This is a genomic window from Saprospiraceae bacterium (assembly GCA_016709995.1).
Classification (GTDB): domain Bacteria; phylum Bacteroidota; class Bacteroidia; order Chitinophagales; family Saprospiraceae; genus JADJLQ01.
On record JADJLQ010000003.1, the window covers coordinates 288,356 to 346,026 of the forward strand.

The following is a 57,671-nucleotide window of genomic DNA, read 5'->3' on the forward strand; positions in this document are numbered from 1 at the left end:
AAGGTAGATATGCTCAAAAGGATTTTCTCAAAATGTTTTCGTTCAAATTGATCAAAGGTGATCCTGCGTCTGCTTTGGATAGACCGGATGGCATCGTCCTGTCACAAAAGCTTGCGGATAAATATTTTCTGGGAGAAGAGCCCATAGGCAAATCTATCAGGATAGACAATAAAGACAATGTAACTGTCACCGGTGTATTGGCTGAAATACCTGAAGCGTCCTCTATGAAATTCGATTTTATCATGTCCTGGGAGCAATGGCTTAAAGACAATGATTGGGCCAAGGAGTGGGGCAATAATGGTCCTCGATGTTTTGTGTTGTTGAATGAACAAGCGGATATCACTAAAGTCAACGCCAAGATCGAAGACTATATCCAGACAAAAAACAAGGATACCAATGTCAAATTATTTTTGCAAAACTTTGGTCAGTCCTACCTCTATGGCCAGTGGAAAGCAGGGGTGCAGGATGGTGGTCGAATAGAGTATGTAAGGATATTTTCCATTGTAGCCATTATTATTTTATTAATCGCCTGTATTAATTTTATGAACCTGGCTACAGCAAGATCGCTCAAGCGCGCGCGTGAGGTCGGTGTACGCAAGGTCGTCGGTGCAAGGAAATATCAATTGGTCCTGCAATTTTTTAGCGAATCGGTACTGGTGAGTTTTATTGCATTATTGTGTGCCCTTGCAATGGTATATTTCTTTTTGCCTTCTTTCAATACGGTCACCGGCAAGTTGCTCAAAATACCTTTTACTGATCCTGCATTTTTGATTACCGTGTTTGGCCTTACTCTGGGTACCGGTGTTTTTGCAGGGAGCTATCCGGCATTTTTTATGTCGGCCTTGCGACCGATCACGGTGTTAAAAGGGTGGCTTCGTTTTAATCCGTCAGCGACCTTATTGAGAAGAGGTCTCGTAGTGTTTCAGTTTGCCCTGTCCATTTTTCTCATCATGGGTATGATCGTGATCTATCGACAAATCGCCTATATCAACAATAAAAGCCTGGGCTTTGACAAAGAAAATCTGATCATGGTGCCGATTGAGGGGGATTTGCAAAAAAATTATGAAGTATTCAAACAGGAACTTTCCAGGGAGGCAGGCATCAAACAAATAACTAGTGCAAGCAATAGTCCGCTACAAGTAGGTAGTTCTACCGGAGGAGTGAGATGGCCGGGTAAAGACACGACCAAATCCATATTGTTCAGCAACAGTAATATTACCTATGATTATATCAAGACGATGGGGATCGAATTAGTCAATGGCCGTGATTTTGATCATTCGTTCAGCACCGACACCGTCAATTACCTGATCAATGAGTCGGCTGCCAAAAAAATTGGGTACACCGATCCTGTGGGCAAAGAACTCACCATGTGGGGAGACAAAGGCCAGATCATCGGGTTGATGAAGGACTTTCACCATAACTCCCTGCATGTACCGATCGATCCATTGATCATCCGATTGTTCAAACCGAGCTGGCAAAGTGTATGGGGCTATATCATCGTCAGGACAGAAGCCGGGCAGACCAAACAAGCCATTGCCAGCCTGGAGAAAATGTACAAACAGTTTAACCCGGCTTTTCCATTCAAATATTCATTTACTGACGAAGAAATAGCCAAAAATTATAAATCAGAGCAGACGGTTGGTAAACTATCTAAATATTTTGCGTTCCTGGCCATCTTTATTTCTTGTCTTGGATTATTTGGTCTGGCGACTTTCACTGCAGAACAGCGAATCAAAGAGATCGGTATACGCAAAGTATTGGGAGCTGGTGTAGGTAATCTTGTAGGTATGTTGTCTAAAGATTTTATGCTCCTGGTAGCAGTCTCCACCCTGATTGCTTTTCCGGTTTCGTGGTATTTTCTCACTGGTTGGTTGGAAAAGTATCCTTACCGTGAAGGCATGCACTGGTGGTATTTTGGTATGGCAGGTGCACTGGCAATAATGATTGCTTTGATTACGGTCAGTTTTCAGACGATCCGGGCAGCTGTAGCCAATCCGGTCAAAAGTTTGAAAATTGAGTAAATAAGAATCAGCATCAGAAGTCAGAATCTGAAATCTGAGTCTGAAATCTAAATCTTCTTCTTATCCTTTTTTAAGGAATACCATAGTTCGACCATCCCATTTTTGTAGGCAGTCACTTCTTTCAAATTTAATAGTTGTTCTATACCCAGGTGATCAAATAATAATGTTCCATCACCCAATAGAATGGGCAAAATCGATATTCTTATTTCCTCAGCCAGATTTAATTGGATGAAATCCCTGGCAAGCGAAGCCCCACCTACGAGCCATACCGATTTATAATTGGGTCTTAATCTTTCATTCACTAGACTGGTCAGGTCGCCATCGTAAAATTCTAAATTCTGCCTTTCGTTAGGTAGGTTTCTGCTGCTCACTACTATGGTTGGTTTGTCACCATATGCCCAGCCATAAGATTTTGAAAGTTCTAGGGCGAGCTCGTATGTTTTGGACCCCATTACATAGCAGTCTATGGTCTTGAGGAACTCTACCGGATCCTGTCCGCTTACACCTCTTTCATAATGGCATGATGCCTCGAACCATGAAATGTTATTGTCCTTTTTGGCTATGAAACCATCCAGGCTGGACACCATATGGATAGTGAGCACGAAGGTATCTTGAATCATAAATTGAATAATATAAATGACTCAAATGTAAAGATCAGATACGGTGCAATCTTTTTATTCCTTAGAAAACTTATTCTCTAATAATTTTTCCTTCAGCGTCGACCTGAACGAATAAGCCAGCGTAAGCATAACTGCTCGGGTATCTGCCTTGAAATTTCTATAATTACTAAATTCAGTTGTAAAGTTTTCTACACCAGACTTCAGCGTGTTAAAAACATCGACTACAGTGAGTCCCAGCCGCGCCTTGCTATTCAATATTTTTTGCTGGAAGCCGAGATCGACGAAATACTGGGCTGATCGCTGTCCCTGGGGTGTGAGCATATTGGAGATATAATTTCCGATGAGTTGAAGTTTGCCATTTTGCCAGGGCACCAGATTGTGGATCATTTTGCCATTCCAGCCAAAGGCATCCCGGTCTGAGCCTTCCGCCACATTAGTTCCATGTATGATTTGTTGGAAGAAGGAGAGGCTCAAGTTCATATTGTATTTTGAAGAAAACTGTGCATCATAGATATTTTCACTGCCAAAGGTGATAGCACTCCCGATGTTGACTGGCAGCTGCAGACTCACCCCATTAGGTAATAACTGGTAGTACGGTCTGATTGTATTGAGTGCACTTCGATAAAACAGGTTAGTCGAAAAAGAATGTTTGTCGCCATTGGTGGTATAGCCCATCTCCAGGGCGTGGATGATCTCAGGCTTGAGATTGGCATTGCCACTGTGAGGATTGAGTGCATCGGTGATATCTACAAAAGGGTTGAGCTGTCCTGATCCCGGACGACGAATACGCTTGCTATAGCTCAAGCGGAAGGATTGATCTTTGGAGAAGGCATAAGAAAGGCTGGCATTGGGAAATAATTTGAGATAATCATTTTTGAAGTTTGTGTTTTGATCCTGGGTTTCACCAGTGTTGGTGACTTGCTCAGCGCGCAGACCGGCTGAATAGGACCAATGAGAGAGGGACCCTGAGGATGTCTCCGAATTGACGATCGCATAGGCGGCTTGAACTTCTTCATTAAAATTAAAAATATTGCTCGACTCGGTTTGTATGATATAGTTGCCGTTCTCCAGGTTGGCTGTCTCAAAATCTGCATTAAGTGAACGGAACAGGCCTTTGTAACCTGTCTCCAATATTAGGTTTTTATGGACGGGTAGCGCATAATCCAATTGTAGCGTATGAGTCGCACCATGCTCATAGTTGTGCGTGCGCTCGAGAAAAGGATCACCGAGGTTAAGATGAGAGATATCATAGTCCTGCGTGTTGATATCCGTGTTTTGCCTGTTTTTTTCGAGCGAAGAAGTAAATGATCCAGATAGAGACTTTCGGTCATCTGCAAAATTTCGCTTATAGTTAAAGGACATCTCACCAACTTTTTCTTTTTCTTTTTCCAATGAAAATCGGTCGGCTGCGGAATTAAAAATATTGTTGGTTTTGTATAAGGTGCTATTCAGGTCTTCATTGTTGATCTGACCTTCGATATTCCCTATAGCTTCAAAAGCAAAATTATTTTTTTCATTGGGAGTGAAGTCAAGGTTGAGCTTAAGATTTTGAAGCTCTTCCGTGCGATAGTCATGTCTTATTTGATCTAATACATGTTGATCTGTGAGGAAAAAATTAGTCCTTTGGGAAAGGATATCCCGGGTCCTGCCTGCAAATCGATTATCATAACCAAGACTGGAAGACCATTTTTTAGTTTTTTGATTTAGGACTGCCGAGCTACTGATGCGACCTTTGGCACCAACGCCACCTGCCAGGGCAAAAGCGCCATTGATACCATTGTCCTTATTTTTTTTAAGCCGTATATTGATAATGCCGCTTTCAGCATTTGCATCGTATTTGGCTGATGGATTGGTCAGTATTTCAATACTTTCTATACTGCTGGCTGGGATATTATCAGGATTGCCGAGGCTGGAGTTTCGACCATTGACCAGTATCAATGGGGATTTGCCTCGGAGGGTGATAGCACCATCAGCATCTACAGTGACAGCGGGGGTATTTTTGAGGAGATCAGTCGCCGTCCCGCCTGCCTGGACGAGATTGCCAGCGGTATTGACGATAAACCCACCGGTAGTCCTTTCGATGAGTTTGCGCTGAGCAGTCACAGTCACCCCTTCCAACTCGTTTGCTCCGGGTGAAAAATCGATTTCAGGCAATATCACCTGCGGCTGCGCTTTGGTTAGTGTGACATTCCTGGCCACTACTTCGTACCCGATGAGCCTGCACTCCAGTTTATAGGTATCAAATGGCAAACCCTCCAAAGTGAAAAATCCGAGACTATCGGTGACAAAATATTTCAGCACTTGGGTACTATCAGATAATGGGGCCGCTGTCACAGTCACGAACTCCAGTGGAGTACGGCTGTCCGTGATCTTACCAGAAATCTTGCCGGTGGACTGTCCGGACAGTTGGGTGGCTGCCAGGGTAAACACAAAAAGAAGCACGCAGGAAATGGAAGGGGATTGAATTTTCACTGCGTAAAGTTAGTGTTTTTGGGGATGGGTGTAATGATCGGCTTCGCCGTGGGGGTTACCACTGAAAACATGGAGGGGTAAAGAATGAACTCAAATCTAGATGAACCACTGAGGACACTAAGTAACACTAAGTAGAATTATGCATCGGTGACTGAGACATATAGCGTAATAAAATCCTCCGTGCTTCTCCCGTGATTTCCGTGGCAATCAAGTTGCGAAGCAACCACATATTAAAACCAGAGCTTGCCCGCTCATTTCAATAAAACGATCAACTTCCTACACTGAATGTCCATATATACCTGGTCATACTAAATTGACCATTATCCTTAGTGCACCTTAGTGTCCTTAGTGGTTAAACAAAACCTAAGTGGTTAAATTACATATTAGAGGCCAACTCAGATACGATCCAAGTCCATCACTTTGCTCCAGGCACCCACAAAATCAAGTACAAATTTTTCTTTGGAATCAGCGCTACCATACACTTCGGCGATAGCACGAAGCTCTGAGTTAGATCCAAAGATTAAGTCTACCCGACTACCCGTCCATCTGAGCTCACCGTTAGTACGGCTACGACCTTCAAATATATCCTGGTCAGCGGTGGTGCTTTTCCAGGTAGTACCCAGATCCAACAGATTTAAAAAGAAATCATTGGTGAGTATTCCGGGGCGATGAGTGAATACTCCGCTGACAGATCCATCGAAGTTGGTTTGTAGCACGCGCATACCACCAATCAACACGGTCATCTCTGGTGCGGTCAGGGTAAGCAGCTGAGCTTTGTCTACCAGTAGTTCTTCTGCCGGCACAGCATATTTAGCTTTTATATAATTGCGGAATCCATCAGCGAAAGGCTCGAGTACTGCAAATGATTCTACATCAGTCTGTTCCTGGCTGGCATCTGTGCGACCAGGGGTAAAAGGAATATTCAAGGGATGACCTGCCAGGGAGGCTGCCTTTTCGACTGCAGCGTTTCCGCCCAGGATGATGAGATCTGCTAAAGAAACTTCTTTGCCCGATGTCTGTGCATGATTAAACTCTTGTTGGATAGCTTCTAATTTATCAAGCACACTGGATAGTTGAGTAGGATTGTTTACTTTCCAAAACTTCTGTGGTGCCAATCTGATTCTTGCTCCATTAGCCCCACCACGTTTGTCAGATCCTCTGAACGTAGAGGCAGAGGCCCATGCAGTAGAAACCAATTCGCCAATGGTAAGTCCTGATGCAAGGATTTCGGCTTTTAAAGCTGCCATATCTTTGTCATCGATCAATTTGTGAGTGACAGAAGGGACAGGATCTTGCCATATTAATTCTTCTTTAGGTACTTCGGGTCCAAGGTAGCGGCTGATGGGTCCCATATCCCGGTGAGTCAACTTAAACCAGGCTCTCGCAAAGGCATCAGCGAACTCATCAGGATGTTCATAAAAATGCTTCGAGATGGGCTCATAGATCGGATCAAATCTTAATGCCAGGTCGGTAGTGAGCATAAAAGGTGCGTGCCTGATGGCAGGATCATGAGCATCCGGTACGAGGCCGGCGCCTTGATTATTTTTGGGTTTCCATTGGTGTGCACCGGCAGGGCTTTTGGTCAGTTCCCATTCATAATTAAAAAGATTCTCAAAGAAATTATTACTCCACCGGGTAGGTGTCGTCGTCCATGCTCCCTCAAGTCCGCTGGTGATAGTATGGACGCCATGGCCACTACCAAAAGTATTCTTCCAGCCGAGGCCTTGTTCTTCTATACTCGCTGCTGCAGGCTCTCGGCCTACATATTTAGAAGGATCGGCTGCCCCATGGGTTTTACCGAAGGTATGACCTCCGGCGATGAGTGCTACGGTCTCATAATCATTCATAGCCATTCGGCCGAAAGTCTCCCGTATATCTTTGGCCGCAGCTATCGGATCGGGATTGCCATTAGGGCCTTCCGGATTGACATAGATGAGACCCATTTGTACAGCGGCAAGTGGATTCTCCAAATCACGGTCTCCGGAATATCTTTTATCTCCAAGCCACTCACTCTCAGCTCCCCAGTAGATATCTTGCTCCGGTTCCCAAACATCTTCACGGCCACCACCGAACCCAAATGTTTTCAGGCCCATGGATTCGAGGGCACAGTTGCCAGCCAGTATCATAAGGTCGGCCCAGGAGATCTTGCGGCCATATTTTTGTTTGACTGGCCAGAGGAGTAAGCGGGCTTTGTCGAGACTGGCATTGTCGGGCCAGCTGTTGAGTGGTGCAAATCGCTGAGAACCGGAACCTGCTCCGCCCCGACCGTCAGCTATCCGGTAAGTACCGGCACTATGCCAGGCCATGCGTATAAAAAAGGGGCCATAATGACCATAGTCCGCAGGCCACCATTCCTGGGAGGAGGTCATGAGTTCGAAAAGATCTTTTTTTACCGCGGCAAGGTCCAGGGATTTAAACTCCTCCGCATAGTTGTAGGAGGGATCCATAGGATTGGTTAGCGCAGAATGCTGGCGTAGGATATTTAATTTTAATTGATTGGGCCACCAATCTTTATTGGAAGTGCCACCTCCAGCTACGTAGTTTAGTTCACCATGCATAAAGGGGCATTTGCCATTGCCATTGGAGTGATTATTAGAAGAGCTCATATGATATTAATGTTTATGTTGAATGTAAAATTGACATGAAAAAAGGAAATAGGATATGACCTTCATCATTTGGAGATCAAATATACGATCTGATACTCATTGATAATATTGATATAATTAATGATTGTATAGAAGGTGTCTATATTCAGACAGATACTGTCCTTGCTTTTGAGCTTCGTTGTACATCTGCTTTGGTGATAAAGTACTCCATTCCCAGAATAAACACTATTTGAAATACATGAATAGATTTCTGTACAGCAGGGAGGTAATCCAGCGCTGTCCTTGTAAAATACATATACGTGGCACCATAAAAACACAATATCATTAGCACAGAAAGTATTTTAAATGACTTCAGTTTTGACTGCAAAAAAAGGACTGTTACATAGAAAAAAAGTAAAAGTGTAATGATGCTGCCCAAAGTGATCATAGGGTCATGCCAGGGTGGTATAGTGATCAGGGAGGTGACCAGGATTAAAGTATACCCCAGGAACCTGATCACGCTGGAAAATTTTTTCAAATCAATCTTATTGGCAAATCGCACAAAAGCTAGTCCGGTGGTGATACCCATCATCACCACGCCCAGGATACCCCACGGCCTGGCAAGATTATCCATTCCATTTAACGCATGATACTCCAGCAGATGGCTGATATAATTCTTATTCAAACTATATCCCTTGGAATGAATATCCCTAATATTTCCACCTGGGTAATTCAATGCAGCAATGATGAGTAATAGAATGGATAGAATCAAACCTATCAGGATGATATACTCATCTTTGAGTTTTGTGATTATCTGTTGTTGTCAGGAAAAATGTGAAATTAAGGATAGTCAAATGGATTATTTCTTCTCAGCTGAGAATTTCCATCAAAGGGACACAATAGATTTTCCATTCATAATCCTGTTTTTAAATAAGGCAGTCCATGCAGCATGGGTTTCACTATCGATGCTTTCCGTATTATCTCCGTTTTCACCTTTTAAAATCTATTTGAATTATTCCATTGAAGTGCAAGATCATTCTCTCACCCTACGATGGACCAGCGTCGTATTTTCTTTACGCTCATGGCCTCTACCAGTCCAGGTAGTAAGATCGCCGTCGACCACAACATTCCAATCACTATCATCATCATCTACATCACTATCAAGCGTCAGGATGTTTGATCGTGGTTTTACCGACCATCTACCTTTATTGGGGCCGAAAGGATCGCCATCACTGAGAAAAGTGCCATCCGGATTGAATGTGATCCAACGATTATTGGCTGGGTTGTGCTTTGAAGTGACATCGGCACCGTATTCTATTACTTTTTCCATCTTCCATGTAGCCACTATTTGTTGATCGAGGGCAGCAGATGATTTACATGCAGGTATCATTAGTACCAGGAGTAGGAATGGCGGTATTAATCTATTCATTTTGTGAAAAATACAAAAATGGTAATGTGTGGAGTGACTAGGTGATGAATTTTGAAGTCTGGGTATTTACAAAAAGGATATCTCCCACTTTATCGTAGCGTTCAAAAAATTCTTCACCTTTGGCTTTGATGACACTCTCATGGAAACCTACTAAAGTAAGATCTGCATCTGCTGAATATTCATTGATAGTATCCTGGTGATTCATACCATCATATTGAGAGATTACTTTAATATTGCTTGGAGAGATGGGCAGCCTGCCGGAAGTAGTGAGATCGATAAGATGTTGCTTTTCTGTCTCCAGGTCTTTCTCAGAGAAAATAGCAAATATCTTTATTTCTCCTTGGCTCCAATCTTTGTGACCCAGGATGATATATGATAATAAAATCATGAGACTGGCATTTTCATAATCTTCTTTTCTAATCCAAACATGAATATTTCGTTTGTAGCCAAAATTGCGAATACTGGATCGCAGGATCACAATATCATATTTAGCAGCCAGAAGCAAATTGTAATTTTCTATGACCTGGGTGAGCCATTCTCTGTCGCCTTTGGCAAATTCAAACAGCATCATATTATTGGGCTGACCAGACACGGCGGGTTGTTGGATGGCCTGCAAGATCGCTGAAGTATTGGACGGGGTGATGATGGTCTCCAGAAATACATTGGACTTGGCTTTTTCTGCCATGTCGATCAGTTTTTCCAGGTCTGCGTCGGCTAGCTGCTTTGACTCTTTCGAAAAGTATTTGTTTTCAAAATGAATATAGGTGCCGAACCCGTACCGGTGCGAAATCCATTTCATCATTTCGAAAGCTGCAAATCGTTGGAAACTATCTTTGGACAAACAGATGACCCCTGGCCTCCAGTTTCCTACCGCATTTTCTTTTTCTGATTTTTGTAGAAAGACCTGCACTCGCCGGCTAAACTGATGAATCACTCCTTCAAATATGCGTGCCATACTGGTCGCATTGGGATTATTATACGTGATGTAGAAATAGATACTCACCATCAGGATGACCGATAGCAAGGCATAAGCAGCATTGATTTTAAACATCAGGTAGATGCACATCAGGGCCCCAAATAAAGAGATATACCATTTTGATTTAAACGATGGACGATACGCCGGGTCGGCTGCAAAGTGTTGTAAAAAAGAAATCAGGCACAAAGAACCATAGGTCACTAAAAAAAACATGGATATAATGACAGCCACTGCATTGACATCACCGATCAGCACAAAAACCAGGGCAATGATACTGGTAGCAATGGTGGCATTGCGGGGCTCATTGCGATTTTGAGTACCGGTAGCCAACCATTTATTTATGGCTTTGTTGGGCATGACATCGTCAGCGCCGATGGCCTGGAGTGTTCTTGGAGCGACCATGAAAGATCCGATAGCCGATGAGATCGTCGCGGCGGCCAAACCAATTGGAATAATGGGTCCCCAGATAGCAATCTTACTCATGATCAATTGATCACTCAATAAATCTGCCGGACTGGCGGACACAAATAACTTATAAGCAATCAGAATATAAATAATCATGCCTGTGATGGTGGCAGCAAGCGTACCTAAGGGAATAGATTTTTTAGGATCACGAAGGTCTCCTGAAAGCCCAACTCCAGCAGTCATACCTGTAAAGGCAGGAAATATGATCGAAAAAACATAAAAAAATCCCTGGTCAGCAGTAGGCAAAGACAGAAATTTTGAACTTTCCGGGGTATGGCTAAAACTAGTATCTCCTAAAAAGAAAAAAATGAGGGAAACAATCAGTAAACTTACGACGATATACAGCGCTTTTATACCCAAGTCAGCACCCCGGGTGACCATTAACAATATAAGACCCGCCAGGGCAGGTATGCTAAACAGCCGATTGTCCAATACCTCAATATGGAAATGCTCTGATAGCCAGGGCTTGATCGTATTAAATGATTCTGCAAATGCGATGGTATAAAAAGCTACGCTGATTGCTTGCGAAAGGAATAGGGCAATGCCTATGGCAGCACCGATATTAAGGCCAAAGGATCTGGAGATAATAAAATATTCACCGCCGCCTTCTACTTTTTGATTCGTAGCGATCTCTCCGAGCGCCAGGGCTGTAGGTATGGTTACGGCGTGGCCTATCAGGATGATGATCAAGGATCCGGCAAATCCTACAGACCCTACCGAAAACCCAAACCGAAGAAACATGATGGCACCTAATATGGTTGATATGGCAGTTAGGAAAACAGGAGTTGTACCAAAATTGGACTTGGTAGTTTGCAATTGTTCGTTCATAGGTATAAAGTCGTGCGGCTTAAATTGGGACCTGGATCTAATAGAGATGTAATATAATTGATTTTGCCAATTCCTCCCTGATGCAGGCGGCATAGGATGAGCTTAAACCTGATTGCTTTCTGATCGGATAAACAAACTGAAATAGGAGCGATCGCCTGAAACTGCATATCCCAAAACATCAGTTGAATGTGAACAAGATTCATTTCTTAAAATACTCTATGATCCAGTTACAGTCATTTTTAGTACACTTTGTATCAAAAGCGAACACACTTAAATACAATTTATACTTATAATCCTCACAATATCAGTGATATACATTTTTGGTACGACCTGTGCATTCTTTTGGATAAGATCCTGGATCGGCTATTTCTTTTACGGATGAGCATTGTTACATGGATCTAGTAACGGCATATGATCGGAAATCACTTTAAATTAGCCTGGCGCAACCTGGTGCGAGATCCCAGCCAATCTATTATCAATGTCAGTGGTCTTACCCTGGGATTGGTAGCATTTATATTCATTCTCCAATACATCAGTCTTGAAAAAAGTGTCAACCTTTTTCATCATAATCTTGATCAGGTCTATAGATTGATCAATGAAGACCTTAAGGGAAATACATGGACAGAGATCGAACCGGGCTATGGGCCGACTGCCAAAGAACGAATTCCGGAGATCATCGACTACTGCCGTTTTGAACAAGGCATCTGCAAAGGAGTGGTCCTGAATAACAAGACCAATACTTCCTTCAAAGAAGAAAATATTGGTTATGCCGATGGCAATTTTTTTGAATTTTTCAGCTTTAAGGTTTTGACTGGCGACAAAGCTGCCCTGAAGCGACCGGATGTGATGTTTTTATCCCGGTCGTCAGCCATAAGATATTTTGGTACGCTCGACCCGGTAGGTCAGTCTCTTTCATTGTTCAATCAATTTGGCAATAAAACATTTACTATTGGAGGTGTATACCAGGATATTGGTGACGAATCCGATATCCAATATGATATGGTGTTTTCACTACAAAGTTTGCAGAATCCTGATCAGTTGAATGGCAATGATTGGGCGCGCCTTGACAATTATGATTCGCAGTATATCAATACTTTTTTTCGTTTGCGATCCGGGGCCTCCGCTCAGCGTGTAGAAGCAAAATTGACAGATCTTAGAAATACCTTAAATGACGACAAGGATGGTGTGATATTTAGATTGCAGCCGTTGAAGGAGGTTCACCTGGCCAGTACGCTGGCAGATACATATACTCATACTGCTCAGCTAAAATATCTCCTGATGATGGGGGCCATAGCTTTATTGATATTATTGATAGCCTGGTTTAATTATATCAATTTTAGTACGGCTAAAGCACTGCAACGAGCCGGAGAAGTAGGGGTGAGAAAAGTAATCGGTGCGACCAGGGCCAACCTGGTAGCTCAGTTTTTAAGTGAAGCTTTTCTGACCAATCTAATCAGTTTTATTGCAGCTATCATTTTGGTGGTCATGATACAACCATTGTTCAACAATCTTATTGGCAAAAATTTGTCTTTGTCAGGTATGATGTATCAGTCGGGTTGGTTGACAGGTTTATTGCTTATAATCCTGGGGTCGTTCATTTCGGGAGCTTATACTGCTTTTATCTTATCAGGTTTCAATCCAATCACGACCATCAAAGGCAAGCTCTTAAAGGGCCAGACAAGGGGATTATTGAGGAAAATCTTGGTAGTAGCCCAGTTTGCTATTTCGATCATGCTGATCATAGCCACCCTGGCGATCGTGTATCAATTGAACTATATGCAAAAAAAAGACCTGGGTTTTGCCCACGAGCAACTGGTGGTCATCCCGGGACCGCAGGTCGGCAAAGACAGTACCTATAGCTTCCGGCAGGAAGGTTATCTGAATACCATTGCGCAACAAAGTTTTGTCAAAGACTATTGTAATTCTGGAAGTGTACCCGGTAAATTTTATAATTTCCAGACCTCCGGATTTACGCAGCCTCAGTCAAAACCAGGCGATGAATTTACTTCCTATGCTTTTGCAATCATTGGCGAAAAGTATTTACCTGCCTATGAGATTCCGATCGTGGCAGGTCGCAATTTTACTGCTGCCGAATGTAAAGTGGAATGGAATGATAACAGCAAAGTGATCTTAAATGAATCAGCCATTAAAAAATTAGGCTTTAATACTCCACAAGAAGCGGTAGCTACCCGGATCAGGTGGGATGAAAGGTTCCTTGATATCATTGGAGTGGTCAAAGATTATAATCATCTGAGTGTGCAAAGACCTATTGATCCTATGATATTTTACCCTGAATCGAGTACAGCATACACTACCATCAGAATAACCCCGGATCAGTTTCAAGACAAAATCAGTGGTCTGCAAAAAATATATCAATCCTATTTTCCTGGCAATCCCTTTGAATATTATTTTATTGATGAAAATTTTGAAAAGGCTTATGCAAGTGAAAGGCAATTTGCAACCATTTTTATGATAGCTTCTGGTTGGGCCATCTTTATCGCCTGCCTGGGATTATTTGGCCTGGCTACTTATTCGATCCAAAGCCGAACCAAAGAGATCGGTATCCGCAAGGTGCTGGGTGCTGGTGTGGGATCTATCCTGAGCCTGATCTCTAAAGAATTTGTCATATTAATCCTGATAGCTATAGTGATCGCTTCTCCCATTGCTTATTTTGGAGTCGATCACTGGCTACAGGAATTTGCCTATAGAATCAAACTTGAATGGTGGTTATTTGCATTGGCTGGAGGATTGGTGCTGAGTACGGCACTCCTCATCATCGGGGCACGTGCGCTGCAAGCTGCTTTGAATAACCCTGTAAAAGCCTTAAGAACAGAATGATCAGCTTTAGACCAGGAGTATCTGATACCGAATCATCGGGATCTCCCACTTCAAAGCTGATAGCTCAAAACTAAAAATTATGCTAACCAATTATTTCAAACTCGCACTTCGCAATCTCCTCAAAAACAAAATGTACACTGGTATCAACCTGGTTGGATTATCTATTGGGATCGCAGCTACTATCTTAATCTACCGGATCATTACCTATGAACTATCTTATAATAAACATTTTAAGAATTATGATCGCATCGTCCGGGTGATCGTCGATGGAAAAAATAAGATTACAGGAAATCATTACCAGAATCAAGGCATGACCTTACCGGCAATGGATGTGATTAAAAGATCAGTGCCCCAATTTAAGACCACTACTAAAATTAAAGAATTTTGGCCTACGATCGCTGTGCCCAATCCTTCCGGAGGAGCTCCTTTGAAAAAATTTAATACCGAAGAACCATCCGTCGCATTTTTTGTAGAACCTGCATTTTTTGAGATTTTTGATTACCAATGGCTCGCTGGCAATGCCCAATCTGCATTGAATGAAGTCAATACCATCGTTCTGACTAAAAGCCTGGCAGAAAAATGTTTTGGAGATGCCACCCAGGCGATTGGCCAGACGATCATCATGGACAATTTAGAACCTTATCTTCGGGTAGAAGGTGTCGTAAATGATCCGACTCCGACTTCCGATTTTCCGATCACGGCTTTTGTGTCCTATCCCACATTCAGAGCGCACCCCGAATTTTATTTTTATAGTGATGACTGGGGTTCTACCAGTACCAATAATCAATTTTTTGCGTTACTGAATGATCCTACTCAGGTAGATGCCACCAATCAGGTGCTGGCCGGAATAGGACAAGAACATTATGAAACGGACAGAGGTAGCAGGAAACATATGCTGCAGCCGCTGTCAGACTTGCATTATAATGAAGACCTGGGTACTTCAGGAAGCCATGTAATGGACAAAAAGAAACTGTGGATCTTGGGCATGATTGGGTTCCTGATCCTTATCATGGCCTGTTTTAATTTTATCAATATGGCCAATGCCCAATCCGTCACCAGGATAAAAGAAGTCGGCATCCGTAAGACATTGGGTGTAAGCAATGGCGCTTTGATGTCCGGGTTTTTATTGGAGACTGGTCTGCTGGTCCTATGTGGCATTTTATTAGGAGCGGGTATAGCGTTTGTCACTACACCTGTATTGCAGCATATATCCCCATTGCCTGCTGACATTTCTTTATTTAGTGATTTTGGGTTGATTTTGTTTTTATTGGGCTTGTTCGTTGTCGTGACTTTGCTTGCGGGATTGTACCCTGCATCTGTGCTTACATCTTTTCAACCTGTTAAAATATTCAGATCAGATTATGACAAAGGATTTGGATCTGGCGTGATGTTGAGAAAGGTCCTCGTAGTTATACAATTTGTGATAGCTTTTGGGCTAATAATCAGTACCGTGGTGACATTGAGCCAGTTGTCCTTTATTCAAAATATGAATCTTGGCTTCAATAAGGATCTGGTCTACACCTTTGGCTATAACAATGATAGCCTGACTCAATCCCGGCTTGGCACTTTAAAAAACAGGGTGACAGCTATCCCGGGTGTGGAAAACATGAGCGTCAGTAGCGATATGCCATCCTCTGGCAATACGTGGAGCTCCAATTGGTCATTGAGCCAGGGCAAAGAAGATGCACCTTTTAGTATCTCTATAAAATATTGTGATGAAGATTTTCAAAAGACCTATGATATAAAATTATTGTCAGGAAGATGGTTAAATCAATCTGATACTGCCCGGGAGGCAGTACTGAACAGGACAGCATTATTAAAATATGGCATCACCAATGTCGATTCGATGATCGGGAGTCCTATCAGGCTGGGTGGTGGTCAACCAATGATACTGGTGGGGGTAGCGGAAGATTATCATAGTCATTCTGCCCATGAACCACTGGAGGCACTTTTAATGACTTCTTATAATAAGTTTTATTTTTTGGCTAGCGTCAAGCTCAGAGATGCCAATATCCATGCAACGACCGCTGCGATAGCAAATATTTACAATGATATGTTTCCGGAGCAGGTGTTCAAGGGTACATTTTACGATACAGAGATCCAGCGGTTTTACGAGACAGATACCAAGTTTACCGCTTTATGCAAAGGCTTTGCCCTGCTGGCAGTGCTCATCTCCTGCCTGGGATTATTTGCACTGGCTTCATTTGCTATTTCCAGGAGATTAAAAGAAATAGGTGTCAGAAAAGTATTGGGCGCTACGACCGGTAACATAGTAGGTCTCATCAGCAAAGATTTTTTAATATTGGTCATGGTCGCATTTTTTATCGCAGCGCCGCTCTCATGGTATTTTATGAATCAATGGTTGCAGGGTTTTGTATATCGTACGGATATTTCCTGGTGGATGTTTGTGGTAGCTATGGTATTGGTATTAACGCTGGCTATGGTGACTGTATCTACGCAGGCTGTCAAAGCTTCATGGACCAATCCTGTTAAATCACTGAGAAGCGAATAAATGGTTTGGAAACTATATTATTAGATCAATTAATTTTTAACCATAAAACCTGGATATTATGTCCATAATCTCATTTAAAACAGCTTATCGCAGTCTGGTCAAAAGAAAGGGTTTCTCACTGCTCAATATGCTAGGACTGGCTATCGGTATGACTTCATGCCTTTTAATATTTCATTATGTGTCTTTCGAAAGAAGTTTTGACAATTTTTCTAATCAGGGAAATCAAGTGGTTCGGTTGAGATTGGACAATTATCGACAAGGTACCTTGTCATGGAAGTCTGCTACTTCTTATCCTGCAATTGGTCCAACGATGAAAAAGGAATTTCCCGAAGTGGAAGATTTTTGTCGTTTATATGATTATGCCATTATCTTAAGCAATCCCGGCAATAATGTCAAATACTCCGAGACAAAGGGATATTATGCGGATGCGTCAGCGATTCCTATGTTGGGTGTTGATATTATCGCTGGCACTTCCGTTAATGCATTGAGTGAGGTCAAGCAAATGGTCATTTCAGAATCAATGGCGAAAAAATATTTTGGGCATGAAGATCCCATGGGGAAAAGACTTTTGATCGGTGATGAAGACCTTGGTGCCGACAATGCTTTGATGATCACCGGGGTGTTCAAAGATTTTCCTGTCAATTCGCATTTGCAATTGAATTATTTGGTGTCTTATAAAACCTTCCAGTACCGGCTCAATGCGCAGGGAGATACTACTAATGCCAGTGAAACGGAGTGGGGGTGGTATGATTTTTACACTTATTTGCAATTGAAGAAAGGTACGGACCTCAAAAAGTTTGAAGCTAAATTTCCGGCTTTCTGTAACACGCATATGAATAATGGGGACTACAGTAAAAAAAATAATATTATTGATGCTTTGTCATTGATACCATTGAAAGACATTCACCTTTATTCTAACTATAACCAGGAGGCGGAAGTGAATGGCAATGGACAGGCTGTCTCTTTTTTATTCCTCATCGCTTTGTTTATCCTCGGCATAGCCTGGGTCAACTATATCAATCTGTCTACTGCCCGTTCCGTAGAAAGGGCAAAAGAGGTAGGTGTTCGTAAGGTGATGGGAGCTCAACGATCCTCATTAATTCAACAGTTTTTGACCGAGAGCCTGCTTTTGAATCTATTGAGTTTTATTATTTCATTGATTGTGTTTTCTTTAATACTACATCCATTCGATGTGTTTACGGGCAAGTCGTATCTATCCTATACTTTGATGAGTGCACAATATTGGATTTTATTCAGCATGATGTTTATTGTTGGGACTTTACTCTCAGGAATGTATCCGGCTATTGTATTGTCTGGATTTCAACCGGTCACTGTGTTAAAAGGTATGTTTAAAAATTCAAGCTCCGGTGTCTTGCTACGCAAATCTTTGATTATCACTCAATTTGTCACTTCCGTCGTATTGATAGCAGGGACGATCATTGTTTTTAATCAATTGAAGTACATGAGGTCGCATGACCTTGGAGCCAATATCGATCGGACGGTAGTATTAAGTGGAGTGCAAACAGTCACTGACTCTATGTATAATGATTTGTTTTCGCCGTTTAAGTCAGCAGTGTTATCCGGTGCTCAGGTAGCCAGTGTATCTGCTTCCACCAGTGTGATGGGTAAAGAAATCTACTGGACCAATGGTGTGCAAAGAGTTGATGTCCCAGAAGCCAGCGCACACACCATGTATAATATGGGAGTAGACTATGATTTCATTCCTTCCTACCAAATAAAAATGATTGCCGGACGCAATTATGCTAAAGAATTCTCTACAGACAATCGGGGAGTCATCCTTACTGAGAATGGAGCACGTGAACTTGGGTTTACAGACATGAATGATGCGATCAATAAAAAACTTAAAAGAGGTAGAGATACGCTTACCATCCTGGGGATCGCTGCGAGTTATCACCACCAGGGATTGCAAAAATCCTTGGATCCCATGATTATCCTATTAAGACCAAATGCCAGAAATTATTATTCAGTCAAATTAAAATCAGGCAATACTGCTCAGGCATTGGCCCAAATTGAATCTGAGTGGAATAAATTTTTCCCAAAAGATCCATTTAATTACTTTTTCCTTGATGAGGCTTACAATGAGCAATATAAAGGGGAGACTTTATTTGGAAAAGTCTTTGCCATTTTTGCAATCCTCGGGATATTAATCGCTTGTTTTGGTCTATTGGGCTTGTCTGCTTACAATGTGATACAACGAACCAAAGAGATTGGTATCCGAAAAGTCATCGGAGCATCAGAGGTGAATATATTGAAGTTATTGACAAAAGATTTTATCCTGCTGGTCTTGATAGCGCTTGTGATAGCGATTCCACTTTGTTACTGGATTATGAAAAACTGGCTAGCAGGTTTTGCTTTCCGCACTACATTGGACTGGAAGGTATTTTTGATATCAGGCGGTATCGCTTTATTAATAGCCTTCATCACGATCAGTGTGCAGGCTTTCAAAGCGATTACTTCTAAGCCGGTGACTTCGCTGCGGATGGAGTGAGATAAGGGCAACTGGTGCCAGCTGAGATTTTTTTTTGATAAATGAGGCATATAGAGTGCCTGAACAGGGTAGTGATTTGTCTATTGTATTTGCTGCCCCATAAAGCACATGTTAGTTCATTCAGATTATCTATTTGCAAGATTTTTATTGCACGAACACCATTATTCATGCAATCATTGTATATATTTATAAATCAAATATGATATAATGATGAAAATTTCAGTGTTATTCTTAGCGCTTATTCCCTTATTTGGCTTGACTCAATCGGTCTCCCCGACACCGGAATATATCAAATCTATCACGCCATTGTGGACCGGAGTTCGTACACCTGATGGCAGACCCCGGTTGGATGACAAATTGCTGGAACGACTTAAAGGCGTCTCTATCGAAGAGGCCTGGGGATACCTGCGCAACAAAGGATTTCAAAATCAATTTGAAGGAGATTGGTTTATATTGCGTCCGGAGCAGCCTATGGTCGGAAGAGTAGTTACTGCTCAGTATGCTCCTTTGCGTCCCGACCTCGAGAAGGTGTTAAAAGATCAGGGAACTGCAGAAGGCCGGGTAGGGGCCATGAACAGTTGGCCGATCGATGTACTTAAGACAGGAGATATATATTTGGCCGACAGCTATGGTAAAATAGTGGATGGCACCCTTATCGGGGATAACCTGGGCAATGCCATCTATGCCAAATCAAAAAATGGGGTGGTTTTCAACGGGTCAGTCAGGGATATAGCCGGTCTCGAAGAGATCGAAGGATTTAATGCCTTCATCAAAGGCCATGATCCGAGCTATATCCAGCAGATGATGCTTACCGGGCTCAATGTGCCTATTCGTGTCGGAAGAGCATTTGTATTGCCGGGAGATCTTCTCCTGGCCAAAAAAAGCGGGGTCGTGTTTATTCCTCCTCACCTTGCGGAGGACCTCATTATCAATTCCGAGTTTACTCAATTAAGAGATCACTTTGGTCATCAAAGACTCATCGAAGGCAAGTATACTCCCGGGGAAATAGACACCCGTTGGACGGAGGTGATTAAAAAAGATTTCCTGGGCTGGCTCAGTAGTCAAAAGCTTCCTATGACCAGAGCGGAACTTGATGCTTATATGAAAGATAGAAATTGGTAAGTCAGATGTCAGATGTCAGATGTCTGAATCTGATGCCTGACTGCTGATGTCTGACTGCTGACCTCTGAAATATTAATAACTAAAAAAACCTTTAAACATGTTAACTCCATCTCAAAAATTTCTGGCAAAATTTGGACTGAGTGATCCGGATCCTGATGCCATACAGCCGGATGAATCCTCCCGGGCTGACAGGTCAGGAAGATCAACAAAAGAGCCCAAAGATCGCCGCAACTTCCTTAAAAAATCTATCGGTGGTCTCGCTCTGGGAAGTATGATGTTTTCTGCTTCTTCCGAAGAGACACTTGAGCACTCCACTTCTAAAGTCAATCGATTTTCAGCTCCCTCTGATTTGAAAATCACTGATATGAAGTACGCTGTAGGCCTTAATGGCAATGGCCGATGCCCTATCATCAAATTGGAAACCAATCAAGGAATCGTAGGCCTGGGTGAAGTCCGCGACGGCGCAGACTGGCGCTATGCTTTATTTCTTAAAAGCAGAATCAAAGGCATGAACCCTTGTAGTGTAGAGCAAGTATTTAAACGCATCAAACAGTTTGGAGGGCACTCCCGTCAGGGCGGAGGCGTCTGTGGGGTGGAGATGGCTTTATGGGACCTGGCCGGTAAGGCATATAACGTACCGGCATACCAACTTTTAGGGGGCAAGTATCGTGACAAAGTAAGGTTGTATGCGGATACTCCTCAGGAAAGAGATCCTAAAGTTTTTGCAGAAAAAATGCGGGTGCGAATGAAAGAAAAGGGATTTACTTTCCTCAAAATGGATTTTGGGATTGAAATGGTAAAAGACATAGAAGGCGCCGTGACTAATGGCAATTTTTGGGATGTAGGCCGTCAATGGTCAAATGAACCCATGAGTTATGGAGCTACTTTGCATCCGCTCACGCAAGTACAGATCACAGATAAAGGCCTTGATGAAATATGCAAGTACATTCAGGCAGTAAGAGATGTCGTTGGGTATGAGATCCCGCTAGCTTCAGATCATTACGGGCATTTTGATTCTAATAATGCCATTCGATTAGGTCGTGCAGTAGAAAAATATCGCTTAGCCTGGTTAGAAGATATGATACCCTGGCAATTGACTTCACAGCTCAAAGAAATCAAAACTGCTATCGAAACGCCCCTTTGTACTGGTGAGGATATCTATCTCAAAGAAGGATTTATCCACCTGATAGACCAGCAAGCTATAGACATCGTACACCCTGATCTGGCCACTTCCGGTGGATTGTTAGAAACCAAACGCATAGGAGATTATGCGGAAGAACGCGGAGTGGCGATGGCCATGCATTTTGCCGGGCTTCCTGTGTCCTTCATGGCTAATGTACATTGTGCCGCTGCTACGCAGAATGTCATGGGCCTTGAAAATCACTCTATCGATGTGCCTTACTGGCCTAACCTGGTGAAAACTTTAGATGGCAAACCACTCTATGAGAATGGATATGCTAATGTACCAAATACTCCTGGTCTGGGTATAGAACTCAATGAAGAGGAGTTGAGAAAACATATTGCTCCGGAAAGTCCTGGATTTTTCGCGCCTACTCCGGAGTGGGATAATATCAGGAGCTGGGATAGGTTGTGGAGTTGATGAGGTTATTTTCTTCTGTAATTAAAAAAATGCCGGGTACTTTGATGTATCCGGCATTTTTTTAATTACTTAATCCGCTGGATATTCTTTTACAACACAATCAATTTTTTAATAGAGCTTCTGCTGCCTGTTGTTTCCAGGTTACAATAATAAATGCCGGGTGCAAGCTTCACTGAAAGATTTATTAATCGCCCACCTGCGACCTTTGATTGATACATCGAATGGCCGAGTGCATTCAAGATGCGGAAGGATACCTGTCCCGGGTATGCAGTCAAATCAACGTATAAATGATCGGTCATCGGATTGGGATATAGAGCCCATAGTTCCGGGTGAGCCATTGACTTTGAGGCGGTAACTGTATTGAGATCAAATAGGATAGACGATGACCAGCTGCTGCTAGTCTGACTGCAAAGATTCATCACCTGGAACTCATAGGGTTTGTTTTCCAATGTACTGATTAGGATGGATGAATCGCGGGTAGGACCAAGTGTAGTCCAATCTTCCGCTCCCACCGTCCTTAGTCTGATGATGTATCTTGCCTGGGCTGGATTAATATAAGCGCATCGTACCGAATTAGCATCAACCCTGGTTAGTAGTAAAGATTGTGCGGTGACTGAAGGGCAGTCCTGCAATGTCTGAAATGGAATGGATAACGACCAGGGGCTGAGGGTAGAATCCAGGCAGCCGACCCTGGATTGAAATACATATTTGGTCGCAGGCTTTAACTGATCAACATAATAAAAATTTTCCCTGCTTGCAGGCAACGGCAGCCAGGTAAGGCTATCAGGCTCACGATATCTCCAGTCAAATCCTAACACGCCATTGATAGCACAGTTTAATCGGGCATCTTTTGTTTTGATTTCGCGTACAAATAGATTATTAAATAAAGGTGGACTACAATCGGTAGAAGATCGAGTCCTAAAATTTTTAGACCTGGACCATGGACTTACGGCAGCCTGGCAGGCAATCCTGCACTGAAATTCATAGCTGGTGTCTGCATAAAGCCCTTTTAAGCCGACTCCTGGCTTATCAGTGATTGGAGTAAAAGTCCATGGTTGTGTGTTTTTGATACGATACCTAAACTCATATTTAAGCGCATTTGGGATGTCGCAGTATAAGACGGCAGATGCATCATCGACTGACAATGCAATTATTTCACTCAGTGACGGCGTGGAACAAGAGGACAAATGTGGTTTCATTGGATTGAAATACACGGAGACAGACCAGGCTGACCACTTGATACTTCGGCTGAATCCTGAACGAAGACTATCCGGTAAGTACAGTCTGCATTGGAACTCATAGAGATTACATTCTACACTGTCATCATCACAGGATTCATCCCAGCTGACATTTACCGTATCGATGCTATTGGGAGTTTCACTCAATTCATCCCATGAGGTAGTACCGACTCTGCGCACCCTGTATTGATAAGCCGGCACATCGCCTAACTGACATTCAAGGTGCACCATTTGTTCATCAATAGGCATGGCAGTCAGATAGGTTGGGTGTGGAGGGGCGGTCGCATTAAAACTTGCTACCAGGGTCGTCTCAGAACTGGGTGCAGACCAGGGGCCCTGGGATCCATTGCAGGTGATTCTAACTATTATATCATAGGTAGTGCCTGGAAGCAGGTCTACCAGATCGATAGTATTATTTGGTGTTGTAGCCAGGGTAGTCCAGTTAATGTTTCCCTGTAACTGGTAGCTGAATTGATATTCTGTATAGCCTTTTACAGCGGTGACTTTCATACTGGTGGAAGTAATTTGATTGATACGTAGGATACTGCCCTGACAATAGGTTTCAAATACAAATGTAGGTGACCATGCACTCCATCGTTCATTTCCATCAGCGTCCACGCAGGAAAGCCTGCTACCATATTTGTATATGCTACCGTCATCCAGCCCTTCCAGGTATTGAATGGCCTCCCTGATAGGGTTTAGCTCAATCCAATTATTGCTATTATCTTTTTTATATCGCCATTGAATTTTATTTGGAATGTACTCGCGATATTGTAATTCGGCGGCTCGGGAAGTAATATTCTCAGCGCCAATACTATTTTCATCAGGTGGATTGCAGGAAACAGTAGTGAATACCGGACCATCTACCCATTCACTCCATTTGGATTCACATTTTCCTCTTCCCTGCCATTCGTAACTTTCACCTTCCTGCAAACCTTCTATGCGATGCAGATGTTGGTTAGACTCTTCTGTTGTCGTCCATTTGCTACGACCTTGTATGCGGTATCTGTATTGATACATTGCGTAGACATCTTCGGATGTATTGAATCTGGCTGTATTATAATCTACATTGAGCACGTGGAGTGAATTGATCGGGCCCAGACATATAGATTCAGTCCGAAAATAGACCATTTCAGGCGACCAATTGCTCGTCTCGCTATTATTGCATGTTCGGCGAAAGCCCCATTCAATGTCAGTATCTGGATATAAATCTCGTATTACTAAAAAAGGTTGGTCCGAGCGTTGTGTGATCCAGGCTGATCCAAGCTTCCACCTGAATTCCCACCTGCGCACCACATCAGGATCATATCCACGATCTTCCACTTTGGCTGAGGTCGAGGTGATATGGGATACCCAATAATCTCCCCTGATAGGATCCGTGCAGGCAGAAATGCCTAAATAGGTCAGGGTAGGTGAATAATCAGTGTATTGATTACTACAAAGCAATCTGCACTCTACTTCGTAATTTTTATTTGGATTGATATTATCTACAAATACAAATGGCAGCGTGGATTGGGGGATATTGCGCCAGGCTGAAGTGCCCTGTTCTCGTAGTCGGAATTGGTAGGCTGAAGCATATTTATCACAGTGTAATCTAAGGGTATTGGGTCCACCCGGATCGGCTCCTATTTCATTAAGTCTGGGTGCTCTACAATCAGACCTCAAGGTATAATCTGAGGACCATGGAGAAAAGGTTCCATCCGGACATTCCATTCTGAATTGAACATTTTCTATAACATCTCCGCCTCCGATTGGCCAGGTAAAGTCAGGGGAATTGGACCCCCAGTCTCTGTTGAGCGGAAATATACCCAATGCATGCCTGTCCACAAATTTGCCATGATAACTTTCGTATGCACCATAATAACCGGAGGAATTTAAATTGATCGACCAGTCTATATCATTTAGATGTAAGTATTCAATAGGTCCGCTGACAGTCTCACAATCGGAAGTAAAAAGCTTGGATATTGAAAATGGACTGGTGGTACCATCCGGACATTTTAATTGAAGTTGAAATTCATAACGGGTAGTAGGCCTCACATCGATAGTCACTTCGGGTTCCGTGGTGGTGACATTAGTAAAACTGGTGGCATTGGATTTTTTATATCGCCAATGATATTCGGTATATCCGGAAGATATAATGCTGAGTTTTACTTTGTTTTTGGTGAGGTTAGTCACCCTCAATAAAGCTACATTGGGTGTGGGACAAGAAGCGATTACATGATGAGTTGATGTTAAGCAAAATAGTAAGAACAAAATCACGAAGATTCGATCTTGGAGGACGATAGCTAAAAGTTTTCTCTGGGCTGACTTTTTCATTTTTTTTTTTCGAATTAGAGATAGCCAAAGGTAGTTTAGAAAACATAATTAATGCCACCCCGGAGGGTAGTTAACATTGGACTGAATAGTCAGGTATGTAGTCGATTTTGATTTATAATAATTTATTCAGGGGTTAGTGCCAGAACGTGCGGAAGCAGCGAGCATATTTAAATTTTATATTATTTATTTTTGTAATATTGAAAAATTTCTTCCTTTTACAGCCATGTTACTCACACCCGAACAACGCTCTATAATCCAGTCCACCGGCAATATCAAGATCAATGCCGTGGCGGGCTCCGGCAAAACCACTACGGTGATTGAATATGCCAAAGCCAGGCCAAAACAAAGTAAGATCCTCTACCTCGCATTTAACAAATCTGTCCGTATCGAGGCGAGTAAAAGATTTGCTGACCAGGGTATAGAGCATGTTAAAGTGGAGACTGCACATTCTTTGGCCTACAAACACATCGTACCACAAAAAGGTTATCGGGTGAAAGCTCAGGGATATAAAACCAACGAATTGGTAGACTTGTTAGGGCTGCAAGCATCCGGAGAAAAACATGCAGCGTATATCGTAGCCAATCATATCTCTAAATTCATGTCCTATTTCTGCAATAGCGACAAACTGAAAGTGAGCGAACTGAATTATCTTGATGTGGTCTCTGATCCAAAAGCAAAAATATTCGTAACCAATTATTATGCCTATATCGAGAAACAGACCCGCATGCTTTTGGGCAAGATGGACAAAGGCGAACTCGAGATCACCCATGATTTTTATTTGAAAAAATTCCAGTTGTCCAATCCAGTTTTAAATTTTGACTATATCCTTTTTGACGAAGGCCAGGACGCTTCAGCTGCTATGCTGCATGTATTCTTTAGACAGTCCGCGACCAAGGTCATCGTCGGCGACACGCACCAACAGATCTATGGTTGGCGGTATGCGATCAATTCCCTGGAGAAGGCTGATTTTAAAGATTATTATTTGTCAACCAGTTTTAGATTTAGTCAGGACATCGCTGATCTTTCGATGAAGGTATTGGATCGTAAGCTTGCGCTTGGACCCATCAAGCCGGTGCCTATCGTCGGAAAAGGTAAAAGCAAAACGACCAGGACCCATGCTGCCCTGGCGCGTACCAACCTAGGCCTGCTGATCCACGCGATCCAATATATCACTGAAAATCCCAAAATCAAAAAGATTTATTTCGAAGGCAATATCAATTCATATACCTACGCAGAGGAAGGAGCTTCGCTCTATGATGTACTTAATCTCTACAATTACAATCATGATCGTATCAGGGATCCTCTTATCCGCTCAATGAAGGATCTTACTGAATTAGAAGACTATGTAGACAAAACCGGCGAAGCACAACTCGGCATGATGGTAGAGATCGTCAAAGAATATGAAAATGAGATCTATGATATCTTGCGAGAACTCAAAGAAAAACATGTCGACAATGATCAGCGTGACCAGGCTGAGATGATTTTCTCTACGGTCCATCGGTGCAAAGGATTAGAATATGATACGGTTCACCTGGTCAATGATTTTCTTACTGATGACAAATTGACTAGCCTTATTACCAAACAAAAGGATGCTGCAGAAAAGGAAAATTCAGATGAAGCAGTTATTGACCTGGCCAGGCTCAGTGAAGAAATCAATTTGCTTTATGTCGCCATCACAAGGACGAAAACCAGGTTGTATATACCGGAGGATCTCAAGCCCGATGATTTTCAGGATTCTAATCATATCCATTGGACCAAGGGTGCGAAGAAAGCTTATAAAGAAGAAAAATCTGCGGACAACTACAATACTAAAAAAGCAAAATATAAAAAGAAATCACCGTTTGATTTTATTCCCTACCTGGAAGATCAACCCAAACCCGCAGCTGCCTCAGCAGGTGCTATATGGACAACGGAAGAAGATGATGAATTGACCATGATGTTTGAAGAGGGTTTGAGTTTGCAGGAAATGGCCAGTCATTTTGGTAGGACTAAAGGCGCTATCCGTGCCAGGCAACGGAGGTTGGGATTGGAATAGCATGCTAAAATATTCTATGCAGCAATGGAAGCGGTAGCCATCAAACTGATCAATGAAGGTGCAGACAATTATTTCATCGGCAATGCGCAGGTTCTGAGAAAATTAGAAGCTTTGGATTACTTATATAAAAAGCTAAAATCACAGTACCGACTGGATCCGACCTGGTCAATGTGATAGGGGAAATGGCTGGTATAGTACCCGTTAAGACAAAATAAAAGTATCCAAGCATTTAAATAAAAAGAGCACCTGAATAGTTGGTGCTCTTTTTATTTAAATATGAATCTTAACTTACTTTTTTGACAAAATTAATTTTTTGCTAATAGAATATTTTCCTTCAGTCATACGATAAAAGTAAACCCCGTCAGCGAGATTAGAAGCATCAAATTGAACCTGGCGCTGCTCATTTCGTGAAATGGTCCCATCAAAAAGTGAAGCTACTTTCTGTCCTCGCAGATTATAAATTTCTACAATTACGTGTTGACGAACAGGACTACTAAAATGAATAATCGTGGAATTGACAAATGGATTAGGGTAAGCCTGAACTGTTAAGTTTCCTGCACTTAATGCCAGGTTCTCTTCGTTATTTGGAATCGTTGACAAATTTCTGCTCCTTAAATTTGGTTGTGCTAAAGCAGTGGGGTTAGATGTAAAATTGCTATAACCCGGCAAACAATCTATACATCCCTGAGAAGTAACTATTACAGAGCAATGATTTTCACAGCCATAGGCATTCGTTGCTGTTAAGGAATAGGTCCCTGGTACAGTTACGGTGATCCATCCTGAGGTAGATCCATTACTCCACAGATAAGATGTTGCATCCATGGGTCCCTTGAGTTCTGTAGTTTCAGTTCCGCAAATATTTAATTTTCCTGCTATCATACAAGACTGAGATGATACTGTAATCTTTTTCGAACAGGTGCTGACACATCCATAAGGGTTTGTCACCACTACTGTATAGATCCCTGCATCCCATATGGCTAGATTTTGAGTGGTCGCTCCATTATTCCACAGATAGGTAAAATCTCCGACTGGTGCAGAAAGTATAATGGTTTGCATAAAACAAATGGCAGTGTCGCCGGTTATGGTGCAATCTGGAAACTGGCTGGGTATAATTGTTTTCGAGCAGGTACTGCTACAACCACTTGGATTGGTGACTATGACTGAATAAGTTCCAGCCTGGACTAATGTAATACATTGTGTGGTATCACCATTACTCCACAAATAGGATGCATCGTCTCCGGTGGCACACAGTCGGGTACCAACTACTTCGCAAAGAGGTGAAGTAGCTATAATAGTGCAGTCAGGAATTGGATTGACCACGGTTTTGATGCTGGCCGAAGTTTTTGTACCACATTCATTGGTGATAGTCACCCAATAAGTACCATTATTTCTGATGATCACACTTTGTGATTTGGCTCCGAAACTCCAAAAATACTGACTGCCTTTTGATGCAGTTAGAATGACCCTTTCTCCCACGCAAAATGTAGTGGGGCCATCCGCAGAAATAGTGGCGATGCTATTGGTGGAATTTAAAGAAACTTTGACAGGTAAAGAAGTATCACTACAAGCACCTGGTATAAATACTGAATAGATGCCGCTGTCCCTGACAGTGATCGTTCGGGTCGTATCGGATGTGCTCCACAAGTATCCTGTTGCCAGGGAAGCAGTAAGTTTTACGCTATCACCAATACATAGGTTTAATGGACCACTTGCCGTAATGGTGGGTGCAAGGAAACTATTAAGTGACACTATAGCTGGCATAGATACCCCGGCACATAATCCCGGCGTGGTTACTGTATAGTTTCCAGCAACTTTTATAGTAATAATTTGTGTAGTATCTCCAGTACTCCAGGTATAGTGACTAGCTGTTGATGAAGTCAAGGTCACACTATCTCCCAAACAGAAGGATAGTGGGCCACTTGCAGTAATGGTGGGAATAGCCGAAGCATTTACAACGACTATAGTGGCTTGGGATATTCCTCCACAAGCGCCGGATGTAGTGACGCTATAACTTCCTGCAGCTTTTACTGTGACACTTTGAGTGGTTTCTCCTGTACTCCATAAGAAGCTGATGCCGTCAGAAGAAGTAAGCTCGATACTATCACCTTGACAGAATGTTAGTGGGCCACTCGCCGTGATGGTTGGATTAGTAGCTGGTAGTATTGCTACTGCGGTCGTTGATGAAGTGCCTGCGCAAATTCCTGATGTAGTGACACTATAACTCCCTGCTGCTTTTACCGTGATACTTTGTGTCGTGGCACCAGAACTCCATAAATAGCCGCTGGATATCGATGAAGTAAGAATGACGCTATCACCGAGGCAAAATGATATTGGACCACTGGGCGAGACGGTTGGATTGGCAGAATCACTTACTGTAATATGGATCGAAGTTGAGGTGACAGTGCATTCTCCAGTAGTACTTACGCTGTAGTCGCCGTCTTCGTTGACTGTAATACTTTTGGTCGTGGCCCCATTACTCCACAGATTACCACTGCTTACAGATGATGTCAGTATTACACTACCTCCTGTACAAAACGTGGTTGGACCGTTCGCGGAGATTGTTGGAGCTGAAATATTTATAACATTTATTGCAATCGGAACTGAAGTCCCTGCACATATGCCCGAGGTGGTTACAGTATAGCTGCCGGTAGAAGTGACCGTAATACTTTGCGTAGTCGCACCTGTATTCCAAAGATATCCATCAGCTGGAGAAGATGTAAGTATGATGCTACCTCCTGTGCAAAATGTGAGTGGGCCATCTACCGATATCGTAGGGATGGCTCCGGCGCTGATGATTACCGTTGTTGTCTCCGAGGTCCCACCGCAGTTCCCTGTTGTGGTTACCGAATAGGTGCCAGGTGTGGTGATGGTAATACTCTGTGTCGTAGCGCCGTTACTCCACAGTATTCCACTAGCGACGGATGAAGTCAGCATCACGCTTCCTCCCGGACAGAATGTGAGTGGGCCATTTGCTGATATAGTTGGAATTAGGGGGGTAATAAGGTTTACCATAGTTGCAGCTGAGGTGCCACCACAAGTCCCGGTATTGGTTACGCTATAATTGCCAGCGGCAGTAACTGTAATACTTTGCGTTGTAGCGCCCGTATTCCATAGGTAACTGCTGGCGAGAGATGAAGTCAGAATGACATTTCCCCCGGTGCAAATTGAGGTCGGACCACTCGCTGAGATTGTAGGCACAGACACTGCCATAACACTTACTCCCGTAGGAAGAGAAGTACCTGAGCAAGTACCCGTCGTAGTTACACTATAATTGCCTGCTGTAGAGACGGTGATGGATTGAGTGGTAGCACCAGTACTCCATAGATATCCATCAGCAGGTGAGGATGTAAGGATGACACTACCTCCAGTGCAAAATGTAAGTGGTCCACCTGCTGATATCGTCGGAATAGCGCCAGCGCTGACCGAGATCATCGTTGTAGCAGAAGTGCTTCCGCAAGTGCTTTGATCGGTTACTGTATAGCTTCCTGCTGAGGTAACCTCTATATTTTGAGTGGTAGCGCCGTTACTCCATAGAATGCCGCTGGGGATTGATGAAGTCAGTATCACACTTCCTCCTGGACAGAAGGTGGTTGGGCCATTTGCTGTGATTACAGGTATAGTTAATGGATTTACGGTTACAGGAGTTGAACCGGAGGCAGTGCTGCAACCACTAGCATTGGTCACAGTAACACTATAATTGCCACTACTAGCTGCCGTGATGCTTTGCGAAGTTGCGCCTGTGCTCCATAGGTAAGCTGATCCTACGGAGGCAGTAAGCACAACATTTTCTCCCTGGCAGACCGTAGTTGAACCACTTGCTGATATGGTAGCACCTGGATTCGCATTGACAGTCACTGCTGTTCCTGCGGAGGTACCTGTACACCCGGAGGCATTGGTCGCTGTGACTGTATAATTGCCTCCTTCATTCACCAAGATGGAGGTAGTCGTCGCACCAGTACTCCACAAATAAGTACCACCACCTGAGGCAGTAAGGGTGACGCTCCCTCCCTGGCAGAATGTAACAGGGCCACCTGTGGATATCGATGCAGTAGGGTTAGAACCAATAGTTACCATAGTGGGCGTTGAAGTTGCTGTGCCGCAGGCATCGGAGACAGTAACAGAATAGCTACCGGCAGTACTAACGGTAATACTTCTAGTTATTGCGCCATTTGACCAACTATAGCTATTTGCTGAAGTAGCAGTCAATGTAACGCTCGCACCCTCGCAAAGCATGGTAGAACCGCTCGCACTAATAGAAGCGTTAGGTGGAGAAATGCCGGAGACATTGGTTGTGTGCAAATTTATCGCACCAGCTGTAGTGAGAGCACGACCGCTTAATGAAGAACCTACGTTTAAAGTAATCGCTCCACCGGCCAGAACAGTCCCTTGAAAGCTGGAATTAGTCCCTAATTCAAAAGCTCCGCTGATTTGCCAATATACATTACATAGATTAGCTGAATTGGTCAATACAATGTTAGCTGCTGAGCCGGTCGCAAGTGCTCCGTCAATCTTGAAAATAAAAACGGAATTGGCATTACCCTGACCATTGAGGGTCAAGGTTCCATTTAAGGTAGAGGCAGCACCCAGGCAATAAATGTTTGGGGTCAATATTTGTCCGCTACCCATCGTAGTCCCCAGGACCATGCCACAAGTCTTTCCACTTAAAGCAGCATAAGCATTAGCCACATCGGTTGCAGCGGAGGCTGAGGCACTATTTGCTACATTTATTTGTCCTACTACTGTGCCTGGAGGGAATCCGGCGAATGCTCCAACATTCGTACCGATATCTCCGGTGATGTGAGATGCGCCATCATTAGAAAAGGCTCCTGCTGCGCTAAAAACGCTGTAGCTAGTAGCGGAACCTAGCTCAATGACTTGTGTAAGTGCAACATTAGTATAAAGGCAAATAAATAGGCTGGTTAGGACTAATAAAGATTTGACTTTCATTTGGGGTTTTGATTTAAATAAACTTTAAATTAAATTACATAATTACAAAGTTGGTGGTAATTGTATTAAGTATTGTTACACATTTATAATATATAATTACATAAATCACATATTTTGTAGATTATAATATCGAAAAAAATGGATGATATAATTTTAGCCTACTCTCGAAAAGTTAAATAATTGACCTTTGTTTTCGCTCATTAGCCTGATCTGTGTAGAGATCTTTTTGCTATTAAATAGTGTGCAATCTATTTTTAAACTAATGTACTGTCTGAAGCTACCTCCTAAAATATCTTATTAGGACAGTGTTTGATAAAAAAAAACTAAGATTGTACAGAACGGTCTGTTTGTTTATATTTGCATTGAAATAAGTAATAGACTTGCTGAATGAATGTCAAACACAACAGAGAAGAAGTCATCAAAAAGGGGCTGAAACTATTTTGTATCGATGGGTATAGTGCGGTCGGTGTGGATGCCATCTGCAAGACGACAGGCATGACCAAAGGCGCTTTTTACAATGCTTTTGGTAGTAAAGAACATTTTTTATTGACTTGTCTTGCCTATTATGCGGATCAAAACTGTATACGTATTGGCAAGAAATTAATAGCAGCGGGTGCCAAAAGCCCACTGCAACGACTAGAGAAGTTTTATATAGATATGTTACAGGTCCAGTCTGATATTCAATACATGGGTTGTATGGTGAATAATATGATGTCAGAATTGGGGAGTTCCAATGAGTTAGTGGGTAAAGCGACCAATCAGTATTTCGAGCATTTTTTGGATGCATTGGAACCCACCATAAAAGAAGCTCAACTTGCAGGCGAATTGACTTCGGCGATAGAAAGCAGGCAAATAGCTAATTTATTACATGCTACTTTTTATGGCATTCTCACCCGAATCAAAAGCTCGCATGACAGAGAGCAGAGCATTCTTACGATGCGGTTAATCATTCAAACTTTAAAAAATAAATAACAGTGAGTAAAGTAACTAACATTAAAAGAAAAATCGAGATCAATCTACCTTCAACTCAGGTGTGGAAGACATTATCAGATTTTGGAAATATTTGTCACGGTCATCCTGCTGTGAGCAAATCTTATATCACCTCCACCCAAAAGCAAGGTGTGGGTGCTACCCGGCATTGTGACTTTACGATGATGGGCGCCACAGGCGAAGAAAGAGTAGTCGATTGGAACGAAGGTAAAAATGTAAAGGTCTCTGTATATGAATTGCACAAAATGCCTGGTATCGCGACGATGGATTTGGATCTTTCCATTGAAGAAAAAGGATCTCATACCATGCTCTCAGGCGAAATGGTCTACACGATGAAAAACGGTTTTTTTGACCTGGTCAATAGCTTAATGATGAAAAATATGAATGCCAAGCTTTTGGATGGCATTGTGGCCGGGCATAAAAAATATATAGAAACCGGTGAAATCGTCAATGAAAAAACGAAACTGGATCTAAGTGCAGTCATCAAATAAACTAAAAAAATATGTCTGAGAAAAAGACTTTTTTAATCGTCAATGCCATCCCCAATATGGAAGATATGCCTAGCTTTCAATCTTATCTGACTCAAATCGTGCAGCTATTCAATCAATATGGTGGCACCAATATGCAGCGGTTCAAAACCATAGAACAAGTGATGGGGAAAGGTGGAATAAAAGCGATAGCCGTTTTCGAATTTCCAAATCCTCAAGCAATAAAAGATATGATACTGGGAGAGGAGTTTAATGCACTAAATGACTTGAGGATAAAAGCATACAAACAGGAAGTAGATCTGATGATTTGTGAAACTTTGTAATCAGATCAGCATGGGTTATTAAAAAAATGCGGATGACTTTTTTTTGGGATATGACGGCCGATTTATTCTATATTCATCCTTTGGATTAGTTTTAAAAAATCTCCTATTAAATATCATGATATGGATTATCAGGAAGGTCAGTTTTATCAGCAAATAGCCCTCGTCTCTGGTGGTTCCTCGGGGTTGGGTTGGTCAATCACAAAATCTTTGCTGCAGGAAGGTGCCAGGGTGATTATCCTGGACATACATCAAAATAGGTCTCTTGATACAGCCAACCCTACCATGCTTGAATATCTCATGGTAGATGTAACTCAGGAAGATCAGGTGTCTGCAGCCATTGACTCTATGGTCCTCAAACATGGCCATATTGACATTTTAATCAATTGTGCAGGCATAACCGGCAAGACCAATATCAAAAGCCATGAAACGGAGACTGACAATATCAGGACGGTCTTTGACATCAACTTTATGGGTTGTTACTTTACTTCCAAACATGTCTTACCCATAATGCTGAAACACCACTATGGAAGGATTCTCCACATTGCAAGTATCGCAGGCAAAGAAGGCAATGCCGGTATGCTGGCCTATTCTGCCTCCAAAGCAGCCGTGATAGGCATGACCAAAGTCCAGGGTAAAGAATATGCCGAATCAGGCATCACCATCAATGCCCTCGCCCCGGCTGTTATCCAGACCCCTTTAGTAGACGCCATGCCAGCCGAACAGGTGAAGTATATGACCGATAAGATACCGATGAAACGATGTGGTACCCTGGAAGAAATCGCTGATATGGCATTATTTGTAGTTTCTCCTAAAAATAGTTTCACCACTGGTTTTACTTTTGACATGTCCGGTGGACGAGCCACCTATTAATATTATTAGGGTATTTACTTTAATCCAATGATTATGGAAAAAGCACTGATTGATATAGATAAGATTGTAGTGGGTGTAGTCGGAATTGGGTTGATGGGCTCCAGCATTTGTACTTGTATGTTGATAGCAGGGCATCCCGTGATCGGCCTCGCTCCTATACCGGTAGACCTTGAGGCAGTAAAACTCAGGATTTGTAATGATCTGGATGAAGCCAGGCGGGAAGGAATCATTACCCAGCCAACTCAATATTATCTCGACCATCTATTATTGACAGAAAACTACGAAGACCTTGCCCCGTGCTCCCTCGTCGTTGAATGCACCCTGGAAGATCTGAATATCAAATCAGGTGTATATCAAAAAATCGAAGCAGTGATCGCAGAAGATGCTATACTTACCAGCAATACTTCTGCCATCCCCATCACTTTATTGCAACAATCGGTGAAGCATCCTGGTCGCTTTTTTGGCTTACATTGGACGATACCTGCATTTACTTCCCGGTTTTTGGAGGTTATATGTGGAGATCATAGTGAGGTATCTAAAGGTGAATACTTATGTGAATTGGCCAAGTATTGGAGCAAAGAACCCACTTTCGTGCACAAAGATATCAGGGGATTTATCGCTAATCGACTGATGTATGCGATGTATCGGGAGGCTTGCCATTTGGTAGAGGAAGGATATGCCTCTGTAGAAGATGTAGATCGTGCTTGTCGCAACAATACCGGTTATTGGATGACCCTGGCAGGCGTCTTCCGGTGGATGGACCTTACCGGTGTGCAGGCATACCATGCAGTGATGAAAGATCTTTTGCCAGACCTCCATGCAGACCCCAGTATCCCCACTTTAATAGATGATATCGTCAAATCCGGAGGCAAAGGCGTGGCTAATGGTCATGGATTTTATACTTATACTCCTGAAGAAGCCAGACTATGGGAAGAAACCTATAAAGAATTTAGTTTTGAAATCAGGAAGTTGGCATTGAAATATCCGGAAGATGTGGTGAAGAGGAAGTTGAAGAGTTGAAAGTTTAGATCTGATGACAAAGTTGATGTTCACCTAAAGTCTTTCGGTTAGTAATTCACCATTATAAGTTCCAATACAATCGGGACTTAATCAACACTCCGTTTATTTGTCGGATTTTATTAATTTTAACGAATTTACTTTTACAAACCCCTTAAAAAAAACCTATGGCAAAAGATCGTGCGATTGGTGGGATACCAGGTAGTCCTGTACAGGAAATCAAACGAGGCAACAACTATCTGTTTGCTATTGGTATCAATGGTTATCAACATTTCCCCCGACTCACCAATGCCAGAAAAGACATTGAGGACATCACCAAAGTACTCGTCGATCAATATTCGTTTGAGCAGGCTCATGTGCAGGTCATTTTGGACGAGCAAGCCAGTCGTGAAAACATTGTAGACCACTTGAATGCTTTAAGAGAAATAATACAACCCCAGGATCGGCTGCTGATCTATTACTCTGGTCATGGATATTCAGATAATGAAAGGGGATATTGGATCCCGGTCGATGCAGAGCATGACCATATATCCAGCTTTGTATCCAACGCGGATATCCTGGATATCATCAAATTGATAAGAGCCCGGCACATTCTTTTGATCTCTGATAGTTGTTTTTCAGGATCCCTGCTTCACCGCGATGTTGCTTCCGGTATTTCGAAGAAAGCTATAGAGGCCTGGGACAAGGATCCATCGCGGTATGCCTTTATCTCGGGCAAAGGGGTAGTCAGTGATGGAAACGCAGGTGAAAATAGCCCTTTTGCCAGTGGTATCATCAGGCATTTGCAAGACAATGAGGCCGATGCGATCAATATCGTGAGACTGGCTGATCAGGTGACCCAGGAGATCAGTTTTAATTATCCTCAGCAGGCGGACATCAGTCCTCTGTATGGTGCCGGTCACAAAGGTGGGCAATATATTTTTTTTAAAAAGGGAAAGGAAAACCTGGTGTACAAACCAAATGAAAGTGACCAAGAATCCTTGCCAACACCAGAGGATGCACCCAAAAATGCCGATGTCGAAAAACAAAGAAATGGGAAAAACTCAAAAATATCCCATGATGGTAATATTGTGGTCGATATAGATCATGGAAATGTCACTGTGAACAGCAAAAGAGATAACATACAACCAAGCAGCATAACCAATCAAACTGCTGATAAAATATATAATATCGATAAAATAGATAATGCTGATTTTTCCTAAGTGATTGCTTCCTATGAATGGAAGAATATAAAATAAAATTGATCTAATAATTTCAAGTGAAAAAAATAAAAATCTTCCTGGCCTCCTCCAATGAATTAAATGCTGAACGCAACGGTCTTGAAATAGAGATATATCGAAAGTGCAAACTTTGGTTTGATAAGGGATTGTTTTTGCACCTTGATATTTGGGAGGACATGCCAGCCCAAATGTCCTTGACAGGCTCTCAAAGTGAATATGATAAATATGTTAGGGAAGCAGATCTGTTTATATTATTGGCTTATACCAAAGTAGGAAAGTACACAGAAGAAGAATTTGAGCATGCTTTTGGCCAATTTAAGTCTGTAAAAAAACCTTTTATATTTACTTTTTTCAAAACCCCACCTGTCAATGCTCATGAAAGCCTGTTTAATTTCAAACAAAAACTTTCAGAACTGGGGCATTTTAAAAGTGATTTCAAAGATCTGAACGATCTATGGAATCAATTGAATAAACAACTGGATTTTTTAGAACAAGATGCATTTAATGAATTTAAGCAGCCGGAGGATCGTCCGCTTACGACTGTTCCAACCACAACCAATCAGACCGCAGATAAAATCTACAATATCGATAAAATAGACAAAGCCAACTTTTCTTAATCCAACATGTCCGAACCAACAGATAGCGCCAAAAAAATTTTGTCATCCAGGAGGTGACCGAAGATTCCATCAATGTACTCGTAGATGGTGTGTCGCAACAAATCCAGAAAAAGCTGGATGTCCTGCAGGAATTCATGGAAAAGCAAGCCGTCAAATCTCTGCAGTCTGCCAATAATATTTACAACATAGGCTCCATCACCAACGCCAATTTTGGCTATTTGATGGGTCAGGCCGGGCATGATAAAGCCTTGCCGCCGGTATTGGCACAAAATATAATAGGTGCTGATGATGGCTGGATTAAAAGCCTGGGGCGGGAGTTGGTCAAGCAAGGTGTATCCGTGAGCAATCAGCCGTGGGATATTTTTCAAAATTATGATTGGTTGATCCAGGCATTTTTACAAAAGATGATGAGCCCGGATGTGGGTCAGGTAAAAAATTTAAGACGCCTTTCTTTTATGGCCGAGGCTTATCAGGCTTCGCTACGATTCTTGTGTTATATCCAACTGGCCCAAATATTGCAGATAGATCCTAAACCCAAATTGGGTATTGTGTCTGACTTTATACAAATGGAGGGGGCAGAATACCTTGAATTTGATTACACCAGTTTATTATTGGTCACCACGGATGAAATCAATAAAGCCGGCCCCGGATTTATGCCGGAGATCAATGATTTTATCAAGGATCTTACAGATAAAGATCAGGATCTATTCGGTACTGCCATTTATTTACAAGACCAACGGCAAAAATTATTGAAAAATACGATTGCCGAAGATGATAAATTTCCGGCCTTGCTGGATGAGTACCTTACTGCCCTGGCTTACTGGCTGAGATGTATTTCTTTTGTGGCTAATTACAGCCTGGTGTCTATCAAAGACATCAATCTCGACTATAGGCTGGGTACAGCTAAGAATTTTATTCATCGCTACGGTGAATTGCATAGTGTGTATAACGAAGGAGGATCATCTGCTGATGGAGATTATAAAATAAAATCTATCACGGATACCTTTACTTTCAGCAAGAGTGTCTTACTGCTCAAGGGCAATAGTGTGAGCACCAGTATGGGCGATCTTAAAGACCCATCCACCGCCTTATCCCTTTCTCCTTTGGTGATCGATCAAAGCGTATATGCAGAAAAGTCGACCCAGACCCCGGAAATCTTTTATTACGCAGGCTATCTTAAAGCTAAGCGTCAATACCACTATGCACAATACAAAAACGAACTGACCTATGGTGGTAAAGGCGAGATCACATCCAATAAATACATCACGGTCGCATCACAAAACAATGATCAGTCCAAGCTGGATGATTTGTTTGAGCAATTGGAAGAAATATTTGAGCCACTAAAAATCAAAGCTTCATGAGTCTACAGGAATCACCTTTTAAATTTCTGGATTCTTATCAACAGGCTGATCATGAGGTTTTTTTTGGCAGGGAGAAAGAAACAAAAGATCTCTACAATGCAATGAGCGGTGTCAAAGTGCTTTTGGTCTATGGTCCTTCCGGCTCAGGAAAGACCAGCCTGATAGAATGCGGCTTGCGCAATCAGTTTTCTGATGCAGACTGGTATGCGCTCACTATTCGCAGAGGGTCTGATATCAATGCATCCGTTTTTTCATTTATCAATAGGGCACTGAGTCAAAAAATAGATATCAATCCGGTCACTAAAATGCCGGTAGATATTAAAATGGAATTCAGCCAGGCTGTAGAAAAATTATTTTCAGAAAGGTATCAGCCTATTTATTTATTATTTGATCAGTTTGAAGAATTATTGATTTCAGGAGACACTGAAGAAAAGAAAAAGTTTTTTACCCTACTAAATAAATTAATCCTGAATAAAGTACCCTGTAGAGTAATCATCATCATGCGGGAAGAATTTATAGGGCATCTTTCCGAGTTTGAATCGCTCTGTCCCAGTATATTTCAGCATCGCTTCAGGGTAGAAAAAATGGGGCGTAATAATGTAAAAGATGTGCTCGATCACATCCTTGCAGCTCCTGCATATCAACAATATTTTAAAGTAGAAGAAAGTCAGGTCTTTGCCGAAAGCATCCTCTCAAAACTACCGGATAAGAGCAAACAAATCGAGCTAGCACATGTACAGGTCTATTTAAGAGAACTATGGGATCGCGCTCAATCAAATAAAAAGAATGTATCAGATATACCTGTATTGAATAAGAGCCTGATCTATGATGATGATAATCTCGAAAGTGTCTTAGAGAGCTTTTTGAAAAAACAAATCCAGCAACTGGAAGGCAACTATGGAGCAAGAGTACCTCTCGAAGTATTAGCCGCTATGATCACGGATCGATCTACTAAATTACAGATCAGCGCCGATAGTTTGATAAAAGACCTGGAACATAAAAAAGTAATCAGTGAAAAACCAATACTGGATCTGTTGAACGATCTGGAGCAACGACGCATCATCAGGACGATCAAAGTCGGTGATGAAACGCAGTATGAGATCAGTCATGATGTATTGGCACTCGTAGTGGGTCAAAACAGGACGGATGAGATGAAGATGAGAGAGAAAGCAGGAGATATCTATAAAGTGTATAGTGAAAGAAAAGGCTTGTTTACGCAAGATGATATTGATTACTTAAGACCTTTCATGCCAAGTCTTGCATATCCAAGCGATTTGCAAATAAGGATCGATCAAAGCATCAGTACTATTAAAAAAGGTAGAGAAGAACAACTTTTAAAAACGAGGAAAAGACTAAGAGTTGTGTATAGCCTTTTAGGTGGAGCAATTATAGCTTTTATTTCTGCTGGGTATTTTGGATATCAAGCTGATAGCGCAAAAAAAGGTATGAAAGAACAATTAGAGAAAAATGAGGAATTTCTTGCTAAAAGTGTGGGAAAAAAATTTCAAGGCGGTATAATTTTTTATTCTGATTCTTCAAGAACTCATGGTCTTGTTGCTGCTTATTCAGATTTTGATTCTACTTATAACTGGAAAGCAGCTATGAAAATATGTGAGGATTATGTTTTTATTGAAGATGGAGTTGAATATAGGGATTGGTTTTTGCCTTCAAAGGATACATTAGGTATGTTGCGGGTTTTTAGAGATGAAGTGGGAGGCTTCAGCGAAGCTGTGTATTGGAGTTCTTCACTTGATCAATTTAAAAATGCTTTTGAATTGAATTTTGAAGATGGATTTCCGTTAAGAAGAGAGGATTCTGTACTTCGTAAAGTTCGGGCTGTTCACTCATTTTAAATTAGATATGGTTTGAAATGGAGATCAACTCCAATTTTTATAATATCGATTGTTAAAGAAGCAACACCACTGATAGAATATTAAATTTATCCAGCCATTGGAAGAACATATTATTCGTTCGATTTCGCTTATACTACTGCTTATAAAAATACAGGTGAATTTTGCGTGTTTGAATAATCTGAGGTAGTTAGTGCAGATTTGATCATTTAAATGTATTCTAATTATTTTCCACCATCCTCCTCACACATGCACCAACCTCGTCGCGTAACTCTTAGGCTTCTCACTGGATAGCGTCTGACCCTTAGATAAAGTAAATTGCATCGGTGTAACCTGTTGCGTCCAGTCAAAAGCAGTATTTATTAAATATTTTTTTCTAAATTTAGCAGGAGTGCATTGCCGGTGTTTTTTGAATAGCCTGTTGAAATTGGCGAGATTATTAAATCCGGACTTAAAACAGATCTGACCTATGGTCTCATCAGTATCCAATAAATTTTTACACGCATGACCTATCCTGATATCTATTAAAAAGGCCGTATAGCTCTTGAGAGAATATTTATTAAAAAAATGGCTGAAGCCAGAATCACTCATATTGATCAGGGAAGCTATATCACTTAATTTTAAATCTGATCTTTCAAAATTTTTCAGAATATAACTGTATGCTATGTGCAGGCGATCGCTGTGGGTGCTCAATACTTTTGTAGCAAATCCTGCATTAGATAGATAGCGGGTCTCCGTAGCATGTGCCAGGAGATCGAGCAATCTTAAAAACAAAATGACATTGATAAATCCTTTGTCTTCCGTCAGCGCTTGCATCAAGGGTATAGCTTCGGCCTGGGTCTTTCCTGAAAATTTGATGCCTTCACTTGCATTTTCCAGAAGTTTTCTAATGTTTGTAAATTGTTCTTTTTGAAAAAACTGACCACTGATCAAACCAATACCAAACTGTATGGTGATCACACGGTAAGGCTTTGATTCATCATCTCCATCCCATTTGTGATATAAGTATGGGCCTAACAAAACGAGATCTGCATCCATATATCGCTCAATAGAATCACCGACGATCCTGCTACCTGATATACCGATGATGAGGTTTAATTCGAACTCAGGATGATTGTGGATAGGGTAGTCAAAACCATTGTTGTAAGAATCTAAAACTACAAATATGTCCTGCGGTTTTAGGGGTGTGGTTTCCTGATAAATATTCATTCTTTCAAGGATCGGGTTTAGTCGAAAGACCTGATCTGATCCTTCATTATGACTAAACATTACCTAAAAGTACCGGATTATCGCTGAATAGTATCAGAATAATGAAATCACCATAGAGACCTTTAGGGGTTACAATTACTTAAAGTCATCATGTTGCCCTCTATATTAAATCTGTTTCCTATGCACAGATCAGTCTTGACAAAACAAATTGCAGCTAAATCGCGATGGACGCTTCTTATGGTTTTGTTTACTGTACAATTGGCGGTTGCACAAAAATTTCAACTGTCGGGTACTGTACTTTCAAAAGAAGATCAGCTGCCTGTGATCGGTGCTTCTATAGTTGAAAAAGGAACTCAAAACGGGACCATCACTGATATTGACGGTGCATTTGTGCTTTCGGTCAGTAGTCCTGAAGCCATCCTGCTTTTTTCTTACATTGGCTTGGAGACCATCGAAGTAAAAGTCGCCGGGCAGATGGTACTACAGGTAGTGATGTCTTCTGATATCTCTTTATTGGACGAAGTCATCGTCACAGGGTATAAAAAGGAAATTCGATCTGAAGTATCTGCAGCCATCGCTTCCATCAAGTCAAAAGATATCGACAAACTGGTCGTGCAGAGTGTAGAACAAGCTTTGCAAGGTCAGGCACCCGGGGTCATGGTGACACAATCCACAGGTGCACCGGGAGATGATATCGCAGTCAGGATTCGGGGCGCAGGCACACTGGGAAACAACAATCCACTGTATGTCATAGATGGGGTGCCAACTACAGGAAGCATCAATATGTTTGCCATCGGTGATGTCGCTTCGATAGAAATTTTAAAAGACGGCGCAGCTGCAGCTATCTATGGTTCACGGGCTGCCAATGGGGTCGTACTGATCACCACTAAAAGAGGAGCTTCAGGTCAGCCTGCATTTAGTTTTGATGTATTTACAGGATTACAGCAAGCGATCCATCTTCCTCAACTACTCCACGCCAGTGACTATCTCACTATACGCAATGAGGCTATCACCAATGCCAATACTTTAAGAGATCCGGTAAGACAAATCAAAACCTATGATCCGGCGATCCTGGATACTTTGACTGATACAGATTGGTTGAGTAAGGTATTTAGTACGGCACCTATCAGTCATTATGCTTTGACTGGTTCCGGCGGCAATGAGCATGGCAGTTTCTATTTGTCTGGTGACTATCAAACCCAGGACGGAATTTTCAGGGGACAAAAGTTTGACAAATACCAACTCCGGTTCAATGGAGATATAGGAAGTAAATATATAAGAGTAGGAAATAATTTTTCTTTTTCTCATACCGATCAGAAATTGGTCGGTTCCTCAGGCGATGGGACAGGTGCAGGCAACGAGCTCAGTGGTATTCGCTATGCACTGATCGCTGCGCCGGTTTTTTCCGGTCAATATAAGGATGGGAGTCCGGTCAAGGTCACCTCTGAATTGGGCGACCCTACATTGTTTGGTGATGGCAATGCCAATCCATTGGTTTTTATCGATAATACGGATTGGACGATCAAACGATATCGGGTGTTTGGAAATGTATTTGCAGAGATCAACCCTCTGACCGGATTAAAACTAAGAACCAGCCTGGGTGGAGATTTTTTATTTGAAAACGAAAAACTGTTCAAAGAAAGATTGTCAGATGCCATTTACAATCCGACTTCCCTCAACGAAAACAGAGTTTTTAATCAAACCTTGATCTGGAACAATACCGCTGATTATTCAAAGACGATTGGAAAACATAAAATCGCCGGATTGGTGGGCATGGAAGCCATTAAAAATCATACAGACTATCTCGGCGCCTCGGGCAATAATTTTAGAAGGACCGATCCATTATTTAGATATCTCAATGACAATCTGCCGGCAGATATCAATAATGTTGGATCCTCCGGCATCGCTACAGAATGGTCCTTATTATCCTTTTTTAGTCAACTAAGCTACGCTTATGATAGCCGCTACGTGTTGAGTGCCTCGGTGAGAAGGGATGGTTCATCACGATTTGGCCCCAACAATCGGTGGGGTACCTTTCCCTCCGTTTCAGCTGCCTGGAACATCGCCAACGAGCCTTTTTTTAAAAACATAACATTGATCTCCAGTCTCAAGTTGCGAGCGAGTTGGGGTCAGCTGGGCAACCAGGAGATCGGTGTATATCCTTATAGTTCGTTGGTGCAGACAGGGCAAAGGGTCTATTCGTTTGGCGACAAACTGGTGACAGGAGCTACCATCGAAGAGACCGGCAATAATAATGTCAAATGGGAGACTACCACCCAGTCCAATGCCGGCATGGATCTCAGCATCTGGAAAGACAGGCTGTCTATCATCACCGATGTATTCAGAAAAAAAACCAGTGATATCCTGGTCAGGGTACCTATACCCCAGGCAGGAGGATCCCAACGACCTCCTTATGTCAATGCAGGATCTGTGGAGAATAAAGGCATCGAACTGGGATTGATTTATAAAAAACACAGTAAAGTATTTAATTATGACCTGGGTGTGAACATCTCAGCGCTGCACAATTCAGTCACTTCTATCGCAGGCAGTGCACCCATCCTTGGGGGATTTGGATTGTCAGATGGCCCGCTGACCCGGACAGAAGCTGGGTATGCTATAGGTTCGTTTTATTTGTGGAAAATGGCTGGCATTTTTCAAAGTCAGGCAGAAATAGATCAAAGTCCATTTCAATCGATAGATACCAGGCCGGGTGATGTAAAATTTGAAGATTTAAATGGTGACAACAAAATAGATGATAAGGATCGAAATCATTTTGGCAAGCCATTTCCTGATTTTACCTACGGTATCAATGCCAGCTTGAGTTATAAACAATTGGATTTTTCCATCCTGGGTCAGGGCATTCAGGGCAATGATGTATATTTTCTATATGGCAATTTTGCATATGAAACACAGTCTCGTGGATTCAATTCATATGCCGATATTCTAAATCGCTGGACTCCCACCAATACCCAAACCGATATTCCGAAAGTCAGCATTGATGACCGCAATGGCAACCGGCGACCTTCGACCAGGTTTTTAGAAGATGGCTCATATTTCAGAATTCGCAACATCACCCTCGGTTATGACCTTAAAGAGATATTGAAAATAAAAGCACTCGGGGCATGCAGGATATATGTCACCGTACAGAATGCATTTACCTGGACCAAATACCCTGGGCTCGACCCTGAGATCCAGGCTAATGCCAATGATACCCAGGGGCTGGGCCTGTCTTCTGACCTTGCAGTAGGGGTCGACTGGGGGACAGTACCTGCACCCCGTACTCAAATCATAGGAATCAAATTGAATTTTTAACAAGCATGTATAGACCGCATCGATCATCAATAAAATACCTGGCCATCCTTTCTGTAGTCCTGGTAGGGACATCATGTGAGCGTATTTTAGATAAAGATCCCATCGGTATCCTCGATGCAGGATCATTTTTTCAAACCGAACAGGATGCGCTCCAAGCCGTCAATGCAGCCTATCAGCCACTGACTTTTAGCAATACCAATAATAATTTTTACTGGGCTTTTGGAGTCCTGGCGGGAGATGAAGCCATCACAGGAGGAGATGGCTCCAGGACAGGTTTGGTCGAACTCGATGCTTTGACGCATACACCCCGAACCGATGAAATCAATAGTTTTTGGGTATTGCAGTATACAGGTATCACCCAATGTAACCTTGTGCTCGATCAAATCAAAACCATCACCTTTAATAAAACTGTTCAAAATAGAATCACCGGTGAAGCGCTGTTTCTTAGAGCCTATTATTATTTTTTATTGACGCAGGTATTTGGTGATGTACCCTTGTATACGACCATTGAGACTCCTGATAGATTGAGGATACCACGCGATGGGGTTTCTGCAATCTATATTCAAATCCTCGCTGACCTGGACCTTGCAGCTACCTATCTGCCCATTCAATACGGTGCTGCCGATGTCGGGCGAGCTACTCAAGGGGCCGCCATGGCGTTGGCTGCCAAAATAAATATCTATCAAAAAAATTGGACCAAAGCACTTGAATACATTGCAAAAGTAAAATCCTTGAATGTTTACGCGCTCGTCACTGATTATGCAGATAACTTCAGAAAAAATACTCAAAACAATGCGGAGTCTGTATGGGAAATCCAGCACACCAACCTGGAACTAGGCATCGGCAATTCGATCAATCAGTGGTGGTATTCTAAAAAAATAGTAGGAGGATATGGATTTGCAGAAGTGACTGCCTCCTTCGTGGCATCTTTTGAGGTTGATGATCCAAGGCGTAAAAATACTATCGTCATGAATAACGAAGATTATTTCGGGGTAGTGTATAAAAATTCTTTTTCATCCACCCGATACAGTCCACGTAAATATTTGCAGGCGGACAGTACAGTCACTCAAAAAGCGGACGGGGATATCAATTATACAGCTATCCGATATGCAGAAGTATTGCTATGGGAGGCTGAAGCATTGACAGCACTGGATAGAACAGCCGAAGCTATCGTACCTCTTGAAGTCGTGCGTGCACGTGCGCGTAAACTGTCTGATCATCCATTGACTGCGCTGCCAAAGGTGACGACCACAGACAAACAGATCATGACAGCAGCGATCAGGCACGAACGCCAGGTAGAACTAGGATTGGAGATGCATCGATTTTTTGACCTGGTGCGGTGGGGTACGGCGTCGACTACGCTTCCAGGTTTTCAAGCCGGCAAACATGAAGTATTTCCTTTACCGCAAATAGAAATTGATTTAAATACCAAGCTAATACAAAATCCAGGGTACTGATATTATCCAAGTCTTCCAATGAATAAAATGATACGAATATTTTTTTGGCTGTTTATGGTCCTGATTATTATCCCAAGTGATACCAAAGGACAATCCGGGCAATTAAATATACCTCGTGTCGATCTTATGCCCAATCAGCCTGCACCTTATAATATGCTTCATTGGAGTCGGGTAGCACAACAATATGATTCATTTGTGTATGATGTGCAGAAGCAAGGCCAATATCTGCCATTGGTGTCTGTAGGTATGTCGGGCATTAATTATCCTTCTAATAAAACCATCCGCTTGCACTCTTATGTAGGCAGTCCGGATGGTAGTGAGGCGATCAATGTGCTGCCGTCTTTGGTGGGAGCCTCTTTAAATGGCATAAATAAAAGTAGCCAGTTTGGACAAGACTGGGTGACGATGTCCCAGGACTTTTTTAATAAGGCCAACGGAGAAAATATTTACCTCAACAATGCAGGGGCTAATAGTGGGAGTGATTGGTGGTATGATGTGATGCCCAACCTTTTTTTCTATCAGTTATTTGACCTTTATCCAGATATCAACGAAGAAGCTAAAGGACAATTCAAGATCATCGCTGATCGCTTCATCAGTTCAGTAAAGACTATGGGCGGCAGCGATACTCCCTGGAAGGTACCCAATATGAACTATCGGGCATGGAGCTTTAAAAATATGCAGGGAAATGCTCTGGGAGTCAAAGAGCCGGAAGCATCCGGCGCTTATGCATGGATATTGTACCACGCTTATAAAGCAAGTGGTGATAAAGCCTACCTCGAAGGAGCTGAATGGGCCATAGAGTTTCTTAATAATTATCCGACCAATCCATCCTACGAACTTCAATTGCCTTATGGCACCGCAGTAGCAGCAAAGATGAATGCAGAGTTGGGTACGACTTACAATATTCCTAAAATGGTCAATTGGTCATTTGACAAAGGTGCTTTGCGCAATTGGGGCACGATCGTAGGGACATGGGGAGGTTTGCATGTGTCCGGCCTAGTAGGCGAGGCCAATGATGGCGGTGATGATTACGCCTTTCAATTAAATGGAGTGCAACAGGCAGCAGCACTGGTGCCGATGGTGCGCTATGACAAAAGATTTTCTAAAGCTATTGGCAAATGGGTATTGAATCTGGCCAATGCGACAAGATTATTCTACCCTGGATATCTGCCTGCCTCCTTACAGGATGCTTCTGATTGGTCTGCACTATATGATCCAAATCAGGTGATTGGGTATGAAGCATTGCGTCAAAAACTAAATGGTTTGTCTCCGGTGTCTACCGGTGATGCACTCAAAGGTGGCTGGGCCGGCACGAACCTCTCTTTATATAGTTCCTCGTCTATTGGATATCTGGGGGCTATTGTTGAAACAACCAATGTAGAAAAAATCTTAAAACTGGATTTGCTTAAAACTGATTTTTTTCATGATACAGCTTATCCCACTTATTTATTGTACAATCCATATAGCACGGTTCAAACTGTCTTGTTGGATATTGGACCAGCAGCTAAAGATCTATATGATGCTTTGACTGAAACATTTGTTGCGAAAAATGTTACAGGCAGGACTTCTGTCCTGATACCCGGTGATCAGGCACTACAATTAGTTTTGGCTCCATCCAATGCATTGGTCAGGTACGACCACAATCTTATGCTGTTGGATGATGTAGTAGTGGATTATCGCCAAACAAATCAAACTTATACAAAACCTGTAAGAATAAAAGCATTGGCTGCATCCACGCTCATCGTTCAAGTCAATGATTCTATTGACATATATATCACCGCCGAAGACCCTGATGGAGGGATTATACTTTATGCGTGGAATGCTTCAGGTGGCTTTATTAAAGGCTCAACCGATCGCGTTCGTTGGCTGTCCCCGGCAGTTGAAGGCAAATATATAATCAAAGCCACCGTGAAGGATGATCATGGTAATCAAGTAAGTGATTCTATAGAGATGATGGTAGTAAATAGGATCAATCTCGCACCACAAATCATGGACATACAAAAAAGTGCTTTGTATACAGCCAGGCAAGGGGTGATTTTATTTACTTGTGTAGCCACAGACCCCAACCTGGATACGCTACGGTATAGCTGGACCTCGACAGGAGGAGTTTTTAATAATCCAGGCAATGCTTCTGTGCAATGGACTGCTCCAGATCTGGAAGGCATCTATACCATCACGGTAAAAACGACCGATCAGGGCAATTTATCTGATCAAATCACTTTTTCTGTTTTAGTAAAAGACTTTAAAGAAGTAGGCGGTAATCTCATCGCATACTATCCTTTTAATAATAGTGCTATGGATGTCAGTGGCCATCAATTACATGGCGAAGCCAGTGGTACGGTGTTTGTACCTGACAGAACAGGCAAAGCGCTGGCAGCTTGTTATTTTAATGGCGGATCACAGCATATAATAGTTCAAAATAATGTTTTGCTCAATAATCAAAATGCCATCTCTGCCTCTTGTTGGTTCAATGCTGTAAAACTAGGGGATAAAGAATCTTTTTTATTGTCGCATGGCAGTTGGCAAAACCGATGGAAATTATCCCTGACCACCGATAAGCGACTTCGCTGGACCATCAATACTTTAAATGGTATCGCAGATCTGGATGCGCCGGAGATATTAGCTACGGATAAATTCTATCATGTCACTGCTTGCTATGATGGTCAGACAATGACCTTGTATCTTAATGGCTCCCTGGTAGCCTATAAATCTTTAACCGGCAGTATTCGCACGACCACCCTGCCTCTATTAATGGGTCAGATGCTGCCCGATGTGGTAGAATACAATTTTAAAGGTGTGATCGACGAAGTAAAATTATTTGATTATGCTCTGACGCCGGCAGCTGCTTTGACCTTATATACCGAAAGTACGACAGCTTTAAAGAGCAGATTTCCATTAAGCGAGTTCACCTTAAAATTATCGCCAAATCCGACTTCCACTTTTTTGACTATACAATATCCTGCCGACCTTGGGACGACTGCTCATTTGTTTATCACCAACATGACAGGACAAAGTGTATTTGAAAAACATTTACCCTTTTCCCGGATTGCTTACGAAAGGTTTGATATCCACGACTATCCAGCTGGTATATACATTATTGGATGCCAGTCTGAGCAAAAAATTTATTTAGCAAAATTTATAAAATTATAACAACAGCTTTTATTCAAAAAAATATTTTATCATTTAAATCAGTCGAATATGAAACATTATATAAAAATATTATTCACACTTATGGGTGTGTGTACCCTCCTAAGCATGCAAGCTCAGGCTCCAGTACCCATAGCGCAATATTCATTTTCCGGCAACGCCTCCGATCAATCCAATAATAGAAATAATGCCAGGGTGCATGGTGCATTGCTTACACAAGACAGATTTGGCGTAGCCAATAGGGCCATGTCTTTTGATGGCAAACAAAGTGCTGTCACCGCTGCTAATTCTTCAGCACTGAATACAGCCAATGCGACGATTAGCTTTTGGGTGAAAGTCAATATGCTGCCCCTGCAGGGCGAATCTTTTTTGATGTCTTATGGAGGATGGCAGGAGCGTTGGAAAATATCGTTGCCTCCCCACGGCAAGCCAGTCTTTACTACCAACAGTGTGGGTGGCATTAAAGATATGGACAGTGATTCTGCCGCCTTGCCGCTAGGGGTATGGAAACAAGTCGTGATGACGCACGATGGAGTCAAGAATAATATCTATATCGATGGAGTACTAAAAAATAGTATTACTGCCACTGGTGCTTTGAATAATACATCCCAACCCCTTGGCATAGGATATGACCCGATAGACAATACAAATTATTTTAATGGTGCACTGGACGAGGTCATGATTTTTGATGTGGCATTGACGAATGCACAAGTAGCTGCATTATTTGCTTTGCAAAACACAGGCCCGATGTTTGGTGAGGGTTTGTCAGCTAATTATGCATTCAATGGATCTGGATTAGACTCATCTATTAATATGAATCACGCTCAATTATCCAGTGTCAAAGCGACCACTGATCGATTTGGATATGGCTACCAGGCTTATGAGTTTAATGGGACTTCTTCTTCTATGACTGCGCCTAATACTTCTGCACTCAATGCACCTTATAGTACCATAAGTTTTTGGGTAAAGGTAAAGGCCTTGCCACTCAATGGAGAGTCATTTTTAATATCGAATGGAGGATGGCAACAACGATTAAAAATTTCACTGCCTGGTCATGGCAAGCCTGTGTTTACTACTAACAATTCCAGTGGTATCTCCGATATGGATGCAGGAGAAGGCAATGTACTCCCTATTGGTGTATGGACACATGTAGTTATGACTCACGATGGAACAAATGATAAAATATTTTTCAATGGAATAAAAAAAGCAGAAAAAGCTGTCACCGGTACTTTGCAAAGCACGATGAGCCCGTTGGGTATAGGATTTGACCCGATTGATAAAGGGAGTTATTTTAATGGGTCTTTAGATGAAATACAAATCTACAACCATGCATTGAGCGAAGCTGAGATCAATACCTTGTATCTGGCTCAATCAAAATTTCCAGGAGTCGTCTCAGACCTGGTCGCAGACTTTAAACTCGACGGCAATGGCAAGGATGATTCTCAGTTTGGCAATCATGCTGTAGGAAATATTTCTTCTGCGTCAAATAGATTTAATTTGGGCGCCCATGCTGCAAGATTTGAGGGATCAGATTCATTGATGGCGTCCAATTCAGTAGCATATCAATCTGATAATACGACCGTGAGTTTTTGGGTAAAGGTCAAGGAGCTCCCTGCGCAAGGTGAAGTATTCGTGCTATCTCATGGCGGTTGGCAGGAACGATGGAAGATTTCATTGCCTGGTCATGGCAAGCCTGTATTCACTACCAATAGTGTTGGAGGCATCAAAGACATGGATACAGATTCTGTACCATTGCCATTAAATGCATGGCGGCACGTAGCAGTAGTACATGACGGTGCGACAAATAAAATATTTATCAATGGCGCATTAAAAAACAGTATCGTTGCTACCGGGGCTTTAAACAAGACTGATCGTCCACTGGGTGTTGGGTTTAATCTAATAGATGGTGGAGGCAATTTTATTGGTGACCTTGATGATCTGCAAATCTATAACAGGGCATTGTCCGGCGCAGAGATTGATAGTTTGTATGGTGCACAAAATCAGGCTCCGGCTGCCACAGGACCCCTGGTCGCTTATTATCCTTTTAGCAATAACGCCAACGATATTACACCGTATGCCAATACTGCTAAGATCGAAGGTGCCGTTCCGGGACCAGATCGATTCAAAAAAGCCAATAAATCCTATTCCTTCAACAATAGCAAAATCACGGCTGCCAATTCTCCGCAATTGAATTCGCCTATGACCTCTGTAAGTTTTTGGGTAAAAGTAAATCAACTGCCGGCACAAGGCGAGGTGTACCTTTTATCACATGGTGGCTGGCAGCAACGCTGGAAGATATCACTGCCTGGTCATGGTAAGCCTGTCTTTACAACCAATGCTACCGGCGGTATCAAAGACATGGACTCAGATTCAGTTCCCTTGCCGATAGGTGTTTGGAGACATGTTGTGATGACGCATGATACAGTCAATGATAAAATCTACATCAATGGTTTGCTCAAAAAGAGTAATCCCGCTCCGGGAGCATTGAACAGCACGACAAGCCCTCTGGGTATAGGATATGATCCCATCGATGTGACCAACTATTTCAATGGATCACTGGACGAAGTTCAGATTTATAATGTAGCCTTATCCGGAGATGAGGTAGCTGCATTGTATTTACTTCAAAGTGCTGCCCCAGCCGAGGTAGATACCATTGCACCTTCTGTGCCACTCAACCTGGCTGCCTCTGTAGCTTTTACGGAAGTAGCCTTATCGTGGTTGCCATCTACAGACAACCTAGGTGTGACGGGGTACAATGTGTACAAAAGCGATACACTTATGACCAGTGTCTCAAGCACCAATGCTTTACTTAAAGGTTTGCGGGCTAATACGAAGTTCCAATTTGGAGTATCTGCCTTTGATGCTGCCGGAAATGAATCCCAAAAATCTACGCTGGAAGTGACTTCAGGCCAGGAACAATCAAAAGACACCATTCCTCCTACTGATCCTACGAACCTGATCGCTGATGCAGGATCTAATTCGGTACAATTGTCCTGGACTGCATCCACTGATAATCGGGGAGTAGTAGCTTATGTAGTATTGCTCGATGGAGTCATTATTGATACGGTATTGACCCCGACGGTCAATAAATTTGTAAGTGGACTTAAATCCAATACTGCTTATACTTTCGAAGTGTATGCGTACGATGCTGCTGGAAACAATTCCGGCAAAGCTGAAAATACTATTAATACAAAAAATGAAGTCAATACCGGTGAAGCAGGTTTGGTAGCGTCCTATCCTTTTGATGACAATGCTAATGATGCAACACCTTATGCCAATCATGGCGTGATCGGAGGTAATCCTACTTTTATAGTGCATGCGGGCCTGGGAGGTAAGGCTATAAAATTTGATGGTGACAAAGATTCGGTATTTGTAAAGAACGCAGTACAATTAATTTCTGATTATACCACATTCAGTTTTTGGGTTAGAGTGGATAGCATCAATATCATCAATGCAGAATCTTATATCATTGATTTTGGAAATTATGATCAGCGACTCAAGATATCTATACCTCAACATACAAAGATCGTATTCACTACCAATAGCAAGAATGCACAATTTACCAATGCTATTTCGGATATGGATAGTGGAGATGGCAACGAACTGGTCAAAGGCATCTGGTGGTATGTAACCATGGTACACGACGGTACTAATGATATCATTTATGTTAATGGTATCGAAGCTAAACGCAAGCCTGCTGCAGGCACTTTAAACAGTACTGCGCTGCCGCTGATATTTGGTAACAATGGAAGTAATGGAGGTCAATATTTTAACGGTGCACTGGATAATTTAAAAATTTACAACAAGGCATTGACAGCTGATGAGGTAAAAAAATTATTTACTTCAGGTACCACGCCGACCAATGATCAATCCTCCGCTGCATTATTAACGGTTGTTAAGGGTTTATACCCCAATCCTGCATTAAGTACGTTGACAGTACATCACGCATTTACAGGCAAGGAAGATGTGATGGTGAGAGTATTTGACATGCTGGGGCGTCAAGTAGATGCCATTCATTTTGTCAAAAACCAAATGCCAGCCGGCTATTTTTCTTTGAATGTCGGACAGTATACACCAGGCAATTATTTGATAAATTTTGTCCGGGATGGGAGCAGCCTGGGTACGATGAAATTCATCAAGCAATAGAATTATATAACAGGAGGAGACTGCTAGGGTTTTCTCCTGTTTTTTAAATAATAAGCATGGAGGATGCATTGTAATAGCGTCCTCAATAGCTGGACCTATTAATTTTTTTAATCAAAAAACATTAATGACCAATAGATCGCCACACAATCCCATACTTACCACCAAAGATATACTCCCCAGTCAACCTGGATTTGTAGTCGAATGTGTGCTAAATCCAGGCGTATTTAAATTTGAAAATAAAATCTGGTTATTATTGAGAGTGGCCGAAAGACCATTTCAAAAGGAAAAAATGATTTCGCTGCCTATCTTAAATGAACTCGGTGGCGTAAATGTCCTCGAATTTAATCAGGATGACCCGGCACTGGATCTTTCTGATGCACGTATGGTCAAATACCAAAACAAAGTCTACCTGTCCACACTCTCTCATTTGAGATTGGTTTGTAGCGAGGATGGACTCCATTTTTATGAACCTACTAATACTGTTACCAAAATTTTTGGCGAAGGCCCATTAGAAACTTTTGGTATCGAAGATGCAAGAGTAAGCTACATTGATGGATTGTATCATCTTACGTATACCCAGGTGTCAGACAAAGGTGTGGGTGTAGGGCTGATGCAGACTGCTGACTGGCAAAATTTTCAAAGACGCGGAATGATTATCCCTCCGCACAATAAAGACTGCGCTTTATTTGAAGAAAAAATCGATAGTAAATATTATTGTTTTCACCGACCCTCCGGCGTCGACCTGGGTGGTAATTATATCTGGTTAGCTTCATCCCATGATTTGTTTCATTGGGGAGATCACCAATGTATACTACAAACCCGAAAAGGTTCCTGGGATTCTGCAAGAGTGGGTGCAGGAGCGTCTCCTATTAAAACTACTAAAGGGTGGTTGGAGATCTATCATGGGGCAGATGAACATCACCGTTACGCACTGGGAGCCGTACTCTTGGATCTCAAAGACCCATCTAAGATCATTGCCCGGTCCGTGCAGCCCCTCCTGGAGCCTACCGAGCCTTATGAGCTGCAGGGTTTTTTTGGAAACGTAGTTTTTACCAATGGCCATATCATCAATGGCGATGAGATCATCATGTATTATGGCGCTTCTGATCAAGTCATTTGTAGGGCAACTTTTTCTATTAAAGCTATTTTGTCATCATTGATTGACTCCCGCTAAACCAAGTTTTATGTTACAACAATTTTTTAAAGAATTAAATTTTTTTAAATCTCATCCTCTTAGTATGCGGATGCTGTTAATCACCAACCTGATATATGGCATGGTCAATCCGATCATCGAATTATTTATCGGTGCATATATCATGCGCAATTCTTCGGATATCAGCCTGGTGGTGATCTTTCAATTGGCAGTCTATACAGGCATCCCATTGACTTTTATGATCAATGGTTTTTTATTAAATCGTGTCCCCATATCCCGGCTCTATTCCTTAGGAATGATATTGAGCGGAGTTTCGATGACCGCTATGATGTCTTTGGGAGAGCTCAGTACGGTGGGTGTATTTGTAGCCGGCCTGATCATGGGTCTGTCTTACGGATTTTTTTGGGCCAATCGTGATTTTCTCGCACTCAACACGACCAAAGACGGTAATCGAAATTATTATTATGGCATTGAAACCTTTTTATACACTATCACGGGTATAGGCATTCCTTTGCTTGCAGGCGGTTTTATTGCGGCTACCGACAAAAACAATTGGTTTGCTGGCAATGTCAATGTCGCTTATTATATCATCACCGGTTGTGTTTTTCTACTTTCTATATTTGCCTCGATATTAGTGCACCGTGGTCAGTTTCAAAATCCGCTCAAAGCTCCTTTTTTGTTTTTTAATTTTGATAAGTTGTGGAATAAGATGTTGCGCCTTGCTGCTTTGAAAGGGGTAGCGCAGGGATATATCGTGACAGCTCCCACCATGTTAGTGATGAGCCTGGTCGGTAAAGAGGGTTCGCTGGGATTGATCCAGGGTATAGCAGCTTTGCTGTCCGCGGTATTGCTTTATATCCTGGGTAGGGTGACGCTACCAAAGCACAGGGTATTCATCTATGGTATTGGGTGTACCTTATTTATTTTAGGCGCCTTATTCAATGCTGTACTTTATTCGGCTTTTGGAGTCATCTTATTTATTCTTTGCCTGGTATTTGCAAGACCTTTATTAGACATTGCTTATTTTCCTATCCAATTGAAGGTCATCGATGTGGTCGCGCATATCGAAAAACGCAATGAGTTTAGTTATATATTCAACCATGAACTGGGACTTTATGTTGGCCGATTGTTTGGCTGTGGTTTGTTTATCATTTTGGCCAGGTATGTGAGTGTGGTGGTTGCTTTGCGGTATGCTTTATTGATGATAGCCGCAGTTCATTTTATGGGATATTTTATGGCAAAGAGTATAGTCCGGGATATTAAAGTAGATTTATAATCGAATAGTATGCACAAAAATTATAAAATAGCGCTGTATATACTCGGTGTCTCCCTATTGTGGACACGATGCTCCGTGAGTAAATTGATCCTTCCTGCTTCTACCTCAGTAGTGCAAAGGGCCATACCACGCATCGAACTTATGCCCAACCACCCTCAGCCTTACCGGTACAGAGATTGGAAACAAACGGCCCTTGAATTTGACCGTTATGTATTTGATTTTAATCAGCGAGGCGATTATCTCCCTTTGATATGGTTGGATGGCTCAGGTCGAAATTTTCCTGACACCACCTTTGGCATCTATACAGCTCTTGGAGACAGCAGAATGGGGCCAGCTATCAATCACGGCGAAAATCATGAAGCACTCGGTGCATTGGGAGCCGTTTTAGGAGCTACCCTGGTGGGGATTGATAAAAGCAATCAGGATGGTAGGAACTATGTACACATGCTGAGAAATTATTTCAACAAAGACAATGGATGGAATGTCATCATGGATTTCACCAACAAGGGTGCTCATATTGGTGGCGGCTATGGCAATGATTTTTGGTACGAGATCCATAACAATATGCTTTTTTTTGCAGTAGCCAATTATTATCCACAAGAAAAAGGATTTGATGACATCCTTCATACGATAGCAGATCAGTTTTATCGCTCTGATTCGATCATGGGAGATAATTACAGTTATTCGTTTTTCGATTTTAAAAATATGAAACCCGGGACCAA

General features: G+C 42.2%; 33 protein-coding genes (2 of these 33 running past the window's edge). 24 read left to right on the forward strand and 9 right to left on the reverse strand.

Annotation, left to right across the window (positions count from 1 at the left end; translation table 11 throughout):
- Positions 1–2,021 carry the 3' portion of an ABC transporter permease gene (locus IPJ09_20245; GenBank protein ID MBK7373722.1) on the forward strand. The gene continues 343 nt to the left of window position 1, outside the view, so only the last 2,021 of its 2,364 coding nucleotides appear in the window; its start codon lies off the left edge, out of view; its stop codon occupies positions 2,019–2,021.
- Positions 2,022–2,068: 47 nt separating this feature from the next.
- Here the strand turns inward: IPJ09_20245 and IPJ09_20250 are convergent, their stop codons facing one another.
- From IPJ09_20250 to IPJ09_20275, 6 genes are all read right to left on the reverse strand, one after another.
- A complete protein-coding gene (locus IPJ09_20250; protein ID MBK7373723.1) occupies positions 2,069–2,641 on the reverse strand; it encodes a dihydrofolate reductase in 573 nt (190 codons plus the stop codon).
- 54 nt (positions 2,642–2,695) lie between these two features.
- The gene (locus tag IPJ09_20255; protein ID MBK7373724.1) at positions 2,696–5,092 is read right to left on the reverse strand and encodes a TonB-dependent receptor; all 2,397 of its coding nucleotides are present in this window, start codon (positions 5,090–5,092) and stop codon (positions 2,696–2,698) included.
- 416 nt (positions 5,093–5,508) lie between these two features.
- On the reverse strand, positions 5,509–7,719 hold the full coding sequence (gene katG, locus IPJ09_20260) for a catalase/peroxidase HPI (protein MBK7373725.1): 2,211 nt from the start codon (positions 7,717–7,719) through the stop codon (positions 5,509–5,511).
- A gap of 145 nt (positions 7,720–7,864) precedes the next feature.
- Positions 7,865–8,383, reverse strand: coding sequence for a hypothetical protein (locus IPJ09_20265; protein ID MBK7373726.1), 519 nt, complete (start codon positions 8,381–8,383; stop codon positions 7,865–7,867).
- A gap of 348 nt (positions 8,384–8,731) precedes the next feature.
- Complete coding sequence (locus IPJ09_20270; protein MBK7373727.1) at positions 8,732–9,127, reverse strand: hypothetical protein; 396 nt, start codon at positions 9,125–9,127, stop codon at positions 8,732–8,734.
- Between the two features lie 37 nt (positions 9,128–9,164).
- On the reverse strand, positions 9,165–11,396 hold the full coding sequence (locus tag IPJ09_20275; GenBank protein MBK7373728.1) for an amino acid permease: 2,232 nt from the start codon (positions 11,394–11,396) through the stop codon (positions 9,165–9,167).
- A 411-nt stretch (positions 11,397–11,807) separates the two neighbouring features.
- On the opposite strand from IPJ09_20275, the gene IPJ09_20280 reads away from it, so the two are divergent.
- From IPJ09_20280 to IPJ09_20300, 5 genes are all read left to right on the forward strand, one after another.
- The gene (locus IPJ09_20280) at positions 11,808–14,234 is read left to right on the forward strand and encodes an ABC transporter permease (protein MBK7373729.1); all 2,427 of its coding nucleotides are present in this window, start codon (positions 11,808–11,810) and stop codon (positions 14,232–14,234) included.
- A gap of 79 nt (positions 14,235–14,313) precedes the next feature.
- Positions 14,314–16,746, forward strand: a complete 2,433-nt coding sequence (locus IPJ09_20285; protein MBK7373730.1) for an ABC transporter permease — start codon at positions 14,314–14,316, stop codon at positions 16,744–16,746.
- Between the two features lie 58 nt (positions 16,747–16,804).
- Positions 16,805–19,255: an ABC transporter permease gene (locus tag IPJ09_20290; protein MBK7373731.1), complete on the forward strand. Its 2,451-nt coding sequence runs from the start codon at positions 16,805–16,807 to the stop codon at positions 19,253–19,255.
- A gap of 207 nt (positions 19,256–19,462) precedes the next feature.
- Positions 19,463–20,377, forward strand: coding sequence for an RraA family protein (locus tag IPJ09_20295; GenBank protein ID MBK7373732.1), 915 nt, complete (start codon positions 19,463–19,465; stop codon positions 20,375–20,377).
- A gap of 97 nt (positions 20,378–20,474) precedes the next feature.
- Positions 20,475–21,977: a mandelate racemase/muconate lactonizing enzyme family protein gene (locus IPJ09_20300; GenBank protein MBK7373733.1), complete on the forward strand. Its 1,503-nt coding sequence runs from the start codon at positions 20,475–20,477 to the stop codon at positions 21,975–21,977.
- Between the two features lie 89 nt (positions 21,978–22,066).
- On the opposite strand, the gene IPJ09_20305 is transcribed toward IPJ09_20300, so the two are convergent.
- On the reverse strand, positions 22,067–25,531 hold the full coding sequence (locus IPJ09_20305; protein ID MBK7373734.1) for a T9SS type A sorting domain-containing protein: 3,465 nt from the start codon (positions 25,529–25,531) through the stop codon (positions 22,067–22,069).
- 223 nt (positions 25,532–25,754) lie between these two features.
- Between IPJ09_20305 and IPJ09_20310 the strand changes: the two genes are divergently transcribed.
- Positions 25,755–27,566: an AAA family ATPase gene (locus IPJ09_20310; protein ID MBK7373735.1), complete on the forward strand. Its 1,812-nt coding sequence runs from the start codon at positions 25,755–25,757 to the stop codon at positions 27,564–27,566.
- A gap of 24 nt (positions 27,567–27,590) precedes the next feature.
- Entirely contained in the window at positions 27,591–27,740 is a 150-nt protein-coding gene (locus IPJ09_20315; protein ID MBK7373736.1) for a hypothetical protein, read from the forward strand.
- A gap of 114 nt (positions 27,741–27,854) precedes the next feature.
- Here IPJ09_20315 and IPJ09_20320 read toward each other — a convergent pair whose 3' ends face one another.
- Positions 27,855–32,513: a DUF3494 domain-containing protein gene (locus IPJ09_20320; GenBank protein ID MBK7373737.1), complete on the reverse strand. Its 4,659-nt coding sequence runs from the start codon at positions 32,511–32,513 to the stop codon at positions 27,855–27,857.
- Positions 32,514–32,900: 387 nt separating this feature from the next.
- Between IPJ09_20320 and IPJ09_20325 the strand changes: the two genes are divergently transcribed.
- The 9 genes from IPJ09_20325 to IPJ09_20365 all read left to right on the forward strand — a co-directional run bounded on the left by IPJ09_20325 (position 32,901) and on the right by IPJ09_20365 (position 41,252).
- Positions 32,901–33,485, forward strand: coding sequence for a TetR/AcrR family transcriptional regulator (locus IPJ09_20325; GenBank protein ID MBK7373738.1), 585 nt, complete (start codon positions 32,901–32,903; stop codon positions 33,483–33,485).
- 2 nt (positions 33,486–33,487) lie between these two features.
- Positions 33,488–33,994: an SRPBCC family protein gene (locus IPJ09_20330; protein MBK7373739.1), complete on the forward strand. Its 507-nt coding sequence runs from the start codon at positions 33,488–33,490 to the stop codon at positions 33,992–33,994.
- Positions 33,995–34,005: 11 nt separating this feature from the next.
- A complete protein-coding gene (locus IPJ09_20335; protein ID MBK7373740.1) occupies positions 34,006–34,314 on the forward strand; it encodes a DUF1330 domain-containing protein in 309 nt (102 codons plus the stop codon).
- A 120-nt stretch (positions 34,315–34,434) separates the two neighbouring features.
- Entirely contained in the window at positions 34,435–35,184 is a 750-nt protein-coding gene (locus tag IPJ09_20340) for an SDR family oxidoreductase (protein ID MBK7373741.1), read from the forward strand.
- Positions 35,185–35,217: 33 nt separating this feature from the next.
- On the forward strand, positions 35,218–36,204 hold the full coding sequence (locus IPJ09_20345) for a 3-hydroxyacyl-CoA dehydrogenase family protein (protein ID MBK7373742.1): 987 nt from the start codon (positions 35,218–35,220) through the stop codon (positions 36,202–36,204).
- A 164-nt stretch (positions 36,205–36,368) separates the two neighbouring features.
- Entirely contained in the window at positions 36,369–37,403 is a 1,035-nt protein-coding gene (locus tag IPJ09_20350; GenBank protein MBK7373743.1) for a caspase family protein, read from the forward strand.
- Between the two features lie 56 nt (positions 37,404–37,459).
- Positions 37,460–38,038 carry a hypothetical protein gene (locus IPJ09_20355; GenBank protein MBK7373744.1) on the forward strand — a complete coding sequence of 193 codons (579 nt, stop codon included), beginning with the start codon at positions 37,460–37,462 and terminating at the stop codon, positions 38,036–38,038.
- Positions 38,039–38,091: 53 nt separating this feature from the next.
- Positions 38,092–39,399, forward strand: coding sequence for a hypothetical protein (locus tag IPJ09_20360; GenBank protein MBK7373745.1), 1,308 nt, complete (start codon positions 38,092–38,094; stop codon positions 39,397–39,399).
- Positions 39,396–41,252: an ATP-binding protein gene (locus IPJ09_20365; GenBank protein MBK7373746.1), complete on the forward strand. Its 1,857-nt coding sequence runs from the start codon at positions 39,396–39,398 to the stop codon at positions 41,250–41,252. Before IPJ09_20360 ends, IPJ09_20365 begins: the two co-directional genes overlap by 4 nt.
- Before the next feature lie 240 nt (positions 41,253–41,492).
- Here the strand turns inward: IPJ09_20365 and IPJ09_20370 are convergent, their stop codons facing one another.
- The gene (locus IPJ09_20370; protein ID MBK7373747.1) at positions 41,493–42,458 is read right to left on the reverse strand and encodes a helix-turn-helix domain-containing protein; all 966 of its coding nucleotides are present in this window, start codon (positions 42,456–42,458) and stop codon (positions 41,493–41,495) included.
- Positions 42,459–42,608: 150 nt separating this feature from the next.
- Here IPJ09_20370 and IPJ09_20375 point away from each other — a divergent pair, with 150 nt between their 5' ends.
- The 7 genes from IPJ09_20375 to IPJ09_20405 all read left to right on the forward strand — a co-directional run.
- Positions 42,609–45,770, forward strand: coding sequence for a TonB-dependent receptor (locus tag IPJ09_20375; protein ID MBK7373748.1), 3,162 nt, complete (start codon positions 42,609–42,611; stop codon positions 45,768–45,770).
- 5 nt (positions 45,771–45,775) lie between these two features.
- Positions 45,776–47,227 (forward strand): RagB/SusD family nutrient uptake outer membrane protein, encoded by a 1,452-nt coding sequence (locus IPJ09_20380; GenBank protein MBK7373749.1) that lies wholly within the window; start codon positions 45,776–45,778, stop codon positions 47,225–47,227.
- Between the two features lie 27 nt (positions 47,228–47,254).
- Complete coding sequence (locus IPJ09_20385) at positions 47,255–50,377, forward strand: T9SS type A sorting domain-containing protein (protein ID MBK7373750.1); 3,123 nt, start codon at positions 47,255–47,257, stop codon at positions 50,375–50,377.
- A gap of 48 nt (positions 50,378–50,425) precedes the next feature.
- Positions 50,426–54,520 (forward strand): T9SS type A sorting domain-containing protein, encoded by a 4,095-nt coding sequence (locus IPJ09_20390; GenBank protein ID MBK7373751.1) that lies wholly within the window; start codon positions 50,426–50,428, stop codon positions 54,518–54,520.
- Between the two features lie 124 nt (positions 54,521–54,644).
- Entirely contained in the window at positions 54,645–55,694 is a 1,050-nt protein-coding gene (locus IPJ09_20395) for a glycoside hydrolase family 130 protein (GenBank protein MBK7373752.1), read from the forward strand.
- 10 nt (positions 55,695–55,704) lie between these two features.
- Positions 55,705–56,949 carry an MFS transporter gene (locus tag IPJ09_20400; GenBank protein MBK7373753.1) on the forward strand — a complete coding sequence of 415 codons (1,245 nt, stop codon included), beginning with the start codon at positions 55,705–55,707 and terminating at the stop codon, positions 56,947–56,949.
- Positions 56,950–56,958: 9 nt separating this feature from the next.
- Positions 56,959–57,671: the beginning of a hypothetical protein gene (locus tag IPJ09_20405; GenBank protein ID MBK7373754.1), read on the forward strand. 1,027 nt of this gene lie beyond the right edge of the window; 713 of the gene's 1,740 nt are visible here — the first part of the coding sequence; its start codon is at positions 56,959–56,961; the stop codon falls past the right edge of the window.

Excerpts from the sequence above, each read along its gene's own strand:
- IPJ09_20275 (MBK7373728.1), bottom strand. The coding sequence starts at position 11,396 with ATGAACGAACAATTGCAAACTACCAAGTCCAATTTTGGTACAACTCCT.
- IPJ09_20385 (MBK7373750.1), top strand. The coding sequence starts at position 47,255 with ATGATACGAATATTTTTTTGGCTGTTTATGGTCCTGATTATTATCCCA.
- IPJ09_20295 (MBK7373732.1), top strand. The coding sequence starts at position 19,463 with ATGATGAAAATTTCAGTGTTATTCTTAGCGCTTATTCCCTTATTTGGC.
- IPJ09_20310 (MBK7373735.1), top strand. The coding sequence starts at position 25,755 with ATGTTACTCACACCCGAACAACGCTCTATAATCCAGTCCACCGGCAAT.
- IPJ09_20250 (MBK7373723.1), bottom strand. The coding sequence starts at position 2,641 with ATGATTCAAGATACCTTCGTGCTCACTATCCATATGGTGTCCAGCCTG.
- IPJ09_20320 (MBK7373737.1), bottom strand. The coding sequence starts at position 32,513 with ATGAAAGTCAAATCTTTATTAGTCCTAACCAGCCTATTTATTTGCCTT.
- IPJ09_20370 (MBK7373747.1), bottom strand. The coding sequence starts at position 42,458 with ATGAATATTTATCAGGAAACCACACCCCTAAAACCGCAGGACATATTT.
- IPJ09_20345 (MBK7373742.1), top strand. The coding sequence starts at position 35,218 with ATGGAAAAAGCACTGATTGATATAGATAAGATTGTAGTGGGTGTAGTC.
- IPJ09_20300 (MBK7373733.1), top strand. The coding sequence starts at position 20,475 with ATGTTAACTCCATCTCAAAAATTTCTGGCAAAATTTGGACTGAGTGAT.
- IPJ09_20400 (MBK7373753.1), top strand. The coding sequence starts at position 55,705 with ATGTTACAACAATTTTTTAAAGAATTAAATTTTTTTAAATCTCATCCT.
- IPJ09_20340 (MBK7373741.1), top strand. The coding sequence starts at position 34,435 with ATGGATTATCAGGAAGGTCAGTTTTATCAGCAAATAGCCCTCGTCTCT.
- IPJ09_20350 (MBK7373743.1), top strand. The coding sequence starts at position 36,369 with ATGGCAAAAGATCGTGCGATTGGTGGGATACCAGGTAGTCCTGTACAG.
- IPJ09_20375 (MBK7373748.1), top strand. The coding sequence starts at position 42,609 with ATGTTGCCCTCTATATTAAATCTGTTTCCTATGCACAGATCAGTCTTG.
- IPJ09_20315 (MBK7373736.1), top strand. The coding sequence starts at position 27,591 with ATGGAAGCGGTAGCCATCAAACTGATCAATGAAGGTGCAGACAATTAT.
- IPJ09_20270 (MBK7373727.1), bottom strand. The coding sequence starts at position 9,127 with ATGAATAGATTAATACCGCCATTCCTACTCCTGGTACTAATGATACCT.
- IPJ09_20280 (MBK7373729.1), top strand. The coding sequence starts at position 11,808 with ATGATCGGAAATCACTTTAAATTAGCCTGGCGCAACCTGGTGCGAGAT.
- IPJ09_20335 (MBK7373740.1), top strand. The coding sequence starts at position 34,006 with ATGTCTGAGAAAAAGACTTTTTTAATCGTCAATGCCATCCCCAATATG.
- IPJ09_20380 (MBK7373749.1), top strand. The coding sequence starts at position 45,776 with ATGTATAGACCGCATCGATCATCAATAAAATACCTGGCCATCCTTTCT.
- IPJ09_20290 (MBK7373731.1), top strand. The coding sequence starts at position 16,805 with ATGTCCATAATCTCATTTAAAACAGCTTATCGCAGTCTGGTCAAAAGA.
- IPJ09_20395 (MBK7373752.1), top strand. The coding sequence starts at position 54,645 with ATGACCAATAGATCGCCACACAATCCCATACTTACCACCAAAGATATA.
- IPJ09_20325 (MBK7373738.1), top strand. The coding sequence starts at position 32,901 with ATGAATGTCAAACACAACAGAGAAGAAGTCATCAAAAAGGGGCTGAAA.
- katG (MBK7373725.1), bottom strand. The coding sequence starts at position 7,719 with ATGAGCTCTTCTAATAATCACTCCAATGGCAATGGCAAATGCCCCTTT.
- IPJ09_20390 (MBK7373751.1), top strand. The coding sequence starts at position 50,426 with ATGAAACATTATATAAAAATATTATTCACACTTATGGGTGTGTGTACC.
- IPJ09_20285 (MBK7373730.1), top strand. The coding sequence starts at position 14,314 with ATGCTAACCAATTATTTCAAACTCGCACTTCGCAATCTCCTCAAAAAC.
- IPJ09_20365 (MBK7373746.1), top strand. The coding sequence starts at position 39,396 with ATGAGTCTACAGGAATCACCTTTTAAATTTCTGGATTCTTATCAACAG.
- IPJ09_20305 (MBK7373734.1), bottom strand. The coding sequence starts at position 25,531 with ATGAAAAAGTCAGCCCAGAGAAAACTTTTAGCTATCGTCCTCCAAGAT.